We start from the raw sequence: 57,671 nt of genomic DNA on the forward strand, positions 1-57,671 counted from the left end.
CTCTGAATCTAATATGCCGTTCAATTTCTGGATCATCTTGTTCAAAAGCATGGATATTATAACTTATAAGCAATTCTTCTTTCTGAAAAAATCGGCGACAAGGGATGCCACACTCACCTCTAGATATGTATCCCAGAGCTTCCATCGCAGAATTGTAGTTATCAACCTTAGTAATATTCCGAACTACAGGAATCATATCGATAATTGGCTTAGCAGCAAGACCTGGAACTGACGTTGATCCAATATGGTGAAGCGCTAAACAATTCTCACCCAAGGCACTTTTAATGAGTGCCGCTTCCTTTTCATAAATATGTGGCCAATTTGGATCGTAAGGGACAACTTGAATTGCTCTAGACATTGCGAAACTCTACATAACGTTGATTGTTAAAATAGCTTTTGATACCAAAACCAACACCTGGAATCATAGGCTCAGGCAACTTATATGGATCAAACCATCTCAAAAAATCCTGCTTTAAAGGCTCTAAATTTATGGGCTCTTGGTCATCATCCAAATGACTTACAAAAAACAGTTCTAAAGCATAAAATTTTTTCATAGGGTCAAAATAATCTTTCTCTATAAGAAAAACTGTTGTTTCTAAAGTCACATCCTTGATCTTGAGCCCGACTTCTTCTTCAGCTTCACGAATAATCGCTTCTTTTGGTGATTCACCTACCTCAATACCTCCTGTCACGCAATGCCAATGAGAAGCCCATATCTTATTAGATTTAAAAGAATGTTATCTGCTTTATTAAGCACAAAAGGTAAGTATCGATATTTGATGTACGTAATTCCTCGCCAAGTGAAGTTATCAAAAACAATAAAATTCATTACAATTAAACTTGCTGGGAAAACTAAAACAGAAATGTCTTTAGCAGCGTTTGGCAACAAGTTAATGATTTGCTTAATCAGCATGCTGTTAAATGGCCCCCAAAAGCCAGCTACAAAAGCAAGTAGAGTGTAAAACATTACTGCACATTTATATTCTTTTATAACACTCCATATAAATGGAAAGAGTGTCTTTGGTAATTCTGTATTTGTAGCTTTAGTCATCTTCATCAATTCCAAAAATTATTTCTTGCCCCTTATGCACACCTTTATCTTGACATACTTTGGTGTTTTATGCAAATATATTCTGTGCACAGACAGTATGCTTTGTGCAAATAATTGTTTAAAGGAGATCATTTACATGCATCAGCACCCAACTAATATCAACCAACAAAGCGAACCAGCTAAATAATCAGAGAGGAAAGGAATGAAAAAGACATCAAAAACTAACTGGAACAATATGAATGACGTATCAGGGTTCTTGCTCTATTCTGCTTATTTTGCGTGGAAGCGTGCGACCCTCAGCACGTTATTGCCTCATGACCTTACTCACGTTCAGTTTATGCTTTTGATGTCCATTGGGTTCTTAAAAAAAGATGGAGCCGATGTGTCACAAAATGACCTGGCTAAGTGCTTGAGCTTTGATGTGACCATGACGTCTCAGGTGCTGCGCGCCTTAGAAAAGAGAGGGCTCTTGAAGCGTTCTCAAAAAGAAGGAGACGAACGGTCTAAGTTCTCCGAGCTCACAGATGCCGGAGTGGCTAAAATCCAAAGGGCAGCAAAGGATTTACTCAAAGCAGAAGAATCCTTTTTCGCGAGTTTAGGCGAGCATAAACAAGAATTTGATGGGCATTTACGAGGTATTTTACAACAACAAACAGCGGACGGGGCATGAGCAAGATTATCTTTTTAAACGGATGTGGCTCTAGTGGCAAAACTTCTATTGCAAAGGCCATTCAGCACGAAAGTCCAAATCTTTGGCTAAGCTTTGGCGTTGATACATTCATTGATATGATCCCATTCGGAAGAATCGAGCCGTACTTGAAATTTATCCCCGGACAAAATGAGCGTGGCCTTACAATGCATGTCGAATCAGGGTTAGAAGGAGGGAAACTATTTAGTGCTATGCCAAAATTTGCTGAAATGCTAGCGACCAGCGGAAACAACCTTATTATCGACGAGGTATTGTTCGATGAAGAAGCATTAAAAGATTATGTCCGATATTTAAAGACGCACACAGTTTATTACATCGGCATTTTTTGTGATCTTGAAGTTATGCAAGAACGCGAAGTTTTAAGACGTGATCGATGCATTGGCCTCTCGAATGATCAAATCGATAGAGTGCACCAAGGCTTTTTAAATCAATACGACTTTAAAGTTGATACAACTTCTATATCTCCTTCCCGCGCCGCTCGCCTAATATTGAAGTTTATTGATGATAACCCTGTGCCGAAAGCTTTTCAGTCATTAGGAAAGCAGGAGTAGATTATGACTATAACCTTCGCACCACTCCATGAATCACATTTTCCGCTGCTGCTAAAGTGGTTAGAGTCGCCTCATGTCAAAAAATGGTGGGATCAGGATGTGACCTATACAATGGAGTTGGTGGAGAAAAAATTTGGCAAACATACCCACGGCATCGCTCTCTCAAAAAATTCAAACCAGAAAACATACGCTTACATAATCTGTTTAGACGAAGAAATGATAGGTTACATACAAGCTTATAATGCTCATGATTTCGCGCAAGAAAACTGCTTCGATTTGAGCGCTATTTCTGGCTCTGTATGCGGTGTAGATTTATTTATTGGAGAATCATCATTCTTACACAAAGGATTGGGAACGAGTATTTTAAATGAATTTGAAAATCAGATACTAACTCCACATTTTGATTGGTGCCTAATTGATCCAGCAAAAGACAATATGGTTGCGATTAAGGCTTTGACAAAAGCCGGGTTTAAAATATTTGAGCAATTTCAAACAAACTCAACCGCTTGGATGATTAAAGAATTATCATCTGTCTCATTTTCATATGATCCTGTCCCTAGTTTTGATGAAAAAATCTCATTCGCATTACGGCACCAATGTCAAGATTTAACCGGCATCAAAACAGACTTTGAGCAAATTAGCATTTATTTAAACCATAAACAAATCAATGTTGCCGGAGCAATTTGTTATATTCACGGCAAAATACTCTGGTGCGATTCAATTTATGTTGAAGAAGATTTTCAAGACAAAGGTTTTGGCAAGAAGCTTATAGCCAAATTATTTGACCTAAGCGTAACGAAAAATCTGCGTGAGGTTCAGCTAAATACTTATTTTCCAAAAGCACACATGTTTTTCAAAAAATGTGGATTTGAAGAAGTGGCTGTTATTCCAAATTGGAAATATGACCTAACATGCTATTTGATGAGGAAAATGATATGAGAAATGAACCACTAGCAACCATCCAAAAGCTTATTAAAGAACGCTATGTAGATGCCAAAGCAGTATTTTGGGCAGGATCAGTTGCGGCAAATCAGGGAACAAATGCATCTGATCTGGATCTTGTTATTGTTTATGAATCCATGCCAAATGCTTATCGAGAAGCTTTTGTTTATGATGGTTGGCCTATTGACGCATTTATTCACGATCTAGACACCTTGCGGTATTTTTTTGAAGAATCAAGAACTGGAAATGGTATCTCTGGCTTGAGCTATATGATCCTGAATGGACGTGAGGTAACCAACTCCAGCGCTTTTTCAGAAAATGTTAAAACACTTGCACAAGAAGTTTTAAATGCAGGGCCAGCCACATGGGATCAAGAACAAATTGACAAAGAACGGTTTTTAATTACCGATGTTTTGGATGATATTAAAAATCCAGTCGGGCGCGATGAGCAGATTGCATCCACTGGATGGTTGCTTGAAGCTCTTGGGCAATTTTATTTTAGAAGCCAAAATAAGTGGTGCGCGAGTGGTAAATCAATTATCCGTTATCTGAAAAGCGATAATCCCGATCTTGCCACAGAATTTACTAAATCGTTTGAAAGCCTTTTTCAAACAGGCAGCTTTGTGCTTTTAGATTTATTAGTAAAAAAAATCCTAGAACCCTACGGTGGATTATTTTGGAATGGATTCAGGTCAGATGCATCCAAAAAGGCTAAAATTCTAAAAACAATTCTCTTAAAAGAATTAAAAAATAACTATCGAATATATTTGGATGAATCAGATAATAAATGCGCCAGCAAAATTATTCTTAAAGGTTTAAAGGCATACAACAAATCAAAAATTGGATCTTATTCCAGAGAGAATTTTGTACTATTCGTTAAAAACCAGTATGAAGATATCATTGCTGGCATGAGAGGAGATATCCTTGGTGAACTGTGTGGCCTGCACCTTCTATGGGTTGACCAAGAGCATAGACTAAAAGGGATAGGAAAAAATATTATAAATGCACTTGAAGAATACGCATTATCTAAAAAGTGCAAAATAATTCAATTAGACACCACCGAATTTCAGGCAAAGGATTTCTATAAAAAGTATGGATATCTGGAAATCGCTACCCTTGACAAAGGGTTTATGGGTTACAACCAATACATCATGAGAAAAACATTATCTGACAGCAAGTCAGAAGCAAATACAAACAAAATCCTCGATGAACTTAAATCAAGAGAGCCAATTTTCCATCACCCTGAAAGGTTTGGAAAAACAAAAGAAGATATTTCCAAGCAAATGTGTGATGACTTTTGGACAGTTGGCGCATCAGGTAATGTCTATACCAAACAAGATGTCATAGAAACTCTGCTTGCGCGCTATAACGACCCGGATTATCAAGACATTTGGGAAGCAAAAGACTTTGAGCTCACAAAAATCGCACCGGATAATTATTTGACTTCCTACATTCTTATCCAAGACAAAACAAGAGTAACAAGAAGGTCGACACTTTGGCGAGCCGTAAATGGTGATTGGAAGATCCTCTATCACCAAGGAACTGTAATTGATGGAGGTAGCGCATGAGCAAGAATAATATCCATGTTTTGAGTAGAGGCGTAATATAATAGATCATGGAGTCTATTTTACTTTGCAGAACGCTTGACCTTCCTATCAGTTTTTATTTTCTTTCAGGTGGTCATGTTGAACATGGAGAATCAGCCCGCACATCACTTCTTCGTAAATTAATGGAAGAAACTGGCGCTGAATGCAAGATCAAGAGATTTTTAGGATGTTTAGAATACAGCTTTGAGCTCAGGTCTAGCAGTATCTGTTACAACCACGAATACAATTTTATTTTTGATGTTGAATCAGAATCTTTGAAAATTGAAAAGCAAATACCACAGCTTGAAGCTCATATTGAATTAATTTGGGTGCCTTTGCATCAATTATCTGAAATTGATTTTAGAGCCGAGCCTTTGCGAGAGTTCGTGCCCGAGTGGTTAAAAACGCCAGTTTCAGATGTTTTTAGGAGCGTGATGATATGACGCAAAATACAATAATCATTTATTTAACCGGCAAACCAGGGGTTGGGAAGTACACGATTGCCAAGGAATTAGCAGTCAGAGATGGATTTATCGTTTGCGATAATCAGCTAATTAACAATCCTATTTTTGAGCTATTGCAATACGATGGCTATACCAAAATACCTGATTTTGCTTGGGATACTATCGCTCACATAAGGGCAGAGGTTTTCGACTTCCTCTCTAAAAGCACCCAGAATAGTTATGTGCTTACCAACTGTTTAGCAGATACTGAGGAAGATAAACAACTCTACGAGCAAGTACAAAAAATGGCTGAAGCACGAGGATCATTGTTTATTCCTGTACGACTTGAAATTAGCAAAGAAGAACATTTAAAACGCCTCACAAGGCAAGAAAGAAGAGAAAGGTGGAAGTCTATTGATCCAAGTGATGCGGAAGATAATGGGCCACTTATCTCCATCTCCCACCCTAATTTGTTGTCGTTAAATGTCAGTAATTTAAGTCCTGAAAATGCAGTCGAAGCCATTATGAATCATATAAAAAGACTATCCCAGAGGTAAATATGAAAAGACTTACACACACAACTGCAAAAGCCTCTTATTACAACACAAGAGCGCAGCGATATGATGAATTTAATGAAAATAATTCGAAGGCAATCAATGCTCTTTTAGAGAAGATATTAAAAGAGCATCATGTTTCTACCGTTCTCGATCTGACTTGTAGGACAGGTTCTCAAGCCTTTTGGCTTAAAGAAAAAGGTTTTGAAGTTGTTGGCAGCGACATTAGCCGAAGCATGCTCAAAATTATCAAACAAAAAGCGAAACATTTTTATGAAAAGCTTGGTTTTGAGGCAAGCCACGAAGGCATGAAATTATATTTGGATAAAAAATTATGAAAATTAACTTTAAAAAGGTAACAAGCGCGCATTTGGACACTATCTTTAGCTGGCTTACTGAACCTCATGTTATGGAATTTTGGGACAACACTCAGGCTCATAAAGATGATATTGTAAATTTTACAGAAGGCAGAAAAACACCATCGTCTTATGCAGATGGCCAGTATGTTTATTGGATCGCCTCTCTTGAGCACGAACCTTTTGCAATGTTGATGACCATTCAAGAAACACATAAGGAAGATATAGGCCCAGAGAAGCTCAAAAGGCTTTCCAAAACAGGCAATACCTATGGTCTTGATTACATGATAGGTAACCCTAAATTTTTTGGTAAAGGTTACGGTTCTCAAACCTTGCGTGACTTTATCGATTATTTCAGGGAATCTATTGACCCAAAAGCAGATACTTTTTTGATTGATCCGGATAGCGCCAACGCACGAGCAAAGCATGTTTATATGAAGGCGAGATTCAAACATGTGTGTGATTTCATCATGGAAGGCAATGTAAGTGGCGCAGGCAAACTACATCATCTGCTTCTCAAAAAATTTGATCCAAAGGTTTCGATCATCAAAGCAACAATAGATGATCACCTTCGTATTCAAAACATGGCGCGTTTCTACGTTTATGATTTATCAAGAGATTGCGGCTCGATCTCATCTGATTGGGCTATTCCAGAAGATGGGCTTTATGAAAGCTTTGATTTTAAAAACTACTTCGAAGATCGATCCAGAAAAGCTTATTTGGTTAAAGTTTATGATGAGATAGCCGGCTTTGTTCTGCTTAATAAAGCAACTGAATCTCCTTCAAACAATTGGAACATGGGTGAGTTTTTTATTATCGCTAAATTCCAAGGTCAAGGTATTGCGTATCAAATTGCAAAAGAAATCTGGAGTATGCATCCGGGTAAGTGGGAAGTTTCCGTTATCCCCAATAATAAGTCAGCGTTAAAGTTTTGGGAAAAAGCAATTAGTGAATTCACCAGCAAGATTTTTAATAAGAAAATCAAAGATGTGACTTATGATGAACATTGCCCCCGTCGAGTCATCTTTGAATTTGATACACAAAGTAAGATTCACAGCAATATAGTCCAGAATTTTACGATACGCTCAAGCCAACCTTCTGATATCTCTGCCATAGTCTCGCTCTCAAAAGCCAAGCGTTTATCCTACGAAAAAGCACAGCCGCAGTTTTGGCGGCATAAAGGAGAAGCAGGCGATAAGATCCAGGAAAAATGGTTTAAAGAACTGTTAGAAGATAAAAACTATGTCATGTTTACAGCGAAAAGCGAGACACAAGAAATCCTAGGATTTATCATTGGCAGGCTAATGCCTGCTCCGGAAGTGTATAATCCTGGTGGGCTAACCTTAATGATCGATGATTTTTGTCTCGCTGATCAAGCTGAGTGGCATTCAATTGGATCTAAATTGGTTCAAGAAATTAAAGCAATCGCAAAAACGAAAGGAACAGCGCAAGTCCTTGTTGTCTGCGGTGCACATGATGAGCCGAAGCGTCGTTTCCTTAGAAATATTGGATTAACCGTAGCTTCAGAATGGTATGTGGAGAGTATCATATGAATCAAAAACATCTTAAGCACGTAAGCCAGTATTTTAATCTTGGGACACCGATTCAAACGCCCACAAGAATACACGGTGGCTTACTGCACATCATGTGGTGTCTTGATACAGATAAAGGTTCCTATGCGATCAAGCAGCTATCAAAAGATATTGATCTACAAGATGATCAAGTCATTAAAAATTATGAATTGAGCGAGCAAATTGCTTCAAGTTTTATAATGAAAAATGTCCCTGGCGTATGCGCTCTTTTACAATCAGATAAACATCTTTTGATGATAGATGGATCTGGCTACCTTGTGTACCCTTGGGTTAACGCGAAAGCTTTAGATAAAGATGAAATTAACGAAGGTCAAGCATTAATCATTGCCAGTTTACTCGCAAAAATGCATTTAATAAATCTGCATCTTGAAAGCATCGGTGAACCTGAATTTGACATTCATGATAACAAACACATTACCAATTTAATCAAACAGTCAACTCAAATGCAGCTTCCATTTGCTGACATTTTAAATTCCAAGTTATCGATCCTTCTCGAAATTAATAAAAGTTATTTGGGTTCAATTGCAGTCCTTAAAAAACACACAGTGATTGGGCATGGTGACTTAGATCAAAAAAATGTTGTGGACGGACAAAAAGCAGCCTCTATTAATTGATTGGGAATCGGCGCGTAAACTAAACCCCACATATGAAATTGTAAATGCTGCTTTAGATTGGTCGGGCGTTACAACCAATCTCAAGATCAATTTGTTCCATAAAATGCTTAAATCTTATTCGGAGTCCGGAGGGTTAATTGAAAAATGCATGGTTGAGGCGGCATTTTATGGGGTTATGGGAAATTGGATTAATTGGACGGTTTACAATATTAATCGGGCTATCAATCAAACAGACCTTGAGCAAAAAAATATTGAGATAGAACAAGTCATGCAAGTATTACCAACAATTTTGAGGGTAAAAACGTTGATGCCAGAATTAATAAGTGAAATAATATCATGATCAAAATCGACCTGCTGAAAAATTATCCAGATGCTATACCAACACTCGCTCATGTTTGGCATGAGGTTTTAGGTAAAATTTGGTTTCCAGAGCTTACAATTGGGGAGATAGAGTCATTGACATATGATGAGCTCAATCATCCAGATGAAACAATTTCATTCGTTGCGCTGTGCTATGAGATTCCAGTAGGATTTTGCACATTTAAACTTAAGGAGGAGTTTCGTCCCGATTTAGGTCCATGGCTTTCAGATGTAGTCGTTGATCCAAAATATCAAAACCAAGGTATTGGTAAGATGCTGATTGATGCGACGCTCTTAAAAGCAAAAGAGCTTGGATTTGAAAAATTGTACTTATTTGCTTTCGATCCCACCATACCAGAGTATTACGAACGCCTTGGTTGCAAGAAAATAGGCATGGATGAATTTAAATCTCATCCCGTCACCGTTATGGAGGTGACGTTATGAACGAGAAATCAATTACTTTAAACCCTGATCTTGCGCGCAAACTCATAGCTGAGCAATTTCCTGAATATTCGAATCTACTAATCACAGATGTTGAAAAACAAGGACATGACAACCGTACGTATAGGATCGGCGACCATATGCTTATTCGTATGCCAACAACTGCAGACTACGCTTTAAAAGTTCCAAAAGAACAAGAACTACTGCCGCAATTAGCAAAACGTTTAAGCATTAGCATTCCGGCTCCGATTAAAATGGGCAAACCTTCAGCAGGTTATCCATATCCATTTTCTATATACAAATGGTTGCCTGGAAAAAGTATCAATCTGCTGACGTTAACCGGTCAAGAAAAGGAACAACTTGCTTTCGATCTCGCCAATTTTTTAAAAGAGCTACAAGCTATTACCGATATTGAAGGCCCTGAGCCAGGTCAACATAACTGGTGGCGAGGCGACCATGTCAGTGTTTACGATAAAGGTGCCAGGGAGCAGGTAGCAGAGCTGGCTGAAATTATAGAGGTGGGGCAAGCTCTTGCTTTATGGGATAAGGCCTGTGCGACGAAATGGAACAAACCACCAATCTGGATTCATGGTGATTTTGCGATTGGCAATTTATTGATTGATGGCAGCAAACTATCAGCAGTCATTGATTTTGGCGGCTCTGCAGTTGGTGACCCTGCCTGCGATCTTGTGATTGCTTGGACCTATTTGTCTGGCAAAGCACGTGAGATTTTTATTTCCGAAATGAATATGAACAAAGATACCTTGCTTCGTGCACGTGCCTGGGCACTTTGGAAAGCAACATTTGAGCTATGCCAGATAGTAGATAAAAACAGCGCTGAAGCTTTGTTCCAAAAAAGAATTATTTATGAGGTTATGAATGGATAAAATTTTAGACACCTATCTCAGTCTTTGTACAGAAGTTTACGATTTAAGCAAGCCAAATCCACCAGAAGATGCATATACTTTTTATCGTGATTACGTAATGAAAGCGCATGGCCCTATCTTAGAGCCAATGTGCGGTACAGGTCGGTTTTTACTCCCATTAATTGAAGAAGGCTTCAATGTGCATGGTTTTGACGCCAGCGATCATATGCTCAAGGCTTTATATGCTAAAGCTGAGGCTAAAAATCTAAAACCTACGGCATGGAAAGGTTTTGTTGAAGATTTAAAACGTCCAGAAAAATACAATTTGATTTTTATTCCCAGTGGCTCCTTTTGTTTAATAATCGACCCTGTGCAGGTAGAGAAGTCACTTAAAGCCATTTATGACCATTTAAACGACGGTGATATTTTCTTATTTGAGGCAAAGACTATGCAAGCCGTTCCTCAAGCAGATATATGGCGTGACTCGTTATGGCCTAAAACAAATGGCCAAAAAATTATTCTAAGCCAGCTTGCCACACTCCAAGATGATATCTGTACCAGCCTTTGCAAATATGAACTATTGGAAGCGGGCAATATTATCCATACAGAAATTGAAGAACTTAGAGTGAAGATTTATCGGCAGGATCAGCTGATGGAAATGTTAAAATCTGCAGGCTTTAAACACATAAGAATAATCAAAGCCTTTGATCAATCTTCTGCGCCAACTGAGCAAGATGAGTCTATTATTTATGAATGCAGAAAATAAAATTACCATAAAACATATAAGGATTGATAACTTTGAGCTACCTTCGGTCATTACCAGCGCAATTGGTAATCCTTCGCAAACGAAAGTTCTAGAAGTGATCAAAAGCTATGAAGCTATAGACCATGAAATCATTGGCGCTTTCATGGATGATATCCTTATTGGGGCTTTAGGCATTTGTAAAGAAAATGAGGTCATTACCATTCGCCATATTGCCTTGCTCCAAGATTTCCAAAGACGAGGTATTGGAACTTTGCTTTTGGACTTCCTCAAGAAATGTTATGAGCGCTATAGGATTATTGCCGAGACTGATGGGGAGTCAGTAGATTTTTATTCTAAGTCAGGCTTTACCTGCCATAAGTTTAAAGGGCGATATGGGAATTTAAGATACAAATGTGAGTTTAGCATATGAGTTTTAACGAATAATTTTTATAGGAGATACTGTAATGACTACTAATGCAATAAAACCAAATGATATTTTATCTGATAGTGAAAATTTTGTAGAACTAAATGGCTTGACTGTTCGTAAAGGATCAATAGCTGCTTTTCTAAAAAATATTGATCTTTTTGAAGATTCAAATTCAAATGAAGTCCAGAAATCTGCTGCTCTTGAGATGATAAAAGAATTAGCCCCAGCAATCATAGCAGCTGGCCTTCATAGGCATGCAACCTTTAAGAACAAAATTATCGAAGATATTTTATGCAATCTATGAATCAAGGCATTAAAAACCATCTCTCTTTAATCATCTGGATCGTCGTACTGATCGCAATTGGTGGGGTTATCGGCTCTTCAACCAAGCCAGAGATTAGCACTTGGTATAGCACCTTACATCGCTCGACCCTGACACCACCAAATTATGTATTTCCAGTTGCTTGGACTATTTTGTACGGCATTATTGGCGCTTGCGGCTGGCTCATTTGGCGTGAGCCGTCATTTCGCAAGCTCAGTGTTATCAAAACTTTATATGTGACTCAGCTCATTTTAAACTGGAGCTGAGCGCTATTGTTTTTCCATTATCACTTAACTGGACTTTCCCTTATAGTTTTGGGCGCTATGGATATTCTGGTCGGCGCAACAATTTGGTTAGCTTACCGAAAAATGAGAGCAGTATCGCTGCTGATGATGCCTTATTTATTCTGGATTTTATTTGCGACCTACTTAAATTTCTACATATGGCAGTATAACTGAGTGAAGATTAGCAATGGTGGTCAAGCATAAAAAACATAGATGTCGTATTTTTATTCATGTAAACGGTTACAACTGAAACACAGGATATTATGAATTACAAAGAACGAACGGGCAGAGTGATTGATTTCATAGGCAGGCATCTTGATGAAGAGCTGAGCTTAGATGAGCTATGCCGAATCGCTTGTTTTCAAAATATCATTTTCATCGGTTGTTTACGGCCTACACAGGGTTACCTCTCATGAGCTATATCAAGTGGCTGCGGCTTAAACACGCCGCTCACCAGTTGATCGTACATAAAGAGGAAACAATTATTAACATTGCGCTGTCAGCCGGATTCGAATCCCATGAATCATTTAGTCGGGTTTTTAAACAAGTTTGTAGGAAACCGCCCTCAGAATTTAGGCGAAGGTCTAATTGGGAAAGCTTCGAAAATCTACCGCAATCTATACATATTAAAGGTAAAAAAATTATGACGATAACAATTAAAGAACTACCTGCTAAAAGAGTTGCTGTAATGGAGCATCATGGAGATCCCATGCGATTATCCGACACGCTTGATAAACTCATTACTTGGGCAAAAGCGCAACCAATTAACCTAAAACCTAAACCAGGAGAAGCCTTTGGTTTTGACTATCACGATCCACGAGAAGTGAAGCCGGAAGAGTTTCGCTTTGATTTAGCCCTTAGCGTTCCGCAAGATTTTAAATTGAATGATCAGGTTATAGAGAGAACATTACCTGCCGGCAGATATGCTGTCACCATGCATAAAGGTTCTCGCGATAATATCGGGGACACGATTTACAGCATTTATCGAGATTGGTTACCGCAAGTACAGGAAGAGTTAGGGGATCTGCCTTGCATATTCTGCTATTACAATTTTAATTATGAAGTTGCCGAAACAGAATCTTTAACAGAAATTTGGGTGCTTCTTAAGTAAGGGTGTTGTGTTATACGAGTATTGGGGAGCAATGTCGCTCCTCAATCATTAAATGGCATGACATCAAAAATCTTTGTTATCTGTTCAAAATAGCTTATATCACAACCATCCTCTAAAGCCCAAACACACGCAAGTACCGCTTGCACGAAACACCAATCAATGATTCGGTGTTCTGACAATTCAAGGGCTTCAGCAAAGCGAGTGACACGGTTATGAATAATATTTGGCGCATCAGCCTGATTCAATAATTCCGGCATCGGGTTGCGAATAAAAGCTGCCACTTCATACGCGGGTTCGCCAATTACACCTTTCGGATCGATCACCAGCCAATCTTCGCCATTTTGCAAAATATTATCATGATGTAAATCGCCATGAAGCAAAACATCTGGCTTAGCTGTTTTTAAAAGCTGATCGCGAATTTCTCTGGCTTTTTGCAGCGTTTGCACTGGAATTTTTAGGTCGCCATCTAATGCTTCAAGCCAATCTTTGATATGCGGAAATGCATGAGTGCTTGGTATTGGGGCTTTGTGCAATCGTTTGATAACACTTGCTGTGATATTAATTGCCTCATCATCCTTCTCAGGAAAATAGGACTTTAAAGAGACGCCGGGGACTGCGCATTTAAGTAGAAGCAACCCTGTGTTTTCTGAAAATATTTGGACAACCCCAAATCCCTCAAGTGCCATGAGGGCTGCTGCTTCACGCTTGAATCCATCAATATCCAATCCTAATTTTAAAATAATTGGCTGAGGTCCTTGAAACCCCCATAACACATAATTGTAGCTTAAATTATCGACTAGTTTTAAATTTGATAGCCCATAAGTGTTCGCTAGTTGTGTTACGAGATTCGGCAGATTTTCTTGCCACTGTCTACCTTTTTTGCCATATAAATTAATGATGTTTTGCTCAAACATTTTCATGAGATGTCTTTCTTCATGAAAATACGATCATAATCTTTCAGATATTTTGGTATGGTCCCTATGCAGTAAAAACCATGCTTTTCATAAAAAGCTTGCGCTTGAAATTCATAAGTATCGACAAATATTTTAGGCAATCTTTTGTTCTTAGCCACATCATCAATCATGGTGATAATTTTTGTCCCGATGCCTTGTTTTCGGTATTGTTCATTGCACCAGAGTACATCAATATACAGCGCATCACTGCGTTCCCAAATTAAAGCACCACCTATGATCTGATCAACATCTTTTGCAAATACACTGAAATGAGATGATTTTTCCTTTATGATCTTAGCATTAAAATCAACTATCCCATTATGAATGACTTTATCATCCAAAGCATTAGGGGTATTTTCAATGAAATATTCTATGCTGCTCATTTTACTTTCCTGCTTGCTGTGAAATTAGCGACATAAAAGCCAATTAGAATAGTTTCATCATTGATGCACGCTTTTAACCATCGTATTTTTTCTGCCATTCATTTTCGCTCATATGGCAATCACTTATTAGATATTCCTTATTATCGACGCACTCATTTTGAAGCAATAATTGTCTTACATCTGGCTCACTAAATATCGGTTGATAAATGGAGGCGTCAATGCATTTCATATCAGCTTGGTTGATCAAGTTAGGTAGCATTTTCTCAATATTGCCATTGCGATTTTCGCCTTCTGCAACCTCAATTGGAAATTTTAGTTGCGGCCAAGCAGTTTGCTCTGGGTAGCTGTAGGCATAATTTATAATACCTTCGATGCTAAAAACAGGCCACTTAATTTTAATGCTTGAGAAATTTGAGTTAATGCTAGTCTTGGTTTATGGATATGATGTAAAACAAATCGGCAATACACCATGTCAAACGTCTTGTTTAATTTTTCAAGTTCATAAATAATTCCAGTTTAATCCAACAGGAAGTAGCGCGTACATATCTGATCGGAAAGCTTGGTAATTTCGTTTTAGTCCTAAATTTTTTAAAAATTCGTCTCGAGAAAAATGCTCTAATTATTATTAAATCTTGTTCTATTTGGGCGTACGTTTACCACTCGACATTTTTTCGCCATGCTTGGATAAAAATTTCTGGTATCATAAATCACTCTCAAAATCAGTATTTTCAATAATTTTCCATTTTTTATACCTAGGGTGCCCAGTTTTTGATATGTATGGAACAAGGGAAACAAAAGGTCTTCTTGAATTTTTTAGGTATTCTACAAGTCTATAGATTATTTTCTCTTTCTTTTCTTCATCTTCCATCACATCAATTTTCTCCAAGACAAATCCTAATCGTTGAATTTGCGCCACTTCCCCCAAGTGCTCAGCAAGTTCAATTAATTTATGTTCATCGATACTGGGAGCAAGTTCTGATAAGACAGTAGCAATGTGACTAATACCAGCCGCCCTAGCTGAATATTTGAAAAGATCAATAGCCAGTAACTCCAGAGTAGCTACTTTTAAATAACCGGTACTGCGACAAAATCTTTGGTTGGTAAACCCTCTAAAGAATCCTTGTAGACAAGTTCAATCACTACATCACCAAATTTGATGGGATGCTTAACCTGTTTGTTGGTGATCACTTGAAAACGAGCTGGTTTTTGATGGGTCGCACCATAAAACAATCGGGCACTAAGTAGATCAACGTAATAATCAACATTTAGGTGTTTCATGATAATAGGAACTAATTCTTCTGCTGGAATAGATCCATATCCACCAGTCAGAATGAGTTTGTGGGAGAAGTTTATTGAATTTCCAAATGACTAATCTCTATCACTTTTCTGTAAGTGTTTTTATGGATTCTTGATAATGTTCTGAATTTTTTAATAGTTTCATGTATTTAATAGGTTTCGTATTGATCTCTTAAAGGATACACCATCAAGTCCTCCTCTAGCTCCACAGCAATAGTCCCTACATGCATTGCCGCCATAAGCTCCATCAATAAATTTGATATCTTCAGCTGTGGCTATTATTTTCAAATTGCAGTCTCTTTCTTCTGCATTTCCTTTAAATAAAAAAGTCTTATCACTTGTGTAGTATGCAGTTCCAAACAAAAAACAAGAATGACCGTTAAAGAACTCAAGGCGAAATTTAAAATAGATGATATTTTCAGCGACTTTGACAATCTCAAGAATATCTTCTGATAAATAAGTAGTTCCGTCAATATTACCATTTTTAAAACTGCGTTTGTATACGCCTGCGATCTTATCAATAAGCAGAGATGCTTCATTTGTATTCCCTGGCATTTGATTCAGTTTATCTTCTTCCTTTAATTTTTCTGCTTGAGCGACTCCTACTACAATAAAAGAGAAAATACAGTAAAAAAATAATATAGTTTTAAATTTTAACTTCATAACCATACTATTCCCTAGGGCTATAAATAAAAGGACAAGTCATTCCAATAGCAGTAGCAAACACTATGCGTAAGGAGAGTAATAAGCGTAATAAGTACAAAGCATAATCACTACCTCTATTCTCTGTAATTAGATTTATATAGTTTAATCGTAAATATCTTATTTTTTATAATGCTTTGCTATTTTAAAACAGAGAAGGCTTTGTGGCAAGATTAGTAATAAAACACCATAAGGAGGGACGGTATCTGGTATATTAAAAAACGCTTGCAGAATAATTGGTTGCGGGGGCTGGATTTGAACCAACGACCTTCAGGTTATGAGCCTGACGAGCTACCAGACTGCTCCACCCCGCGATAAATAATAGACTTTTCACACAAACTTACTGGCTGGTGATTTTGTCGTTAAAACTGAGAGTGTTCAATGAACTGTGTCAATTAAGTTAAAATACGTCTGAGCTGAGGTTACTACGTTTCCGTGACAGTCCAGAGAGTTAGCAAGCCTTCTGGATTGCTTCAGGCCAAGCCTTCGCAATGATATTTGATACAGTTCATTAAAGATTCACTTAAAACTTAAAACTTGCCTTCGCTCTCCATGTATTTTTATGTACGCCGCGATCCTCGCTAAAAATTCTTTAACTATTTCTTATGAGAGAAGTCCAATAAATTAATGATCTTTTTAGCAATTTATTCCTGGGAAAAGTAGTGTATCAAAATAGATATAAAACACAGCACTAGAATTTTTACTTAAATCTACCTAGTTAAGCAATTTTATAATTTGCCCTCCAATTCTCAGCACTTCTCCTATATTTTTGTCTTAAAAATTCCTCAACTATTTCTAGCTTATGCAAGAGGTAGTTGTTGTATAAGTAAAGATATTTGCATACAGATGATACACAAAAATACAGGGTAAGAAAGCCCAGTAAAACTATTTTGCTCCAAACTTCAAACCACCGAATTTCCTATTGAAATCACTTATACTTTTATTAGATTCATTGATTACGTTTAAACCATCTTTAGTCCAAGCAGGGTGCTTTCTATAATCAACATCCATTAAAATTTCTTCAACGTTAAGAGTCGAATTTGTTTCAAATACATCTTCTCCGATTTTTATACGTAATTTTTTATAAGTTGGATGTATACCAAGTTTCATAAATTTTCTTCAGCTTTCTTTGTGATAATTTTTCTTTTAACTAGTTTAGCTCGGTCGGACAACATATTCTCAGATATTTTTATCATATATTCATCAAAACCACCAGTTTTTTCTACTGAACGTATACATCTAGCATTTACCCTAAATTTATACTGTGAACCAGTTACATCACTAACAAATCGCACAACACGCATATTTGGCTCAAAACGCCTTCTAGTTTTACGCTCTGAATGCGATACTTTGTTCCCATATAAAACACCTACACCAGTAAGTTCACATTTACGAGACACTACCACTACCTATTTAAATTAACTAAAAACTATTAAGAGCAGATGATATCATCAATAAATATATTGTCAATAACTTATCAATTATTGATTTTGAAAATTCTAGCAAAACACTTGAGGATATTAGAATAAATTTTAGAGTAGAAAGATAAGAAAATAGACAAAAAATTCAATTAACTATCATGCAGTTTCCGAAGAGGTCTATTACATAGGCTTAATTACCATCAAAAAGAAAATGATCACTAAGCTGATAAAAGCTGGCCAACCTAAGTAAAACCATAATTTGAATAACTTATAATATTCAGTTGGTAATTCTTCATTGATAGCCTGCGCCTTCAAAGCTATATTCCTTAGTTTAATTTGAATCCATACTACCGGCAACCAACAAATTCCTGCAATAATATACCCTATATAAGTTAAGACTAACCAAAAATCAGAAAAATCATAGCCTACTAGCTTGATTAAGATAACGCCACTAATTGGCTGAATAATAACGCTTGGAGTAGTGAATAGAAAATCAGCTAGCACAGTAGTTTTAGCAGCATAGACTTTAGCTGCTAAATCACCTGTTTTATTAGCCCACCACATAAAAAATGCAATACCAAGTCCAGTGCCAAATAAAATAGTAGCGCTAATTATATGTATAGCCTTAATGAAAAAGTACCAATCCACTACTTATCTCTTTCGATTGCAAGTAACACACAAGCTAAAAGTATAATAGGAATATTTTTAGTAAGAGATCCTAAAGGCTCAAGCCATAAAACCGGTTCTAATAATGTTAAAATAAAGGTATAACCAACTATTACTGAAATTTGTATTAAAATTATTAGAGTTATTCTTTGTTTAAATATCAAGAGAACGCCAAGTATTACATCTAGCAAGCATGAAGAATATAACATTAGTTGATTTAGTTGATCGTTAAAACCAAATTTTCTTATAATTTCTATTCCAGGCTCTGGTGCTCCTAAGCCAGTAATTACTCCTGTAACTATCCAAAATAATCCAAGCACCCATTTTAATAATGGTTTAAGTACAAATAACCGTGCATGCCATAATGATTGTAAGGTAAGTGGATCGGTAGAGAGTCCAAGCTCTAGATTTTTTGGAAAAATAGAAGTAAAGCTTATGAAGTCTTGTTTATCAGCTGTGTTAGGAAGCATCATCATTTTGTAAGAGGTACTATTTAATGGACCACTACCTATCAAATCTCCTATTTTAGATATAAATTTAATAAATATAAGAGGGATGCTAATAAGAATAGCTGGTTTCAGTCCCAGCCATTTTCTAAAATTAATTAGTATATCTTTAACAGTGACAATTTCAGGACCAACTATCTTTAGAATTTTTTTGATTTCTCCTTCTCTTTTAGCACAATGCAAAACTACATTAGTTAAATCACTCACATGCACAGGTTGAAATTGCTGTAACCCATCTCCCATAAGAAATATAAAATATGGAATAGCAGCTAATCCTCTCAATAGTGAAGTACCTCCATATGAGCCATTGGCATATATTAGGGATGGTTGTAATATGACCCAATCAACTGCAGTTATTGTCTTGAGATAATTATCTGCTGTTTTTTTACTACTGGAGTAATCTGTTGTTTTCTCATCATCTATACCAAGTGCTGATATGTGAATAATTCTTTTTACTTTAGCTTGTACACATGCATCAAAAAGAGCTTTTGGTCCATTTATATGAACATTCTCTATTTTATTAGAACCAGATGAATTTAACACCCCCACTACATTCACGACAATATCAATATTTTCCAGCCGTTTAAGCCAAATTTTAGCGGTGATATCTTGGTTAAAATCGCAAGCGATGACTTCAGCCAGAGGGAGTCTTCCTTTTGTTCTTTCTACATCTCTTACCGCACACACAACCTCATATTCATCATTTATGAAAGCAGCGGTAATGTAAGAACCGATAAAACCACTTCCTCCGAGTACTAGCACTCTCAAATTACTCTCACACTTACAATATTAAATTATTAATAAAGCAATTCAATTTTGCTAGAAACCAATTGTTATATTTAATAAAATTTTTGTAAAAACAATATTTTCTTGAGTGATAAAAAAATTACGATAAATTAACACACTTATCTAAATACTCGATAATCGAACAGCATAAGCTTTACATATTAGTAAAGTTTGTTGTAGAATCAAATTATATAAGCTTTGTTAAACATATAAATAAATTAGCAGTAATGAATATTCATGAATACCAAGCGAAACAGGTTTTAAGAAAATATAATGTTCCAACATCTCATGGCATAGTCGCATTGAAAGAAAAAGAAGTTGATGATATTATTAATAATCTGGAAGCCAATCTGTATGTCATAAAAGCTCAAATCCACGCTGGTGGACGGGGAAAGGCTGGAGGCGTAAAACTGGTTAGAAATAAAGAGGATGCAAAAAAAATAGCTCATTCTATGTTTGGCACTACTCTAGTTACTCATCAAACTGGTCCAGCTGGGCAAGTAGTGCGCCGTGTTTATATCGAATCAGGATGCGATATATTAAAAGAATATTATTTCAGCTGTGTATTTGACCGTGTCAAAGCTTGCGTTACTTTTATGGCTTCTACTGAAGGTGGAGTTGAAATTGAGGAAGTAGCAGAGAAAACTCCGGAAAAAATTATTAGAGTGTCTGTTGATTCTGCCACTGGGATACAACCATTTCATTGTCGTAAAATTGCTTATGGGCTTGAATTTCATGCAGAACAAGCCAAGCAGATGATAAAGATTGTGGAAACAACCTACAAAGCTTTTGTTAGTACTGATGCAAATCAGATTGAAATTAACCCTTTGGTGTTAACTCATGAAGGTACTTTATTAGCACTTGATGCTAAAATCAATTTTGATGACAATGCTTTATTTAAGCATCCTGAAATTGAAGCAATGCGTGACGAAGATGAAGAAGATCCGCTGGAAACTAGAGCTGGAGCAGTAGGCTTAAGCTATGTTAAGATGGATGGTAACATCGGATGTATGGTAAATGGCGCTGGCCTTGCCATGGCAACTATGGATATTATCAAATTATATGGAGCTTCTCCTGCAAATTTTCTAGATGTTGGTGGTGGAGCAGATCGTGAGCGAGTAACCGAAGCATTTAAAATTATTTTATCGGATAAAGCGGTACAAGGGATTCTGATTAATATTTTTGGTGGCATCATGCGCTGTGATGTTATAGCTGAAGGTGTAGTAGCCGCAGCTAAAGATATCGGCCTTTCAGTACCTTTAGTAGTAAGACTTGCTGGCACTAATTTTGAACTAGGAAAGAATATTTTAGCAAATTCAGGATTAAAAATAATTGCAGCAGATGATTTAGCGGATGCTGCAAGTAAAATTGTAGCTGCAGTTAATGCTTGATTATCATTTATGTTAATTCTGAATTCTTAAATAATGGTATAAATTATATGGCAATATTGGTTAATAAAAATACAAAAGTAATCTGTCAAGGTTTTACAGGTGCACAAGGTACATTCCATTCTGAACAAGCTATAAGTTATGGTACTAAAATGGTGGGCGGAGTTACTCCTGGCAAAGGAGGTAAGACTCATCTAGATCTTCCAGTATATGATACCGTAGAAGAAGCTGTTTCAAGAACTGGTGCTACTGCTACAGTAATTTATGTTCCACCTCCATATGCGGCAGATTCTATCTTAGAAGCAATTGACGCTGAAATAGCACTGATTGTATGTATCACGGAAGGTATCCCGGTACTTGATATGATCAAAGTTAAGAGAGCATTGTCAAGGTCAAAATCTAGATTAGTTGGACCTAACTGCCCAGGAGTAATTACTCCTGATGAATGTAAAATTGGTATTATGCCAGGACATATTCACAAAAAAGGACATATAGGTATTGTTTCAAGATCAGGTACTCTCACTTATGAAGCAGTGGCACAAACAACAGCAGTTGGTTTGGGGCAGTCAACTTGTGTTGGTATAGGAGGAGATCCAGTAAACGGCACTAATTTTGTTGATTGCATCGAGATGTTTTTGGCAGACGATCAAACCAGTGCCATAATTATGATTGGAGAAATTGGAGGCACTGCCGAAGAAGAAGCTGCTGAATTTATCAAACAATCTAAAATTAAAAAGCCCATAGTTAGTTTTATTGCTGGGATCACGGCTCCTCCAGGCAAAAGAATGGGACATGCCGGAGCTATTATTGCCGGTGGCAAAGGTTCTGCTGCAGAGAAATTAGAAGCTTTACAAAGCGCAGGAGTAATAATTTCTCAGTCACCAGCAGAAATTGGTAAGACTATCAAAAAATTAATAAGTTGAAGTATTCTTATCGTTTTTTTGCATCTATCATCTCAGATTTGCTCTGACATGATTCCATAATATTCCAGATGTCCTTACTGAACAAACAGGAATGACATCTGGTGTAAGCGTTCACGGTTCTTAGAAAAAGTTGTTATTGCGAGATTTTGTTAAAAATCGAAGCAATCCAGTCTTTATAATGCTCTTCCCTTACTTGAGCTGATTTCTGGATCACCACGGAGCCTAACTCGTCTGATCTTGATATATCCCCACAAATTGTGAAATTCTTATCTTGGAGAGTGTTCAATAAACTAAAAAACTCGTATGCTTACCATCTACCACCCATTAAAAAACCGTTCTCATATGTAGAAGGTATATAATGCAAATTTTTCTTACCGGTACTGATACTAATGTAGGTAAAACGATCATTGCTAGCTGGTTATGTATGCATAGCAGATATAATTATTGGAAACCTATTCAAACAGGTAGCATAATTAGTAGAGATACTAAGGTCATTCAGAAACTTACATCAGCTACAATTATCAAAGAAGCTTATCTTTATCGCCGTCCTCTTTCTCCGCATTTAGCGGCTAGTTTAGAGAATGAAGTAATTAATATTAATAACATTATAGTTCCAAGTAACAACAATTTGATTATTGAAGGTGCTGGTGGGGTCTTAGTGCCATTAAATCAGAAACTATTAATGATTGACCTTATTAAATCACTGAAAGTACCAGTAATTCTGGTAACACGATCAGGTTTAGGCACAATTAATCATACCTTATTAACCATAGAAGTATTACGGCATAGATTAATCCCCATACTTGGAGTAATTGTTAATGGTCACGAAAATATTGAAAATAACAAAGCTATCGAATATTATGGACAGATTGAAATTCTCGCTTCTTTTCCACAGCTTAAACACGTCACTAGCAGAAAATTAAAAACTATAGATTTTCCAGATAAATTAAATCGTATCTTTGATAGTATATAATAAACAATTAAACCACCATCCCATTTACTTGATGTTCCCAAAGCTCTTTAAACTTACCATTTGAAACTGCAATTAATTCTGTAAAACTTCCGTCTTCAACAATTGAACCGTTCTCCATGACAATAATTCTGTCTAAATGTTTTATGGTTGAAAGGCGATGTGCTATAGCAATTACTGTAGCACAGTTTGTTGCAAGCATCGTATTGATGGATTTCTGAATTTCTTGCTCAGTTTGACTGTCAAGTGCAGAAGTTGCTTCATCTAAAATCAAAATTGGAGCATTTTTAAGTATAGCTCTGGCAATTGCTATACGTTGACGTTGTCCTCCACTAAGTTTAACACCTCTTTCACCGACCATGGTATTATATTTCTCAGGCAAAGTTTCAATAAATTCATCAATATTCGCTGCTATGCTTGCGTTTTCTATTTCACTTTGGGCCGCATGCTCGACGGCATATCCAATATTTTCACCAACAGAGCGATGGAAAAGCATTATATCTTGTGGAATTAGCGATATTTGAGAGCGTAAACTATCAGAAGAAACATTATAAATACTTTGACCATCAATAATAATATCACCATTTGTCGCTTTAAAATTCTTGAGTAACAAGGATATTAATGTTGATTTTCCAGAGCCGGAATGTCCGACTATTCCAATTTTTTGGCCTGCTTTAATATGAAGATTTAGATTTTTAAATACCTTACCATTGTCTGCATAATTGAAAGATAAGTTTTGAAATATAATCTCACCTTTTAAAATCTTTAGTTCAGTCGCATTAGGTTTGTCAATTGTATCTTGAAGAGTTTGCATAATTGCAAAGGCAGAACGAAAAGCAGCAACATCTTCAAGAAAATCTTTAATCTCCATTGTTGTTTGCCAAGAATTTTCTGCAAATAAAAATGTAAGAGACATAATAAAGGCAATGTCACCAACTGAAATCTCGCCGTTATTTCGCATATAAATAACATAGCAAAATAGCGATATGAAAAATACCCAATAAAATATACTTAATATTATAGATATAATTAAATCATACTTATAATATCTGATAACTAATGGATTATGTATATCATCATAATAATCTTGTATTTTTTGTAATTCACGCTGTTTGGTGGCAAAAGAAAAAATTGTGAAGATGTTGCCAATACAATCTGCTACCGTTCCAAATAAATGATACCAGGAATTCTGTTTTGCTTGCTCCATTTTGGCAAGCTTTGTAAAAAATCTCAATGCTATCGGTGAGTAAACAGCTGTAAATACTACAACAAAAAGAAATATTTTTATATTAGTAAAAGCTAAAGCAATGCCAGAAAATAATGTAATCCATAGTGGTTTACTGAGTTTAAATTCAAGCGCTTGATGCATCTTAAAATAATTATCGCCAATTCCTTTTATTTTCCCGACAATAGAGCCAGAAAGATTATTTTGAAAAAAACTATATGATAGATTAAAACAATGTTTACAAACTTTATCCAACATATTTTGCAAAATATACGGCATGCACTTTAATTGAGCAAAATTATGTGCACGCCATGTACAGTCAAGTGTAGCTTGCGCGCCCACGAATAATGCTATTGGTTGCCAACTTTGCTCAAGGGTAATATGTTGATTCTGAGTAAATAAATCAATTAGTACCTTTACCGCATAATTATACATAATCGAATATACCCCATTAGCAAATGGAGCAATCATCATGATTAGATATAGATATTTATATGATTTTATGACTGACCAGAGAAAGGAAAACGGGTTATTCATAATATACTCTATGTAATGAAAAATTGGTCATGTCACTGAACACAAAATGCCATCTCGAAGCAAGTTCATGATAATATTGCGTGTTCAGAATTACACCTTTTAGAGTAGAGACTTCATTTACCAACTTTTCATTATATGGAGTATGTATGAAATGCTTAGAGAGCGTTCAATGCTCACGAATTCATTGAATCAAAGAAATCTGTATTAGTTTTGGTATTTTTTAGTTTCTCCAATAAAAATTCTATAGCATCTACCGTGCCCATAGGGTTAATTATTCTACGTAATATCCACATTTTAGCAAGCACTGCCTTATCCACCAATAAATCTTCTTTACGTGTGCCAGACTTAGTAATGTCAATGGCGGGGTAAATTCGTTTATCAACTATTTTTCTATCTAGTATTATTTCTGAATTACCGGTACCCTTAAATTCTTCAAAAATTACCTCATCCATACGAGAACCAGTATCAATAAGAGCTGTAGCTATTATAGTCAATGATCCGCCATTCTCAATATTACGCGCAGCTCCAAAAAACCTTTTTGGGCGTTGTAAAGCATTAGCATCAACACCACCGGTTAATACCTTACCCGAAGAGGGTATTACAGTATTATAAGCACGAGCAAGACGCGTAATCGAATCTAATAATATTACTACATCTTTTTTGTGTTCTACTAATCGTTTGGCCTTCTCAATTACTATTTCAGCAAGTTGAACATGTCGACTAGCTGGTTCATCAAAAGTAGAACTAACTACTTCTCCATGAACGGAACGCTGCATATCTGTAACTTCTTCTGGGCGCTCATCAATCAATAATACAATTAAATAAACTTCAGGATTATTTGTAGTAATAGCATGAGCAATATTTTGTAATAACACAGTTTTACCAGTTCTTGGCGGCGCCACTATTAAAGCGCGCTGCCCCTTACCCATAGGAGCGACTAATTCAACTATTCTAGTACTGAAATCTTTATTCTCATTTTCAATTTCCAAGAGCAATTTTTCTTCTGGATATAATGGCGTCAGATTATCAAAATGTACTCTGTGATAAGCTTTTGCAGTCTCTTCAAAATTTACTTTATTTACTTTTAGTAAAGCAAAATACCGTTCTCCTGCTTTAGGAGCTCTAATTTGTCCTTCTACAGTGTCACCGGTACGCAACCCAAAACGTCGAATCTGACTAGGTGATACGTAAATATCATCAGGGCCCGCCAGATAGTTTACCTCAGGTGATCTTAAAAAACCAAAACCATCTGGCAGTACTTCCAAAACTCCTTCACCAGAAATTAATCCACCTTGTTCTACTATCTTTTTTAAGATAGCAAATGTTAATTCCTGCTTTAATAACGCGCTAACATTTTCTATTCCTAAAGATTCAGCTTGAATTTGCAATTCTTCAGGTAATTTTTGTTTTAATTGTCTGAGATTAACAATAACATCAGATTTTTGCTGATTATTGAGTCTGTTGTTGTCATAACTATCAGTATTATTATCATTATAGTCTTTATTGTCGCTTATCATATGTATGGTCATGCTTACTGCTAAATTAGTTATTGATTTATATGTTTGAGGTACTGCGCGCGTTTATGGTGTAGACAAAGTTTATGTACTCGTTTTATCTTGTGAATTAGCATTAAGTATAGCTAGAGTCAGTTATATGGTAAGCAACGCTATTATTTGAAGATTTATGAGCGTCACATAATATATACGTATAGAGTTATTCATTAAGAGCCTGTCTGACACGTGCATCTAAGAGGTAATTTTGTACAAGTCTTGCTGTGCCTACATAGTAATCTACGCTAACAGCCTCGTGTTTAAATTTATTCTGTCTGAACCTTAGTGAATTAGCTCTACGCTACGCTGCACGAACTGAAAAACTCTTGCTCTTTCGGTTGCAAGCAAAAACTATAGTTTATCCCACTTTTCGCTTGTACAGAGTATATATTATGAATGATGGAAATTTAGATTATTGTAAGAATAATTTAACAACTTATATTTCTACAATTTAATATCAAACCATTTGATGATTGTCAAAGTTTATTTGAAAATAAAATAAATATTCTTTCTATTATATATATAATTTATAAACCAATTCAATAGGCTTCTCTCACAACCTCTACTTCTGCAAACAATTGTACCATTACGCTCAGGCTTGAATCCTCAACAAACTTAATATATACATTACAAACCCGTCTGGCAAAAGCTGTAAACTCCTACAGATAAATATTCATAAGCCGCTTAGGAATAGATCTAATGATGATTATTGATACTATTTTTTTTCTTATAAGCTATTCTAATCAAGCCAAATATGCTAATCATTGCCCACAACACTTCAATAATAAATGAAGATAGATTCCAGTTATATATCAATGATACTACAATTAGTAACGATCCAACTAAATTAACTACTAGGTATGATATGGAATCTGCTTGTACTTTTTCCATTTGTAGCAACAAATATACAGTAATTACCATAACTACTCCAATGATCCCTACAATATCAGATATAATGCTCATATTTCATAACTAATTTTATAATTCTAGATAACATTCAATATTATTAGTGCGTGCAAGGCTTTCTTGACAACAAAATCACCATTTAGAATAAGATTTACAAGAGGTCTATTGAACATTTTATTTGTACACTCTATGCAATATATAATAAAAAACACTATTATACTAGCTTCTTATGACGATATTTATGGTTTATTACATCATCAGAGTTGTTTGTCGCATAATTATGATAATCTTGATAATTACCTTCAAACCATACACACCCTCCTTGATCAAAAGCAATAATATGTGTGGCTATTCTATCCAAGAACCACCGATCATGGCTGATTACACATACACATCCAGCAAAATCTAGTATAGCGTCTTCTAATGCCCGGAGCGTATCAACGTCTAAATCATTTGATGGTTCATCTAGTAACAATACATTTGCGCCAATCTTCAATAATTTTGCTAGATGGATACGATTCCTTTCGCCACCGGACATTTGCCCTACTTTCTTTTGTTGATCGCTACCCTTGAAATTAAATGCCGACAAATATGCTCTGCTTTTGATTGATCGATCACCAAGCTGTAGATCTTCTAGACCATCGGAGATTTCTTCCCATATTGTTTTATTGTTATCCAAGTGATCACGTGATTGATCTACATAACCAAGCTTTACGGTTGAGCCAATTTTGATCTCTCCGGAATCCGCAGTAATTTTTTCCGTGATCAGGTTGAATAAAGTTGATTTCCCAGCTCCATTTGGGCCAATTATGCCGACAATTGCTCCTGGTGGTATTTTAAAGCTAAAATCAGCAAATAAAACTTTGTCACCAAAACTTTTGCTGAGGTGATTAGCTTCGATTACCAAATCTCCAAGTCGTGGACCATTCGGGATTATTATTTGCGCTGTACCATTAGTTAAATCACGTTTCTTGGTCAATAATTCTTGGTAAGCAGTTATCCGTGCTTTACTCTTGGACTGTCTTGCTTTTGGTGATTGCCTGATCCATTCCAATTCTTTTTTCAAGAGTTTACTGCGTGATCCTTCCTCTTTATCTTCAAGTTCCAATTTAGCCTGTTTCTGCTCAAGCCAGGCTGAATAATTAGAATGCCATGGCACACATTGACCACGATCAATTTCTAAAATCCACTCAGTTACATTGTCCAGAAAATAGCGATCATGTGTTATTATTACCACTGTTCCTTTATAATCTTTTAAGTAATGCTCAAGCCACGAAACTGATTCTGCATCCAGGTGATTAGTTGGCTCATCCAACAATAGCATATCAGGACGCTCCAATAATAATTTGCATAAAGCAACTCGACGCTTTTCACCGCCGGAAATCTTGCTAACATCAGCATCTCTTGCCGGACAACGAAGAGCAATCATTGCAATATCAATTTCACGTTCCAAACTCCATGCATCAGCGGCTTCGATCGCATCCTGGAGTTCAGCTTGTAAGTTGAGAAGGTCATTCATCTCATCATCAGTCAACACTTCAGAGAATTTATTACTAACCTCGTTAAATTGGTCAAGTAAAGCTTTTTTGCTGCTTAAACCCTCCATTATATTTTCAAATACATTTTTAGTTGGATCTAAATATGGTTCTTGTGGTAGATAACCTATCTTAACCCCCTCTGCTGCCCACGCTTCTCCTTCAAATTCCTTATCAACACCAGCCATAATACGTAGCAAAGTAGATTTACCGGCACCATTATGACCGATAATTCCGATTTTAGCTCCGGGCAAGAATGATAGCCAAGTTTCTTTTAAAATTTGTTTGCCATTAATAGCTTTACTTAATCCTTTAATTACATATACATATTGATAAGACATCTTTAATTCTTCTTCTCTATCTCGTTTACATCAAAACCCAGCACTCCAGATTTACCATAATTCTCTGGCATTACGTCGTGTAAAATAATTTGCACTTTTTCAGCAGTTACGTCTACTGATTCGCAGATGGCATTAGTCACTTTTTCTACCAGCATTCTTTTTTTCTCATTGTTTCTTCCATGTTTTAAATGAATATGTACTATTGGCATATATAATTCTCTCTACTTTGATAAATGTATTTTACAATAAACATGCTGATAAAAATCAAAGCTATTATTGTATAATTTAAACTGTACTTCAGCTTGTTGAAGGACAGAGAGTGCAGCTATAGTATCTACTATAGCTAAACTATTAGTAATTTTTTTAAAATTTGCAAGTTGTTTAAAAAAAATAGGCGGCGATAAAGTTTTATACGCCTGATCTAGAGTCATACCACTTTTAACTAACTCCAATACAGTATATATATTTAGATAATATCTAATTAAAGCTCTTATAATTAGTACCATACTTATATTTTGTTGTAATAATTTAGCTAATTCCTCAAATAATTTAGCTAACTCCTTATTGATAAAGTAAACACATAAATCATCACCGTTTGCAGTAATATCATTACTTATTACTTTAATTGCATCGTCAATAGTAATTAAACTTCGATCATGAGTAAAATATATTAATTTATTAAGTTCATTATCAATTGATTGATAGTCTCCTTGCAAGTGTAGAGTACAGTACGCAAGCGCATCAGAATCAATATTCTTACCAATTTTTGTCAGCTTGTTCAGAATTAATTTTGATACACTTTGAGCATCCAAGTAATAACAACCAACTGCTGCCAAATTGCTTTCTGCTTCAAAAAACTTTCTAAGTTCAGTATGTGCTGCTAATTCATCGACAATTAGAATCGGAAAATGTATAAATTCACTACGTAATATCTTCTTATATTCGGCATTAAATTGATTTGCTGAAATAAAAATTTTTAGGCATTCTTTTTTACCAAAGAAATTTTGTGTATTTAATAACATATCAAACTGATTAACATGTAAGTGTGTATCAGTAATCACTCTAGGTAATAGATTAAGTCTTTGAATTATTATTTGACATATTTTTTTTATATACCCTTTATCAGGACCGTATAATAACAATGCCTTAATCTTCAGACCATAAATATTCTCCATCAGTTGATGAATTTTATCCTGATAAAACTTCATAACTCCTATTTATTAAACTCTTTTTAGCTCATCAAAAAATAAAATTAATCTGGTGCGCACTTCTTCAGCAGCCTGCAAAGCCATTGTTTCCAATGTTGATTCACCCTCAATATAAGTTGTATACGCTGAAGTCCCCGCGTTATAAGATGCGATATTATTAAATTGTCCGGAGGTCACTACTTGCTGATTTTGTATGTCTAACAGTTTGTAGTTTACAAGTTGAGTTGTAGTTTGCCTAAAAATATCAGAATTTCTTTTTATGATGCTTGGTGAATTTAAATAGCTCAAACTAACTGTTAAACGATATTTTGTTACTCCACAATATGGTATCAACTCCGATAAGTGGTGATATAATTCCGCTCCAGCTATTGATGGTATTGACTCAATTTCTACAGCACAAAGATTGCTACTATTACCTTGGAGGTATTTTTCACTATATACAGGCTGTAACTTACATGAGCTTAAACATAACAGCCAACATATTCTCTTCAAAAAAAGACTATTATAATTCATCAAATATTTCATGAAAATGTGCGAATGATAGACGAAGGTCAAAATCAGGCAGAGCTAGGAGTTCCGAAGTCGAGGAGCAGAGCGTACACTTTTGTACGTGAGCACCGCAGATCTTCGAGAACGACAACGCCAATTCCTGATTTTCACCGAGTATAAGTATATATGTTAAATATCTTTCTTAATAACATAGTTAATCTTTTTCCTTATTCTTTTACGACGAGATGGAGTTACAGGAGTAGATAACTCACCATTGTCTGTAGTAGTAACATTAGGATTATTTAACTCTCCATTATCCAACACTGACGTAATATTTGTAGCTGTTGCTATGTTATCTTCATCATTAACTTGATCATCCACAGGTTTTTCTGATACTACTGTAGATTCTTTCCATTTTTGTTTGTGCCTACTATTATTAGTATTAGCAGCTTTTTCTTGATAAATACCGGAAATATCCTGTAAAGCCGGCTTATTTTGGACGTTCACATTAGAAAACTTCTTTACCGCCTTGATTTTTTCGACTGAGTAACTATCTGAAGTAGCAGTGGGATCTAAATAAAAATTTAATTTTATGCCATATTTTGCTTCAATAAATGCAATTTCTTGGCGTTGATTATTTAATAAATAGATAATAGCATTATTACTCGCATAAACATTTACTGTATCCACACTATCATGAAAAATTTCATTTTCTACTGTTCTCAGGATAAGCATCGCATTTGATTCACCGGCTCTAACCAACCCTTTACCGTTACAATGCGAACAAATAGTGGCATTTAGCTCTAGAAATGACGGACGCAACCTTTGTCTTGACATTTCGAGTAACCCAAAAGTGCTGATATTTGATGTTTGAATTCGCGCGCGATCACGGCTTAAAAATTCTTTTAACGAACGTTCTACTATTTTACGATGACGTAACTCATACATGTCAATGAAATCTATTACTAACAAACCTGATAAATCACGCAATCTAATTTGTCGTGCAATTTCTTTTGCTGCCTCCAAATTAGTTTTTAGAGCCGTTTCTTCAATATTTCTTTCTGACGTAGCTCTACCTGAGTTAACATCAATCGATATTAAAGCCTCAGTAGGGTTAATTACTACATACCCCCCTGATTGCAGAGCTACTATAGGTTGATATAAATTTGACAATTGATCTTCAACTGCAAATTTTGTAAATATCGGCGTTTTATTCTTATATTCTTTAACACGACTAATTTCTGTAGGTAATATATCGCGCATAAATTTAATAGCACTTTGATATGCATTGCCACCTTGCACCATTAACTCTTTGACATTATGGTCGAACATATCACGGATTGTTTTTTGAATAATCCCCTCTTCTTGATGGATAAAACAAGGTGCTATTGATTTTAATGTTACCTCACGAATTTTATTCCACAACTTCACTAAATAATTATAATCTCTTTTTATTTCTAAAGTGGTACGACCAATACCGGCCGTACGAATGATAACACTTGAACTTTCATTGTTATTCTCAGTTGCAAGTTGAGATATGATATTCTTTAGTCTCTTACGCTCATCAGAATTAGAAATTTTTCTTGACACTCCATTTTGTGAAGATTTATTTGGCATCAATACACAATATTTACCTGCAAATGAAATATAGGTAGTCAAAGAAGCTCCTTTATTGCCACGCTCTTCTTTAACTAGCTGTACTAATAATATTTGCCCCTTTTTTATTACCTCTTGAATTTTGTATTGTTTATATGAATTAGCTATCTCTTTATCTGGTGGTATAGTCTCGATATCAATATCAGAAACTTCCAGATCAAAAGTAGTAGATAATTTATCATCCACTAATTTTTCTATGGTACTTATGTCAATTTCATCATTATCAACTAATATATTATATACATTTGATACAGCAATTTCTTCTGCATCTTCTGTAGTAATCTTAGGTGGGGTTATTTCTTTTAAATTAGCACTTAATGACTTTTGATCAGCGACAGAAATATGATAGTAATCTGGATGAATTTCACTAAATGGCAGAAACCCACTCTTCTCATTACCATAATCAATAAAAGCTGCTTGCAGTGATGGCTCAATTCTCGTTATTTTGGCAAGATATATATTCCCTTTATTCTGAGGTCTAATAGCATTTTCATATTCGATATCTTCTATATTATTATTACTACTTAGCAAAACTACCCGCGTTTCATTGGGGAAAGCTGCATCTATAATGATTTTTTTACTCATGAACTTAAACTCTACAAATTTTTAAAAAACACCTGTACTATTAGATCTCTCTCGCGTCTAATCTAAACAAGTATTACCTTATATTTAATAATAATAGTCAATTGATTAGAACTTGGCATGTTGCTTGATCAAAGTTCACCTATTATTTACAAGTTTCACTCCTCACATCTAGCACCAAATTCTACTGAATTGACTATAACTTCTATTCGAGCAAACCTAAAATGCACTGCACAGACCAAAGTACACAGTGTCTTCTCAATTCCTTACCCATATTTGAGTTTATGAGAAAGGCTTAATAAGCTTTATTAGAAATATATAATTGTTTGCTTAAAATAATATAAGCATCTTATTAAAATGCTCATGCTACAACAAAGTTACAAATGATCCGATAAATTTTGCACATTACATTGTTAATTTGCTTTATCTATACTGGCATCAAGTGTTAGTCTTACCAAGCTAATAGTTGAATTATATGAACTTCATTTTTTATACGATTGGAGTTTAAACTCTTTCGTGGTTAGATAGAGCACGTCCATTAGCCTCAATGTTATAGAAATAAATATGATAATAAAACTGATTATAAAACCTAAATTATTATATAATATGCCTTCAATATCTCTGCATCTATTACAAAACTTATATATCATGTAACTTTGTTTAGCAATATTTATGTCTGCCAGTATTTATTCAAGCAAAATTTTATTTTTAATTTTTGGCGTCTTCTTTTTTACGCTAATTGCTAAAATTGACTTTCATACTATACCGAATATTGTCATGTTTCATAAATATTCAGAAACAAAGATAGAATATATATATAGGATTATTTCAAATATTTGGATATATAGTTACTGGCTTTGCGCTGATAATATTTACTCTTATTGGTAGTAGAAATACCTTATCAATTAGCGTAATAATATTTGCAATTAGCGTTCTATTTTTAATAATTTCTATGACTAATAATTTATTGTCAGTTGCATTAATGACAATGGCTGGTAGTACATTTTATTATTTTATAATAAATATTATTTACATCACTGAATATTTCAAGCGTCGCTTTAGTTATGGTATTACCCTGTTATTTCTATCTTTTGCAATCGGAATTTTATGTGGCAAGCAATTAATAATTTTTCTTGATACACATGATTTTTCCTTCTTAATTTTATTCAATGTAATTTCATTGAGCCTGGTATTACTTTCTATTCAATTTTATAACAAAAACCACCATATAATAGAAGAATCGGAGATTAAGTTTTCATATTTAATCGCTAATACAAATTTACAAACTATGGCAAGTTTTATCGTTTTTTATATACTCGCCTCAATATCCTGGCACTATTCTACTTATGATATAGAACAAGATCCAATTATATTAGATTTATGGATATTGAGAAAATATGAATTACTTACAATGCTTATATTTGCTATACCAATTCAATATTTATTATCCAAATTTAGTAAATATTTATTGAATTTAGTATTCTTAATAATATTAATGATCAGTTTTACCTCATTACTAAGTTCTTATACAGAAGCAATAATACATTTATTACTTTTGGGAATTATCAGTATATGTATGTATGGTTTTCTGGTTTCTAATTTACTAATTTTGTCTGATAAGTTTGAGGGTAGTCAATTGCATACTGCAATAATATTATATTTTACTATAGGAGCTATGGGATATTATACTGGAACAGCAATTGGCAATAGAACCTTTGAGATTATTGGCAGTAGTGGCTTAATAGCATCTATTTGTATTATCCTTACGGCCTATACATTATATTACTTGTTACAATTTATCAGACTTAAGTTGTATACTAGGTAAAGATAGGAGATTTTGACCTAAGAGACGTGTATGAAGAGTGTTCAATGAACAAAATTTATAGGTATTATCTACATGAAAGCCATTGATAGTGATCAGATTATTCAAAATCTACAAAAAATATGCGATAAATATCAAGAAGTTGTATTATATCTACTTCAGGGTAAGGGAGCATTTATACCTCCGTCATTAGTAAATGAGGATAAGAACCGACTGATGTTCACCAGTGTTTCCGAGCAATTTTGGAGAAATCCTGAAAAATTTATGCAGATCAACATAGATTATTATGAAAAATTTCATGAGCTAGTCTCTCACTCAATAACCAGATTTAGTGGTAAACAAACTGATCCCATCGTGATTCCATCAGGTAAAGACAAAAGATTTAAAGATGCCGCATGGCAAGAAAATATTTTTTTTGATTTTGTAAAACAATTTTATTTATTATCATCTGAATGGTTACAAAAAAATATTGATCAATATGAATTAGATCTAGAAACCAAACGATATCTTGAATTTACCACACGTCAATTTATCGATGCTTTTGCTCCATCCAACTCTATATTTTATAACCCGGAAGTTTTAAGAGAATCTTTAGAGACTGGTTGGCAAAATATTGTTCAAGGATTAGATAATTTATTGTCAGATATCAAAAAATCTGATGATATACTAGATATTCCTACCACAGATAAATCAGCTTTTCAATTTGGCAAAAATATTGCTGCTACGAAAGGAAAAATCGTCTATCAAAACGAATTAATGCAACTTATATGTTATGCACCAAAAGTTCAAACATATAAAATCCCACTATTAATTATCCCACCCTGGATCAATAAATATTATATACTTGATTTATCAACACATAATTCAATGGTCTCTTTTCTGGTAGAAAACAATTTTCAGGTATTTATGGTTTCTTGGAAGAATCCAGATCAAAAATTATCGCATAAGAACTTTGAAGATTATCTGCAAGAAGGAGTATTAGAAGCATGTCATTATATCACCTCGCTTGGTTTTAAGAAAATTAATGCTGCTGGCTACTGTATAGGTGGGACTCTACTAGCTACTGCAATTGCTTATATGAAAGCTAATGCTTTAGATTACATTAATAGTGTCAGTTTTTTTACAACTTTGTTAGACTTTGCAAATCCAGGTGAGGTAGACATTTTCATTAATGAAACTTCAATTTCAGCAATAGAAGCAGAAATGAAACTTAAAGGTTATTTTGATGGAAGATACCTCTCTAATAGCTTTAGTTTGTTGAGAGCCAATGATTTGGTATGGTCGTTTTTTATTAATAATTATTTATTGGGCAAGACCCCCATGCCTTTTGATTTATTATATTGGAATGCTGATCACACTAATTTACCGGCAACCATGCATAGTTACTATTTGCGTAATATGTATCTTAATAATTTACTAAGAATACCGAATGCTATTCAAATGTTAGGCAGCGCTATCGATCTTAGCAAAATAGACTGTAATAGTTTTTTTCTAGCTGCTAATGATGATCATATAGCTCCTTGGCGTGCAGTATACGAGAGCGCCAAATTATTAAATGGTAATAAAAAATTTGTCCTTACCTCTTCTGGTCATGTAGCTGGTGTGATTAACCCACCAGCTACTTCTAAATATAACTATCGCATTCAAGAAGATTTGCCTGCTGCCAGTGAAGAATGGCTAAAGAACTCAATCGAATTCAAGGGTTCCTGGTGGATTCCATGGAAAAATTGGTTGATTGATAATAGTGAAGAATTAACTTCATCTATACCTTATCAAGACATTGATTTTATTGAACTTGCTCCTGGTATGTATGTTCAACAAAATTGTTTGTAGCAGCTGAATATTAATAAAATTTTCTTGCGCTAACTTCTCATTTGAATATATTATGCGATTGAAATCGAGAGAATATTGCATGAAAAAAATAATTTTACCTAGTGGTTATACTCCTTCAAGCGATGAAGAATATATGAACCCTTTACAGCTTGAATATTTTAAACAAAAGCTGTTGGCATGGAAAGGAGAACTATTAGAGGAGTCGCGTGAAACTTTACATCATTTAAGAGAAGAAAATTGGAATGAACCAGATTTAAATGACCGAGCTTCAATTGAAACAGACACTACTATAGAGCTTAGAACTAGAGATAGGTATCGAAAATTAATAGATAAGATTGAAGAAGCGCTAAAAAGAATAGAAACTGGTGAATACGGATATTGTGAAGAAACCGGTGAAGCAATTGGTTTGAAACGTTTGCAAGCAAGACCGATAGCTACTCTATGTATTGAAGCGCAGGAAAGACATGAAAATTATGAGAAGCAGCATACTGAAGATGAATACTAAAAATGATATACTATCAAAATCAGAAATTGGCGTTGTCGTTCTCAAAGATCTGCGGTGCTCACGTACAAAAGTGCACGCTCCCCTCCTCGACTTCGGAACTCCTAGCTCTTCTTGATTTTGACCTTCGCCTATCCTCTCAGTATATACATTATCGCTTTTTATGAAATATTATCATAGTATCTATTCACGTCCCCGGCAAACCTTTACCGTATCAGGTATACAGATGGTGAGTTTGACAACAAACTGCTTCCACGATGTCATTCCCAGCAACGGCGGGAATCCAGCATACCTAAGCATTTGAGGCTTTTATTCCTAGATTCCCGCCTACGCGGTAATGACATCGAGTGCGTTAATAAGACTAGTGTATATATCATACATCTGCGGTTTGCCAGACCCTTGAATAGATACTTATCATAAGGGTGCGTTACTCATAAAAAGCCTACATTCCTCCTAACTGACCGACGCTATCAGCTTATTACTTGTTTTTCTAACCCCAACCTCTGCAACAAAAGATTATCTTGTGCTGGGATAGGGTTTTGAGCTGTCAGTAATTTTTCACCATAAAAAATAGAGTTTGCTCCAGCCAGAAAACATAATGATTGTAATTCTTCTGACATTTGTTCGCGTCCTGCAGAAAGCCTGATATAAGCTTGAGGTATCATTATACGTGCTAAGGCAATGGTACGAACAAAATCAAAATTATCAATATCATCGGCATGTTCAAGCGGCGTTCCTGGTATTTTAATTAACTGATTAATTGGCACTGATTCTGGGGGCTCTGTTAAATTTGCAAGAGTAACTAGCATATTTATTCTATCCTCATTTGTTTCACCCATACCCAATATTCCACCGCAACAAACCTTGATTCCAGAGCTGCGTATATGTTCTAAAGTTTGTAATCTATCGTCAAAAGTACGTGTTGTTATGATTTTATCGTAATGTTCTCTAGAAGTATCGATATTATGATTATAAAAATCTAGCCCTGCATCTTTTAGCATAGCAGCTTGATGCTGCTGTAACAAACCAAGAGTTACACAAGTTTCAAGGTTTAATTTTTTAACTTCTTTAATCATCTCACAAACATTTTGTAAATCTTGATCACGAGGCCCGCGCCAAGCTGCTCCCATACAAAATCTAGTACTACCAGCGGCTTTTGCTCGTTTTGCTGCTGCCACTACCTCGGTAATATCCATTAAAGGTTCTTTTTTTAATCCAGTTTGATAATGAGCTGATTGTGGACAATATGAGCAATTCTCTGGACAGCTACCAGTCTTTATACTAAGCAAAGTGCTGATCTGAATGATTTTAGGATTAAAATTTTCTCGATGTATAGTTTGCGCTTGATACATTAACTCTGAAAAAGGTAAGGAGAAAAATTTTATAGCCGATGCATAAGACCATTGTCCTTGAGCTATATTTGCCATATATATATGATTCCCTTAATACGTAAATTGTTATGCATTATGATAATAAATATACAACTTATTGTTTAAAATTGCAAAATACTGCAAAATATCGACAATTACCAGAGATCTCTGATGTAATTCAAAAAGATTTGATAGATTTTTCTAGTAATGATTATTTAAATTTAAGTCGAAATAAGGAATTATTGCAAGCAGCAAAACAAGCAGCAGAATATTATGGCGTTGGCAGCACGGGATCACGTCTTTTATCTGGCAATAGCGAGTTATTTGAAGAATTTGAAAGACAAATAGCCAAAGATAAAGCAACTCAAACTGCTCTGATTTGGAATTCTGGATTTCAGGCTAATATTAGTGCTTTATCAAGCTTATTAGATGAAGCGGTTTTAGGTCATAAAGCTCTAGTATTCTGTGATCGATTTAATCATTCAAGCCTTTATCAAGCAATATTCTTGAGCAAAGCTGAATTGGTACGTTATCAACATAATGATATGAACCATTTAGCTGAACTATTACACAAACACACTAACGATCGACGAGCTAAGTTTATTATTAGTGAAACCCTGTATGGTATGGATGGCGACCAGGTACCTTTGTTGGAGATTACAAACCTTGCATCACAGCATCAGGCTTTTTTATATCTTGATGAAGCACACGCTACCGGAATTCTTGGTGTTGATGGTTATGGCATGTCAACAGATTTTAATCTAGAGAATATACCGCATTTGGTGATGGGAACCTTTAGTAAAGCCATTGGCGTAAGTGGAGCTTATACCGCGTCTAATATGCAAATAAAAAATTATCTGATTAACAAGTCAGCTGGATTTATATATTCTACAGCTTTATCACCGATGATAATAGGAGCTGCTTATTATGGTTGGGTTTTGCTCAAAAAATTAAAACAGGAACGACAAAATTTGTTGCAGAGTGCTAATGCACTGCGAGAACAAATAAAACAATTGGGATTTGATACTGGTGTCTCAACAACTCATATTATTCCGATATTACTCGGTGCTGAAAAAGATGTATTAAATGCACAGCAGATATTATTAAATTATGGAATCATTGTTGCAGCAATTCGTCCACCTACAGTACCACCAAATAAATCGAGATTACGGATTGCTCTAACTTTAAAACATCAATCTGTTGATTTTGAAAAATTGTTAATGGCTCTAAAATATTTATGAATAATAAATTATCTATTCAAAAGAACTTCAACGATAATGCTAAAACTTACGATAGTGTTGCATCAATTCAGAAAGAATGTGCCGAGCTACTAGTCGATTTATTAATAAAAAATTTTCCTGATTTTATACCATCAACAATAGCAGATCTTGGCACAGGCACCGGCTATGTTACTGAATATTTATTGAAATTCTACCCTAATAGTAGATATTTTCTCAATGATTTTGCTCCGGCAATGCTTGATATAACACGTGATAAATTTAAAAATTATAGCAATATTAACTATAATAGTAATGATATAGAAACTTTAAACCTTGGTTACCAGGATCTGATAATATCAAATTTTGCTTTACAGTGGACAAGCAATTTAGAATTGATTATCAGAAATCTTAAGCTTCAGTCACGTATTTTAGTATTTTCCACACTACTTAATGGCACTTTCAAAGAATGGAGTGATCTATATCAGAATCTTGACTTACCCATACCTATTTTAGGTTATCCAACACAAAAAGAGCTAGAAGATTATTCTTTATCATTAGAACCAAAAAACTACTTATTTAGATGTAAAGATTTCTCTATGACTTTTAATTCACCATTAGCATTTGCCTCTTATCTAAAAATGCTTGGCGCAAATACCAATGCTACCGGTGGTGAAAATCATTATTTAAGAGAAATAATTAAAAATCATCATCTCCCAATCAAAACTAGTTATAAAATATTTTTTGCAATCTTAGAGGGTAGATGTAAATAAAAGGTTAATTGAATTTTCGCCTATTTTCTTATCTATTGATGAGAGAGATCTTGTGAGTAATTGCATTTAATTATATACTAGTCACAAAATTCTATTATATCATTGAGAATAAAATGCCTAAAGTAATTTTTATTATTGAACATGGTGAAGAAAGAGTAATTGAAGCTCCGATTGGTTTGTCTATTTTAGAGATTGCTCATCAACATGAAATAGATCTTGAGGGAGCATGTGAGGGATCTTTAGCTTGTGCCACTTGTCATGTAATTGTTGACGAGGAATTTTATGATAAATTAGCAGAGCCATCAGAAGCTGAAGAAGATATGCTTGATTTGGCTTTTGGTCTTACACATACTTCCAGACTTGGTTGTCAGATTATTATAACAGAAGAATTGGATGGGATTAGAGTACGTCTGCCATCGGCCACCAGAAACATTAATATATAGAACTGAGTGTGATACGTAAATTATTATTATTTATTATTTTAACCTTTGTAACTTTTTGGTTTGCTGGTGCTTATTTAATAAAGCATAAAGTAACTTCTGTAATCAAACAGCTGAACACCGATAATATTAAAATTACCTATGATAAATTAGTAATATCTGGTTTTCCTAAAATGTGGAAGATAGAAATTATCGCACCACAGATCAGATTAATAGATCATACTAGTGTTCACGATCTGCATATTCCTAAATTACTATGCTTGTTAGATTTTAGTTTCAAAAAAATGAAATTATTATTGGAACGAGATTTTTACTACCAACAACTCGTTAAAAGCCAAATCAAAGAGTATACAATTCATGCTGCTGATAATGATAATATAATTATTTCATTGAAGCTTGATCAACCTTTATATCAATTATCAGATCAAACACAGTTGACAACTATTATAAAATCCTTTGAACTAAATAACACTTCACTAACAGTGAGTAATAACGATCAGAATATATTTGATATTAATGATCTAGGTATATTTGTTGCGGCTAACTTACTAGCTGACAGTGAAGATATTTTGCTCAGAATGAAAGCAGTATATAAGAGCAAAAATGAAACCCTAAACCTTAATTCTGCGGTCATTGATTTTGACGCTCTCTTTAAATTTATTAAAAATACGGATAATACTACTTTATATAATAAGGGATTTACTATTAACAACCTGCATATTGGACTTGAAGAGGCTAAAGTAAATTTGCATGGTACAATGAATTTAAGCAAAGGTAAATTACCACAGGGAAGGTTCTTTGTTAATTTGAACAATTATAATGAAATTGTGGATAAATTAGTGCCTGATAATTTTATTATCTCCAAACCAATACTCAAAAAGCTAATTACTAGGGCTGTCAGTATCGATTCAAATTTGAATAATTCTAGTAATATTATTATACCAAATGATGCACAGTTTGATATTGTATTTTCTGAAAAAGGAATAAATATAGGGTCAATTAACTTACTAGACTTGAAGGGAGACAATTAATAGCAATAATCATAAGAGTATTTGTGGAAACTCGTAATGACGAGTCTTACTTTAATTGTACAGTTCTTGAACGCCTCCGTTATTTTAACTATTTTTAAAATAAATATGTTAGAAGTAGATCAGCTATTTAGTTTTTTACATGCCAATGCTGATTTTACTTTCATTTAACTGTTCATTCTGGAATAATCAAACCGTTACAAATTATTATAATTAAATTCGTGAATAATATATGTCAGATATTATAGATGATGACAAAAAAATAACTCGTAGGGATTTTATGACCCTGACAGCAAGTAGTATGGCGGCAGTAGGTGCTGCTTGCGCTGCTTGGCCACTGGTTGATTCTTTAAATCCTGCCGCTGATGTCCTATCCTTATCTTCTATTGAAGTTGATTTATCAAATATCCAACCAGGTCAAACTGTTACAGTGAAATGGCGTGGTCGACCGGTGTTTATTAGATATCGTACCCAAGAAGAAATTGCCGAAGCCAGAGAAGTCAAATTATCAGAATTACGTGATCCACAGAATGATCAGGATCGAGTTAAATCAGGCAAAGATCAATGGTTGGTAACTATTGGTGTGTGTACTCATCTTGGATGTATACCTTTAGCAGATCAAGGGGAATATAAGGGCTGGTTTTGTCCGTGTCATGGTTCACATTATGATCTTTCCGGACGAATTCGTAAAGGTCCAGCGCCATTAAACCTTGCTATTCCTGCTTATGAATTTATTTCTGATACTAAAATTAAAATTGGCTAATTATGCATAACAAGACAGATAGCTCGCCTAAAGTTGAAGGTGATAAATGTAATGCAATTATTGAATGGATAGATTACAGGCTGCCTATCTTTTCTTTCTTAAAACATTCTGCCGAGTATCGTACTCCTAAAAATTTGAATTACTTATGGAATCTTGGTTCTATAGCTGGTGTTGCGTTGGTTATTCAAATAATCACTGGAGTAGTGCTGGCTATGCATTATACTCCACATGTTGATCATGCATTTTCAAGCGTAGAAAATATTATGCGTAACGTGAATTATGGTTGGTTAATTCGCTACGCTCATGCTGTTGGGGCTTCAATGTTTTTTACAGCAGTATATCTTCACATTTGCCGTGGATTATATTACGGTTCATATAAAGCTCCACGTGAGTTGTTGTGGCATATTGGTATTGTTATATTCTTAGTAATGATGGCTACAGCATTCATGGGATATGTGTTGCCTTGGGGGCAAATGAGTTATTGGGGCGCAACGGTAATTACTAATTTATTCTCAGCAATCCCATTAGTAGGAGAGAGTATAGTTACATGGCTCTGGGGAGGCTTCTCAGTCGATAATCCGACATTGAACAGGTTCTTCGCGTTACATTACTTATTACCGTTTATTATAGTAGCTTTGGTAATGTTACACTTAATTGCGCTACATCGACATGGCTCTAATAATCCGAAAGGTATTGATGTTAAATCTGATAAAGATACTATTCCATTTCATCCATATTATACAGTAAAAGACTTTTTTGGATTTGGTATATATTTTCTGATTTTTGCATTCTTTATTTTTTATCAACCCAATTATTTAGGCCACCCTGATAATTATATTCCAGCTAATCCTTTAGTAACACCACCACACATAGTACCTGAATGGTATTTTTTACCATTTTATGCTATTTTACGGGCTGTACCTTCTAAACTTGGTGGTGTATTATTAATGTTTTCTAGCATTATTATACTTTTTTTCTTACCATGGTTAGATCGCTCGAAGGTACGGAGTGCTAATTATCGTCCTATGTATCGCATAGCGTTTTGGGTATTTATTGTTGATGGGTTAATATTAGGTTATATGGGTGGCAAGCCACCTGAAGAGCCATATCTTACAATAAGCCGTATAGCAGCTACTTATTATTTCTTTCATTTCTTAATTTTATTACCATTTATCGTAAAATATGAGAAACCTTTACCGCTGCCAAATACTATATAAATCTTAGGTCAACATTAGGTCAATATATGTTAAATAAGTTATTGTGTCGAATCATATTAATACTTTTAGCGCCTTACGTAGCCTATGCTTCTGAAGGAGGAGCTCCTTTAAAACAAATGAACTGGCCATTTGATGGTGCTTTCGGCAAAGTTGATAGGCAGGCTGCGCAAAGAGGATTCCAGGTGTATAAGGAAGTATGTAGTGCTTGTCATGGTTTATATAATTTATCATATAGAAACTTAAAAGACATTGGTTTCTCAAATGCCGAAATTAAAGAAATTGCAAAAAATTATACTGTAAAAGATGGGCCTAATGATCAAGGAGAAATGTTTGAACGCCCAGCTGCACCTTCTGATAAGTTTGTACGTCCCTACCCAAATGAACAAGCCGCAAGAGCAGCAAATAACGGTGCCTATCCTCCAGATTTATCTTTAATAATCAAAGCAAGAGCGGATGGACCAAATTACATTTATTCTTTATTAACAGGATATGTTGAACCGCCGGCAAATTTTAAATTAACTCCAGGACTATATTATAACCCATATTTTACTAATTCTCAGATCGCAATGCCATCACCACTTACAGATGGCCAAGTAACTTATACAGATGGGACAAATGCTTCTGTTGATCAGATGGTTAGAGATGTTACCATATTCTTACAGTGGGCAGCAGAACCTGAGATGGAACATCGTAAATCAATGGGGCTTAAAGTAATACTTTTTCTTGTAGTGTTTACCATAGTTTTCTACATTTCTAAAAGCAGAATCTGGTCTAGAATATAATAACTAACATTCAGTGGTGAATAATAAGCTAGCTTATAATAATTTTGAATTTTAATACTCCTAATAAATACAAAAACTGGTTGCCAGATTAGGATTTTTGAATTAAATTACCAACGTTAGGAACTAACATTCTTAATATTATGTGACAGGGTGTGACAACCCAGAATGATACGATTTAGGCTACAAGCTATTTTATGTTTTTCTACAAAGATAGCCTGTACGTGTGCACAAAAACGTCTTCCCTTTTGCCGGGAGGACGGTGAAATATAATACCGCTTGCGGGAATACGCCGTAAGCTGAATTCTGGCTTTGTCAACCGCCCGGCGCCGTATTGGCGCTATCGGCAAAATGCTCTGTTACTATTGTAATAACCAATAATTTAGAGCATTTATGATCAAGGCAATCACCGCAACAATATTATTTATCTTTTTTTCTTCTTGCAGTCGATCTGAAATTGAGCAACAAAATAAAATTAAAGAACACGCAATCAGTGATGCACGGAACGCCACCCCTGAAGTCCATCAAGCTTACTTGCAATGTTATGCCCTGAACAATCAAGACAAAAATAATTGTGTAAAAGAGCTAGCTGGTATAAATATTCTACAAAAATGGAGGGACAACCACCATTATACTAAAGCTTTTCAATATGAAGCTGAAAAGCTTGGCTTTGTTAAGTTTTTACGCAATCATGATTTATATTGTGAAACTATCGATGATGGTCCAGAGTTTATTGCCACCGCTAAAGCGTATTTGATTACTTGCTTTAATGGTAATAATTATTTTATGCAGTTTGACTCTTTTAAGAAAGAGTGGAAACTGGTGAACGATAAAGAAAAATCTATTTAGACAAAGAGTATTAAAATGACCTTAAGTAGCCGTGATCGTGCCCTGATCTGGCATCCATTTACTCAGGAACAAACCGCAGAATTGCCAATAGTTATTACTAAGGGACAAGGATCATATTTGTATGATGAGCATAATAATGCTTATTTAGATTTAATCTCTAGCTGGTGGGTGAATTTACACGGGCATGCTAATATTACAATTGCCAATGCTATCCACCAACAAGCACTAAAGTTAGAACATGTAATTTTTGCTGGCTTCACTCATGAACCGGCCATAGAACTTTGTGAACGTATAAAGGCTTTATTACCACCGCATTTAACACGTTTCTTCTTCTCGGATAATGGTTCTACTGCAGTTGAAGTAGCAATGAAGATGGCCTATCAATATTGGAAAAATAAAGGTAGCTCAAAACGTAATAAATTTATAAGTTTTGTTGGTGGGTATCATGGCGATACTTTTGGGGCTATGAGTGTTGGTAGGCGTTCAGGATTCCATGATCAGTTTCAGGAATTATTTTTCGAGAGTGTAACTATTCCTTATCCGGATACGTGGGATGGAGACCCAGAAGTGGAACAGAAAGAGTATGAATCATTAACACAATTACAGCAACTTCTTGAACAAGAGCATGAACAGATAGCAGCTTTTATTGCTGAACCATTGGTACAAGGGGCTAGCGGTATGCGGATGTGTAGGCCTAACTATTTAAAGCAAGTAGTTAACTTGCTCCAAGAATATAATATTTTAATCATTTTTGATGAAGTAATGACCGGTTTTGGTCGTACCGGAGCTAATTTTGCTTTTGAAATTGTAGATTGCCTACCTGACTTTTTATGCCTGTCCAAAGGATTATCCGGAGGATTCTTGCCGCTTGCATTAACTATTACCAGCAATCATATTTATGAAGCATTCTTGAGTAATGATTTTAATACAGCATTTGCTCATGGCCATTCTTATACCGCAAACCCCTTGGGATGCGCAGCAGCTAAGACATCGCTTGACTTATTACTTACAGCTAAAACACAATCTGCAATTCAGGCTATTAATAGTTGCCATCTACAATCTTTACCTGATTTAATGCGACATTGTAAATCTTTAAGGAACGCAAGGGTGCAGGGAACGATAGCTGCATTTGAACTAAATGCTAATTATGCTTACTCAATGAAAGATCTGAAAGCACAATTTTTAACCCAAAGGTTGTTATTAAGACCATTAGGACGTACTATTTATCTATTACCTCCATACTCAATAACTGTTGATGAATTAAATGATGCTTATTTAAAAATAGCTAATATCATTACCAACGCCGATTTATGCGTTTTATCCTAAATTGGTGTTAATAATAATCTTTCTACTTTTAAGAATTTTAAAATGTTAGTGACTGTTTAGGTTCTGTGAACAAAATTTTATGGAGATTATTTATAGTGGTTTTTAGTCGAAAAATAATAAAGATTTTGCAGGAATAGCTTATCTATTTCAAATTTGCAGACAAAAAACAAATAAATAAGCCCATTAAAATTTTGTACGCAATGCCTCTAGCGCCTAGAATCTTATCCTTTTCGCTTCCAGCTGACCTTCAATTACAGAGGCGATAGAAGCAAAAAACTAATAAAATCCCGTATCTTGACTTCTATGCAAAACTATATCATTATATACAAATTCATTATAGATGGTTCAATTTATGAATATGAATATTGATACTACTATTTTTATTATTTATTTAATTGCAAACGTTGGTTTTGGTTTGTATTGGGGAAGAAAAAATAAAACTATCCAAGATTACGCTTTGGGCGGCAGAAATTTTAGCACAGGGACACTTGTGTCTACAATAATGGCCGGTTACTTAGGAGGTGATTATCTTTTTATTACTTTAGCTCAAGTTTATACAACAGGTCTACATTATGCCATTGGCTGTTTAGGAATGTCATTTGGCTTATTGTTAGTGGCTCGTATTTTTGTCCCAAAAATGGGAGAATTTTTAGGAAAGGTTTCGATAGCTGAGGCTTTGGGGGATTTATATGGAAAACGTGTAAGATTAATTGCGGCAATTTGTGGTTCAGTGGTCGCATCAGGCTTTATCGCATTACAATTTAAGGTTTTTGCTACTATTTTTAGATCTTACTTAGGGATATCAAGTGACTATGCAATTTATCTGGCCGGCTTTATAGTAGTATCTTACTCAGCTTTTGGTGGTATTAGATCTATTGCATTTACCGATGTAATTCAGTTCTTTACTTTTGGTGTTTTAATACCAGTGCTTAGTATTGTTATTTGGCATGAATATACTAATATCAACGGTTTTGATTTTAAGCAAGCAATGAGTAACCCTATATTTAATCCTCAAGAATTCTTAGGTTTCTCAAATTCTAAATTTTGGTCATTGATATTCTTATTTATTCTATTTTCTCTTCCTAGTTTTGATGCCACTCTTTTTCAAAGAGTAAGTATAGGTCGCTCTACAACACAAGTTACCAAAGCTTTTACTATCTCTTCTATATTACTGCTATTAATTCTATCTGGAATGTCATGGATTGGATTTTTACTCTTTAATGTCGATCCTACTCTGGAACCAGATAACTTGGTTCATTATATAATAAATAATTACGCGCACGTCGGACTTAAAGGATTTATATTGGTGGGACTCGGTGCAATGTGTATGTCTAATGCAGATGCTAATTTGAATTCTGCCTCAGTAGTATTAACTCATGATTTTCTTAGTCCTTTGGGGTTTAAATTTAAAAATGAATTAATTTTATCTAAGCTTATTGCATTAACAATTGGCATGATTGCGCTGTTCTTAGCATCATTGGATTATGACTTGCTTTCTCTAGTGTTTATGACACAAAGTTTTAACTTGGCAGCCATGCCATTAATGCTGGCCATTTTGGGATTTCGCACTACAGAAAAATCAGTATTGATAGGGATTGTAGCTCATTTTATTTGCGTACCAATTTGGCGTCAATTTTTTATGGATACTACTGGAATTGATAGTCTTGTACCAGGATGGATTACTAACGCTGTATTTTGCATTGGAAGCCACTACTTGTTAAAACAAGGAGGATTAGTTGCTACAAAAACATAAATTTTCTGTTGTTAAATTTATCAAGAGCTTTAGTTTTTTAACTTTTTGTAAAAATAATTCACCACAAGAAGAGTTGTTTTATACGGGATTCGGTATCTTTGGTATCATATCAACTATTTGCACTATGTATTACATATCTGGTGTTTCTGAGCTTAGAGAACAAAAAGCATTAATATATATTTATGAAAGTATGCTTGTGCTTTCGGTATGTATAGTGACTTATCCTGTTTGGCCAAATACTTTAAAAAAAGATACTATTATACAAATTATCTGGAATATAGGTGTATTTTATTTGCTTATAATTTGTAGTAGTTTTTTTGTAATGTTAAGTAATTTTGCTGCTTTAGAGACAGTGGTATTTACAGTTAATTTGATAGTAGTAGCAATTTTAATTAGATGGAAGATTGCTGTGGGAATGATTATAGTAGGATTATTTCTAGGTACTCAATTTTATCAATATTATACAGGCGTTAGTATAAAAAATGTAGATATTGGAATAAAATCTAGTTCGTTTGTTCTATATACTTTTCTATTAATTGCTACTGCTATAATTATTTTTCTTAAACCTAAACAAGAACAGCAAGCACTTACTGAAGAGAAGGTAAACCATCTAGATGATCGTATTATTGATAGAGAAGAAGAATTAGCAAAATCATTAGCTCTGAAAAATGAATTTCTACGCAATCTGGAGCATGAACTTAATACTCCAATTACCGGCATAATAAGTATGGGACAAGTTTTATGGGAAAGTTATGATAACCTCAACGATAAACAACGACGTCAAGCAGCAGAAGAGATAGCAAAAAGTTCTCAGAGATTAATTAGTTTAACTAATAACTTATTAGATTTATCCAAATTATCATCTTTAACCTATGAATTGTATAAAACTAATGTTAATTTTAGTAAACTTGTGCGTGATCGCGTGAATCAGTGCAAAAAATTATATCTAAATAACAAGGAACTGCAATTCTTTACTGAAATAGAGCCTAATATTGAAATAAGTTGTGATCAGCGCTATATCACATCTACCGTTGATAATTTAATTATCAATGCAATTCAGTATAGTGGGATGACAGGTAAAATAACTGTAAAATTGTACAAAATAGCTGGCAACGTAGAATTCAGCATTCAAGACGAAGGTATAGGGATACCACAAAATGAACTTATACATATATTTAACGCTTTTACCGTTAGTTCTAAAACCCATACTCCAGCTGGTGGCCGAGGAGTAGGACTTGCTTTATGCGAAAAAGCTATCAAAGCTCATGGTGGCACTATTCAAGCTGAAAGTAATGGTAAGAAGGGAGCAAAGTTTAAGTTTTGTTTTCGCATTAATTAATGATCATCATGAACTAAAATGATTGCAAATTTACAATATAAAAAATACTACTCCATTGGTGAAGTAACAACCATACTCCAAATACCTGCTCATCAGTTACGATATTTGGAGAAAGCTTTGCCAAATTTTACTGTTACTAAAATTAAAGGTCGACGATATTATACTCAACAAAATATTGAGCTAATTAAAACAAGAATCAAAGAGCATTCTCATAATCTATTTGATTTTGACTATAATGCTGTAATCAATCAAATAGATATTTTGATAAATAAATTTGAACAACTTTCGTCCAATATCAATATTAATATATAAGGCTTTATTGAACCTGCATCACTTCTTAATATTAATTTTCCTTACATCTTTAGTTAATAAATTACGCGGTAAGGTAATAGTCAGTACTCCGTTCTTAAATGTTGCTTCTATACCATCTTCTTCTGCATCATTTGGTAAAGATAATACACGTTGAAATGAGCCATAAGAACGTTCTATGCAATGAAAATTCTTATTTTCTTCTGTTGTTTCTTTTTTTTTATCGCCACGAATTGTAAGAGTTCTATTGGCTAATTCCAGATTCACATTTTCTTCTTCCACTCCAGGTACTTCCATGGTGATTGTATATTCTTTATCACTTTCCATAATGTCTACACTAGGTTTAAAAAATCCACTCATAATATTATGATCACTACTAGCAGATTTTAATGCGGGAAAGCCAAAACTATTTAATGCGCTATCGAATAGTCGATCTATTTCTCGATGTAGCTGAAGCATAGGATGTTTAGAGGAGGTAGTTTCTTTATGCGTCTCAGAATTAGTATGATTGTGATTTTCTTCATTTTTTAGCCAATTCCAAGGATTCCATTTGTTGATATCCATGACCATACTCCTTTTATTATTAGATAAACAGGTGGTTTGTGAACATTAAACAATTAATTGTTTTGCTACGAAAACCCTGTAACTACAATAGTATATAATGATTTTTTAAATTTCAAGTACTTAAAAAAGATTATTGTTTTCGTGCCAGATAAGCCATTTTTTACGATTAACACCGCCACTATATCCTCCGAGATTACCATTGCTGTTGATAATACGGTGACATGGAATTACGATGGCGATTTGATTTGCACCATTGGCATTTGCTACGGCTCTGTATGCAGTTTGTTTGCCAATTGCTCTAGCTTGATCGGCATAGCTTCTAGTTTGGCCATAAGGAATACGCATCAGTTCTGACCAAACAAGATTTTGGAACGAACTACCAAGAGGATGAAACGGTGTTTTAAACTCCTTCGATGATCCGTTAAAATAAGAGTTGAGCTCTGCTTTAATTGAGGCAATAGGGTTAGTGTGACCAGGAATAATAGTAGAGGTGGTTGTGAGTTGTAGTTGCTCGCATTCACGCCCTAAACCCACGTTTATCTTCAAATTCCAAAAGGTACAAAGCTTCTTCGTCAACAATGGTAAGCATAGATCCTAGAGGTGTATCAAGCCAGGACGCTTTAAGAGCCTGTCTTGAAAGTCTATATAAGAGAGGAATTTTTAGGAAAAACGAAGTCGAGTACCGCAGCGTACCCTTTGTACGTGAGGAACGGAGACGAGTTTTGACAACAAAATTACCTCTTATATAGACTTTCAAGACAGGCTCTAAGGATAGTGCGTTGAATATTAATTACTACTTCTTGGTTACGAATTTGTTTCATAGCAAGCCCCATCCATAGATTTGATTCTTACATATTAATGTCCAAAAAATTCCTGTTTTATTTCTTTCATCAGTATTTTATTCTATGTTATGTTATAATTTACTATAGTCAATTGAAAATGAACGCCTAAATATACTGTTCATTTCCTGAATTGCTTCGACTTCGTTGTGCTATGGCGGTAAAGAGGTGCTTAAGCCAGAGATCTATTATAACACTCTCCAGATTAGGAGCTTAAGAGATGAAACCAATTATTGATGATATTAATAAAATAATCTTAAATATTGTTGGTAAGAAAGATCCATTGCTTGCAGAAATTATGATGAATTGGACAAAAATTGTGGGAGGTGATTTTAGCCAGAAATCTAGCCCTTTTAAGATATCTACTTATCGTGAAAAAGGAATTAAGATAAATGTCTTATATATAAAAACCGATAATGCGGCATTATCCTTAGAAATATCATTTCAACAAGAGCTAATAATTGAGCGTATAGCCGTATATTTAGGATTTAAGGCGATACATAAGTTACGTTTAATAATATAAGCTTAAGCATCGATTGGTGATGTTATGTAGTTTTTGTAAGAATAAGGTGTGTAATATTGCGCTGTTTTTCTAGCAAAAGCAATATCTTTTAAACGTTCACAAACTTTACCAAATATTACTCTAGGTAAAATTTCTGCTGTTGAAATTTCAATATATTTATCTTTTAAATGTAATGAAAACGACGGCATATGAAATTCCGGCCCATCAACTTCTTTGGTAATTTTAATAAAATTACCAATTATTTGACTATTACAATAATCTTGCTTGCTAATCATCCTTTTGGCCAATCTATTAATATAAAGGTCAGATTTGGAATTATATGCACATGCCAGGCTTAAACTCAGCATTATACGCTGACGGTGACTAAAAGGAATATCAGAAGCTAAAATAAATTCTACTGCAAAATTAGCTCTCAATGTTTTATCAATATTTTTATTGAAATGTGCAAGCATAATAGCAAGTTTTACTATATCAGATGTAGTAGCATCAGGTTTTATTAAAAGGTCAGCGATAACTGCGCTATATTGATCAAGTTTGCAGATATTGTCATCAAGTTTTACTAAAGCTTTCACTCTTTCGTAGACTATATCTTTTTCTTGTTCGCCTCTGGGTAATGAAATAAATCTTACCCCTTCTTTAAGGCCGTAATTTGAAATTATTACCTTTTCTGAAGCAAAGACATCTAGCATAGCTTTAGCTACTAAAATTGCATTAGAATCAATTTTCCGTTGTTCGTAAACCGGTTTGATTCTTCGAATGTGATCTAATTTTTCTAAATATATTTCAAAATCTGCACGAGGTATTTCGAGATTATGCAGATTCTTTAATGGATAATGGACAAAATCCATATAGAATCTACCAATTAAACGAAAGGCTCCACCAATTAAATATAAATTTGGATAATGAAAAGTACCAAATTCTGTTCGTATTATATTGGTAATTAGCTCTAAATTATCAAGGTTGTTTGCACTTATGACTTTAGTGCCTAATGGTAAAGATTTTAAGCTGCCTACTTCTTTATTAGCGATTGACGCTAACTCTAGGCTACCGCCACCAAGATCGGCAGCGATACCGTGTGCATCATTTATACCAGATAATAAACCGGCTGCAGTAAGATATGCTTCACGATCACCGGAAATGACATCAATTTCTATATTAAATTTTTGTTTAATTAGTTGTTTAAACTCTGCGGTTCTTGGGTGACCTCTTAAGGCTGCGGTCGCAACGCATTTAATCGTCGTGACCGATAATTGGTTAAAGATATGTATTAGATATTTTAATGATAAGTAAGTTTGGTGTTTAACATCAATATCTTCCATCTCAAGTAAGCTTGGAATATCACTTTTAAATTTATCATTAAAAATTTCTGGAGCACCTAAACTATCTCGTTCATAAACTACAGCCCTTATAGCATTATAGCCAATATCAATAATCGCCGAGCGCATTTATATTCCCTACTTTTACTATAAATTAATTACAAAAATGGATGGATAGAGTCTGATAAGATGAACAGAACATTTTATACGGTTAAACCAGTTTTTGCTACAATTTTATCGCTTAAATTATAACAAATGGGTCTTATTTACATTAAATCGCCAATATTTTCTAGAAATAACCGTGCTCGATGTGATTTTGGTTTAGCAAAGAAATCTATCTTATTTTGGTCAGCAAGTACTTGTCCTTGATCCATAAAAATAATACGATCGGCTATTGCAACAGCAAATTTAAGGTGATGAGTAACAACCACCATAGTAATTTGTGATTTTAGTAGTAATATTGCGTCTATTATTTCTTTAATTACTTCCGGATCAAGTGCTGAAGTTGGTTCATCAAATAATATTATTTCCGGCTCCATCATCAGTGCTCGACATATAGCAACTCTCTGCTTTTGTCCACCTGATAAATCTATTGGTTTGGATAATAGTTTGGTTGTTAAGCCAAATTTATTTAATAACTCTATGGCTTTTATAACACTTGCTTCTTTGGTTAACCCTAAAACATTTATCGGGCCATATATTAAGTTATCACGAACATTCATGTGTGGAAAAAGATTAAAAGCCTGGAATACCATACCAATTTTTAAGCATAACTTTCTTCTGTTGCTATTAGTTAATTTTTGTCCTCCAATTAGTACATGACCGCTAGTAGGCTCTTCTAAATGGTTGATACATCTAAGTAATGTTGATTTACCGCTACCGGATGGTCCAATAATAGCAACTGTTTCGCCATTACCAAAATTTAAAGTAATATTTTTTATGGCATAGTTATCACCATATTTTTTAGAAATTTTCTCAAGGGTAATCATGCTAGTTTTTTCTCTAATATTCTTGACAAATAACTAATCACTAATACCAGAAAATAATAGGTTGCTGCAGCTATACACATAGGTATAAAAAAATTGTATGTTTCTACAGATATCATTTGTGCGCGGCGCATGATATCCATTTCACCAATCATTGAAATAATAGCTGATTCTTTGATTAAATTAATTAATTCATTGATTAATGAAGGTAAAATAGTACGTATAGCCTGAGGCAAGATAATATCCTTCATCATTAAGCTTTGAGGTATACCTAGAGCTCTTGCGGCATCAAATTGACCTTTATCAACAGCTTCTATTCCAGCTCTAATTATTTCGGATACGTAAGCTCCAGAATTTAATGAAAATGTTAATACACCAGCGGTAAATATATTAAATTTTATATCTATCAAACTCGGCATACCAAAATAAATAATGCTTAACTGAATTAATACTGGCGTACCACGGAATATCGAAGTATAGATATGAGCAAATGTTCGTATAGCAAAATGTTTACTCATTTTGAATAAAGCTAAAAATATACCAATAATTAAACCAAAAAAAACTGCTATAATACTATATTTTAAAGTAACAACTGCTCCTTGGATGATAAAGCTAGCTGATGGCCATGAGGTTATAAATTCAGCAAGCATCAAAAAACCTAATTATCTGAGTGAAGATCTATTTTTGAAATTATGGTGGAGCCAGGCGGAATCGAACCGCCGACCTTTTGAATGCCATTCAAACGCTCTACCAACTGAGCTATGACCCCTTGACGAAAAAATTTTGATCTTGATAATTACAAAGACTGGAATTATAACGTAATTCTTTTATATTGCAAGATTATGGTTATATGTATATTAAAAATCTTTGATGTCACCTAATCGTTCATTCTCACGAAGAGTAGGCAAGGGTCTATCTAAATCACAAAAAAATCTTCTGGGAGATACCTTAGCGCAATATTTGTGGAATAATAATTCTTTAGATGATCATCTTGTAGATAGATCTATAATTCTTGAGATCGGCTTTGGTATGGGAGAACATTTTATTCATCAAGCATGCTATAGACCTGATCAACTACTTATCGGGGTTGAAGCATATCTCAATGGTATTGCCAATGTTCTTAAACTTGCTTTGGATGCAAATATTCGCAATATTTTGTTATGGCCTGATGATTTGGATTTGATGATCAAAGATATTCCTCTTGGTTGCTTAAGCGGTATTTATTTATTATTTCCCGACCCATGGCCAAAACGTAAACATCATAAAAAACGCTTTCTAAATACCGAACGACTTCATATATTACAGAACAAATTAAAACCAGGAGGGTTCTTTATCTTTGCTTCAGATGTTGATGATTATTTTTTTGCTACTAAAGATCTAGTAGTTAAGAATAATAGCTTTAAGCCATTAGAATTAGACAGTGATTTTTTAAATCAACCTAATAATTATATAGTGACAAAATATCATAATAAAGCGCAAATCGAAGGGAGAACTACCAGGTTTTTACATGCTATCAAAAGACCTCTTTCACAAACTGATTCCTAACGGTAATTTTGTCGTCGAAATTTTCTTGCTAAGAATCAGTTTGTGAAAGAGGTCTAAAGCTGTGAGCGTTCAGGGTTTCTAAGCAGAATCTGCATCCATCAGTAAGCTTAATATAATTGAGTCAAGTAATACGGCATCGATAAGATGTACGCAGTATATATTATCATTAAGAGCGTTAATTGCCGTTTGTAGCAAGTTTCGTATCTCTGGGTCATGTGTATCATCCAGTAAAATATTTTGTAGTACCTGAGTATCTTTAACTTTTAAGTTTTTATCCCCTAATATTGCTGTGGTCAAAGGTAAGATCAAATGACCTGCATTTAAGGTAGCAGCAATGGCAGCAACAGTGAGATTAACATCAAGTAAAGTAGTGCAACCATTTTGGTCATTAGCTATTGGGGAAATTACCGGAATAATATCACGATCTTCAAAACTAAGGAGCAATTCAGGGTTAATCGTTACCGGTTCACCAATAAATTCTATATTAATTATATCATTATTGCTTGTGGGTTGTTTGTAAATAAATCTTGATTTTCTAGCTTGAATAAAATTGCAATCTTTGCCGGAAATACCAATAGCATGACATCCTACTTTACATAATTTAGACACTATTAACTTGCTAATATAACCGGATAAGACCATTTCAATTATTTGAGCACTTTTGTGATCTATTATTTTTAGACTATTAATAAATTTTTCATCAAATTCACAGTCTTTAAGTGTATTCCCAATGAGATCGGCGTGATCATGAACAATACAAATTCTTGCATTACATAAGTTTATTAATCGTATGTTTTCAACAAAATTGGTTAATAGAAGATCATTAGTTATTATTATTGATGGTAGTTTAATTACTATTACCTGATCTTTAATCTCACTACTGCATAAGATAATATCTTTTATCATGTCGCTAGTAGTAAAATCAGCAATGTTTTTAGCTTTTTTTTGTTTATGATCTGATGCGTTCCAAACTAAACTGCAATTCTTTTGCACCTTCTCTGCTCCTGCTACTTGTCGTAATTAGATTACATGAGTAGCCTAAACTTGCAAGCAGATTTTTACTAGAATTCAATAACTCTGTTTTATCTGAAATTTTATCTATCTTAGTAAATACTATCTGAAAATGCCTGTTATATGAGCTCAGTAAGCTTAATATTTCTAGATCATGAGACTTAATGTTACGTCGCGCATCAATTAGTACATTAATTAATTTTAAATTATAACGATTTTTTAGGTAATAAAGAATAAGTTTTTCCCATTCTTGATGTTTATAATCTGGAACATCAGCAAAACCATATCCTGGCAGATCAGCTAAAATAATCTTGTTGGCTACCGTAAAAAAATTAATTTGTTGAGTTCGACCAGGAGTTTTAGATACTTTTGCTAAATTATGATGATTACATACAGCATTAATTAAACTTGACTTACCAACATTAGATTTACCAATAAAAGCCACTTCTGGCAAAAAATATTGAGGAATTCTGTCAATTTCGGCAGCACCTGCGGTAAACACAGCCTGCCCACTGAATATAGTCATTGAACATCCTCAAATATTCCGCTAGTTACTGTTTTTATCCAATTTATTGATGTAGTATTGTTGG

At 34.5% G+C, this 57,671-nt stretch carries 64 protein-coding genes, 2 tRNA genes and 3 pseudogenes (2 of these 69 only partly in view); 37 read left to right on the plus strand and 32 right to left on the minus strand.

The annotated features are described in order from the left end of the window. The 3 genes in view from Trichorick_RS02890 to Trichorick_RS02900 are tightly spaced (each overlapping or abutting the next) and all read right to left on the minus strand, a layout consistent with a single transcriptional unit that may run on beyond the window. Positions 1-358 carry the start of a GrpB family protein gene (locus Trichorick_RS02890; protein WP_323738753.1) on the minus strand. It extends 434 nt beyond the left edge of the window, so 358 of the gene's 792 nt are visible here — the first part of the coding sequence; its start codon is at positions 356-358; the stop codon falls past the left edge of the window. Next, positions 351-692: an NUDIX domain-containing protein gene (locus tag Trichorick_RS02895; RefSeq protein WP_323738754.1), complete on the minus strand. Its 342-nt coding sequence runs from the start codon at positions 690-692 to the stop codon at positions 351-353. Before Trichorick_RS02895 ends, Trichorick_RS02890 begins: the two co-directional genes overlap by 8 nt. Further along, positions 689-1,051, minus strand: a complete 363-nt coding sequence (locus Trichorick_RS02900) for a hypothetical protein (RefSeq protein ID WP_323738755.1) — start codon at positions 1,049-1,051, stop codon at positions 689-691. The genes Trichorick_RS02895 and Trichorick_RS02900 overlap by 4 nt, the downstream gene beginning before the upstream one ends. Before the next feature lie 202 nt (positions 1,052-1,253). On the opposite strand from Trichorick_RS02900, the gene Trichorick_RS02905 reads away from it, so the two are divergent. From Trichorick_RS02905 to Trichorick_RS02985, 17 genes and pseudogenes are all read left to right on the plus strand, one after another. Next, a complete protein-coding gene (locus tag Trichorick_RS02905) occupies positions 1,254-1,721 on the plus strand; it encodes a MarR family winged helix-turn-helix transcriptional regulator (protein ID WP_323738756.1) in 468 nt (155 codons plus the stop codon). Then, positions 1,718-2,311 carry a chloramphenicol phosphotransferase CPT family protein gene (locus Trichorick_RS02910; protein WP_323738757.1) on the plus strand — a complete coding sequence of 198 codons (594 nt, stop codon included), beginning with the start codon at positions 1,718-1,720 and terminating at the stop codon, positions 2,309-2,311. Before Trichorick_RS02905 ends, Trichorick_RS02910 begins: the two co-directional genes overlap by 4 nt. Positions 2,312-2,314: 3 nt before the next feature. Next, positions 2,315-3,250, plus strand: coding sequence for a GNAT family N-acetyltransferase (locus Trichorick_RS02915; RefSeq protein WP_323738758.1), 936 nt, complete (start codon positions 2,315-2,317; stop codon positions 3,248-3,250). After that, positions 3,247-4,821 carry a GNAT family N-acetyltransferase gene (locus tag Trichorick_RS02920; protein ID WP_323738759.1) on the plus strand — a complete coding sequence of 525 codons (1,575 nt, stop codon included), beginning with the start codon at positions 3,247-3,249 and terminating at the stop codon, positions 4,819-4,821. Before Trichorick_RS02915 ends, Trichorick_RS02920 begins: the two co-directional genes overlap by 4 nt. A 47-nt stretch (positions 4,822-4,868) precedes the next feature. After that, complete coding sequence (locus Trichorick_RS02925; protein WP_323738760.1) at positions 4,869-5,282, plus strand: NUDIX domain-containing protein; 414 nt, start codon at positions 4,869-4,871, stop codon at positions 5,280-5,282. Beyond that, entirely contained in the window at positions 5,279-5,839 is a 561-nt protein-coding gene (locus Trichorick_RS02930; protein WP_323738761.1) for a DEAD/DEAH box helicase family protein, read from the plus strand. Before Trichorick_RS02925 ends, Trichorick_RS02930 begins: the two co-directional genes overlap by 4 nt. 2 nt (positions 5,840-5,841) lie before the next feature. Beyond that, complete coding sequence (locus tag Trichorick_RS02935) at positions 5,842-6,174, plus strand: class I SAM-dependent methyltransferase (RefSeq protein ID WP_323738762.1); 333 nt, start codon at positions 5,842-5,844, stop codon at positions 6,172-6,174. Beyond that, positions 6,171-7,745: a GNAT family N-acetyltransferase gene (locus Trichorick_RS02940; protein ID WP_323738763.1), complete on the plus strand. Its 1,575-nt coding sequence runs from the start codon at positions 6,171-6,173 to the stop codon at positions 7,743-7,745. The genes Trichorick_RS02935 and Trichorick_RS02940 overlap by 4 nt, the downstream gene beginning before the upstream one ends. Further along, positions 7,742-8,398: a protein kinase family protein gene (locus Trichorick_RS02945; RefSeq protein ID WP_323738764.1), complete on the plus strand. Its 657-nt coding sequence runs from the start codon at positions 7,742-7,744 to the stop codon at positions 8,396-8,398. Before Trichorick_RS02940 ends, Trichorick_RS02945 begins: the two co-directional genes overlap by 4 nt. Then, a complete protein-coding gene (locus tag Trichorick_RS02950) occupies positions 8,361-8,738 on the plus strand; it encodes a hypothetical protein (RefSeq protein ID WP_323738765.1) in 378 nt (125 codons plus the stop codon). Before Trichorick_RS02945 ends, Trichorick_RS02950 begins: the two co-directional genes overlap by 38 nt. Continuing rightward, entirely contained in the window at positions 8,735-9,202 is a 468-nt protein-coding gene (locus Trichorick_RS02955; protein WP_323738766.1) for a GNAT family N-acetyltransferase, read from the plus strand. The genes Trichorick_RS02950 and Trichorick_RS02955 overlap by 4 nt, the downstream gene beginning before the upstream one ends. Beyond that, the gene (locus Trichorick_RS02960; protein ID WP_323738767.1) at positions 9,199-10,086 is read left to right on the plus strand and encodes an aminoglycoside phosphotransferase family protein; all 888 of its coding nucleotides are present in this window, start codon (positions 9,199-9,201) and stop codon (positions 10,084-10,086) included. The genes Trichorick_RS02955 and Trichorick_RS02960 overlap by 4 nt, the downstream gene beginning before the upstream one ends. After that, positions 10,079-10,831: a class I SAM-dependent methyltransferase gene (locus tag Trichorick_RS02965; RefSeq protein WP_323738768.1), complete on the plus strand. Its 753-nt coding sequence runs from the start codon at positions 10,079-10,081 to the stop codon at positions 10,829-10,831. Before Trichorick_RS02960 ends, Trichorick_RS02965 begins: the two co-directional genes overlap by 8 nt. Continuing rightward, positions 10,815-11,240, plus strand: a complete 426-nt coding sequence (locus tag Trichorick_RS02970; protein ID WP_323738769.1) for a GNAT family N-acetyltransferase — start codon at positions 10,815-10,817, stop codon at positions 11,238-11,240. Before Trichorick_RS02965 ends, Trichorick_RS02970 begins: the two co-directional genes overlap by 17 nt. Before the next feature lie 34 nt (positions 11,241-11,274). Beyond that, positions 11,275-11,541 (plus strand): hypothetical protein, encoded by a 267-nt coding sequence (locus tag Trichorick_RS02975; RefSeq protein WP_323738770.1) that lies wholly within the window; start codon positions 11,275-11,277, stop codon positions 11,539-11,541. Continuing rightward, positions 11,538-12,017: pseudogene (locus Trichorick_RS02980) on the plus strand (TspO/MBR family protein). The gene Trichorick_RS02975 and the pseudogene Trichorick_RS02980 overlap by 4 nt, the downstream one beginning before the upstream one ends. Positions 12,018-12,186: 169 nt before the next feature. Beyond that, a complete protein-coding gene (locus Trichorick_RS02985; protein ID WP_323738771.1) occupies positions 12,187-12,954 on the plus strand; it encodes an AraC family transcriptional regulator in 768 nt (255 codons plus the stop codon). 41 nt (positions 12,955-12,995) lie between these two features. On the opposite strand, the gene Trichorick_RS02990 is transcribed toward Trichorick_RS02985, so the two are convergent. From Trichorick_RS02990 to Trichorick_RS03035, 11 genes and pseudogenes are all read right to left on the minus strand, one after another. Further along, entirely contained in the window at positions 12,996-13,874 is an 879-nt protein-coding gene (locus Trichorick_RS02990) for an aminoglycoside phosphotransferase family protein (RefSeq protein WP_323738772.1), read from the minus strand. Continuing rightward, positions 13,871-14,290, minus strand: a complete 420-nt coding sequence (locus tag Trichorick_RS02995) for a GNAT family N-acetyltransferase (RefSeq protein WP_323738773.1) — start codon at positions 14,288-14,290, stop codon at positions 13,871-13,873. Before Trichorick_RS02995 ends, Trichorick_RS02990 begins: the two co-directional genes overlap by 4 nt. 357 nt (positions 14,291-14,647) lie before the next feature. Continuing rightward, positions 14,648-14,761 (minus strand): methyltransferase domain-containing protein, encoded by a 114-nt coding sequence (locus tag Trichorick_RS09270; RefSeq protein ID WP_410250257.1) that lies wholly within the window; start codon positions 14,759-14,761, stop codon positions 14,648-14,650. A gap of 229 nt (positions 14,762-14,990) precedes the next feature. Continuing rightward, on the minus strand, positions 14,991-15,206 hold the full coding sequence (locus Trichorick_RS03000; RefSeq protein WP_323738774.1) for a hypothetical protein: 216 nt from the start codon (positions 15,204-15,206) through the stop codon (positions 14,991-14,993). A gap of 24 nt (positions 15,207-15,230) precedes the next feature. Beyond that, a pseudogene (locus Trichorick_RS09275) lies at positions 15,231-15,568 on the minus strand (type IV toxin-antitoxin system AbiEi family antitoxin); the annotation flags it as partial. A 159-nt stretch (positions 15,569-15,727) separates the two neighbouring features. Beyond that, on the minus strand, positions 15,728-16,249 hold the full coding sequence (locus Trichorick_RS03010) for a hypothetical protein (protein WP_323738776.1): 522 nt from the start codon (positions 16,247-16,249) through the stop codon (positions 15,728-15,730). Between the two features lie 276 nt (positions 16,250-16,525). Next, positions 16,526-16,602: transfer RNA gene (locus tag Trichorick_RS03015), tRNA-Met, on the minus strand. Positions 16,603-17,173: 571 nt separating this feature from the next. Further along, positions 17,174-17,398 (minus strand): 50S ribosomal protein L31, encoded by a 225-nt coding sequence (gene rpmE, locus Trichorick_RS03020; protein ID WP_323738777.1) that lies wholly within the window; start codon positions 17,396-17,398, stop codon positions 17,174-17,176. Further along, positions 17,395-17,688, minus strand: coding sequence for a 50S ribosomal protein L28 (gene rpmB, locus Trichorick_RS03025; protein WP_323738778.1), 294 nt, complete (start codon positions 17,686-17,688; stop codon positions 17,395-17,397). The genes rpmE and rpmB overlap by 4 nt, the downstream gene beginning before the upstream one ends. A 201-nt stretch (positions 17,689-17,889) precedes the next feature. Next, the gene (locus Trichorick_RS03030) at positions 17,890-18,357 is read right to left on the minus strand and encodes a DUF2269 family protein (protein WP_323738779.1); all 468 of its coding nucleotides are present in this window, start codon (positions 18,355-18,357) and stop codon (positions 17,890-17,892) included. Further along, a complete protein-coding gene (locus Trichorick_RS03035; protein WP_323738780.1) occupies positions 18,357-19,643 on the minus strand; it encodes an SDR family oxidoreductase in 1,287 nt (428 codons plus the stop codon). Before Trichorick_RS03035 ends, Trichorick_RS03030 begins: the two co-directional genes overlap by 1 nt. Positions 19,644-19,894: 251 nt before the next feature. On the opposite strand from Trichorick_RS03035, the gene sucC reads away from it, so the two are divergent. From sucC to bioD, 3 genes are all read left to right on the plus strand, one after another. Next, on the plus strand, positions 19,895-21,058 hold the full coding sequence (gene sucC / locus Trichorick_RS03040; protein WP_323738781.1) for an ADP-forming succinate--CoA ligase subunit beta: 1,164 nt from the start codon (positions 19,895-19,897) through the stop codon (positions 21,056-21,058). A gap of 47 nt (positions 21,059-21,105) precedes the next feature. Next, positions 21,106-21,978 (plus strand): succinate--CoA ligase subunit alpha, encoded by an 873-nt coding sequence (gene sucD, locus Trichorick_RS03045; protein WP_323738855.1) that lies wholly within the window; start codon positions 21,106-21,108, stop codon positions 21,976-21,978. Between the two features lie 358 nt (positions 21,979-22,336). Continuing rightward, positions 22,337-22,951, plus strand: coding sequence for a dethiobiotin synthase (bioD, locus tag Trichorick_RS03050; RefSeq protein ID WP_323738782.1), 615 nt, complete (start codon positions 22,337-22,339; stop codon positions 22,949-22,951). Between the two features lie 7 nt (positions 22,952-22,958). On the opposite strand, the gene Trichorick_RS03055 is transcribed toward bioD, so the two are convergent. The 8 genes from Trichorick_RS03055 to Trichorick_RS03090 form a co-directional block, all read right to left on the minus strand. Further along, positions 22,959-24,710 carry an ABC transporter ATP-binding protein gene (locus Trichorick_RS03055; RefSeq protein WP_323738783.1) on the minus strand — a complete coding sequence of 584 codons (1,752 nt, stop codon included), beginning with the start codon at positions 24,708-24,710 and terminating at the stop codon, positions 22,959-22,961. Positions 24,711-24,883: 173 nt separating this feature from the next. Continuing rightward, entirely contained in the window at positions 24,884-26,227 is a 1,344-nt protein-coding gene (gene rho, locus Trichorick_RS03060; RefSeq protein WP_323738856.1) for a transcription termination factor Rho, read from the minus strand. Between the two features lie 729 nt (positions 26,228-26,956). After that, positions 26,957-27,223: a CBU_0592 family membrane protein gene (locus tag Trichorick_RS03065; protein ID WP_323738784.1), complete on the minus strand. Its 267-nt coding sequence runs from the start codon at positions 27,221-27,223 to the stop codon at positions 26,957-26,959. A 157-nt stretch (positions 27,224-27,380) separates the two neighbouring features. Beyond that, positions 27,381-29,042: an energy-dependent translational throttle protein EttA gene (gene ettA / locus Trichorick_RS03070; RefSeq protein ID WP_323738785.1), complete on the minus strand. Its 1,662-nt coding sequence runs from the start codon at positions 29,040-29,042 to the stop codon at positions 27,381-27,383. 2 nt (positions 29,043-29,044) lie between these two features. Further along, positions 29,045-29,251, minus strand: coding sequence for a tautomerase family protein (locus tag Trichorick_RS03075; RefSeq protein ID WP_323738786.1), 207 nt, complete (start codon positions 29,249-29,251; stop codon positions 29,045-29,047). Between the two features lie 12 nt (positions 29,252-29,263). Beyond that, positions 29,264-30,250 carry a DNA polymerase III subunit delta gene (holA, locus tag Trichorick_RS03080; protein WP_323738787.1) on the minus strand — a complete coding sequence of 329 codons (987 nt, stop codon included), beginning with the start codon at positions 30,248-30,250 and terminating at the stop codon, positions 29,264-29,266. A gap of 12 nt (positions 30,251-30,262) precedes the next feature. Beyond that, the gene (locus Trichorick_RS03085; protein ID WP_323738788.1) at positions 30,263-30,742 is read right to left on the minus strand and encodes a hypothetical protein; all 480 of its coding nucleotides are present in this window, start codon (positions 30,740-30,742) and stop codon (positions 30,263-30,265) included. Between the two features lie 186 nt (positions 30,743-30,928). Beyond that, entirely contained in the window at positions 30,929-32,980 is a 2,052-nt protein-coding gene (locus tag Trichorick_RS03090; RefSeq protein ID WP_323738789.1) for an Rne/Rng family ribonuclease, read from the minus strand. A gap of 949 nt (positions 32,981-33,929) precedes the next feature. On the opposite strand from Trichorick_RS03090, the gene Trichorick_RS03095 reads away from it, so the two are divergent. The 3 genes from Trichorick_RS03095 to dksA all read left to right on the plus strand — a co-directional run bounded on the left by Trichorick_RS03095 (position 33,930) and on the right by dksA (position 37,137). Beyond that, positions 33,930-34,802, plus strand: a complete 873-nt coding sequence (locus tag Trichorick_RS03095; RefSeq protein ID WP_323738790.1) for a hypothetical protein — start codon at positions 33,930-33,932, stop codon at positions 34,800-34,802. A gap of 72 nt (positions 34,803-34,874) precedes the next feature. After that, complete coding sequence (gene phaC, locus Trichorick_RS03100; RefSeq protein ID WP_323738791.1) at positions 34,875-36,632, plus strand: class I poly(R)-hydroxyalkanoic acid synthase; 1,758 nt, start codon at positions 34,875-34,877, stop codon at positions 36,630-36,632. Positions 36,633-36,711: 79 nt separating this feature from the next. Further along, positions 36,712-37,137, plus strand: a complete 426-nt coding sequence (gene dksA, locus Trichorick_RS03105) for an RNA polymerase-binding protein DksA (protein ID WP_323738792.1) — start codon at positions 36,712-36,714, stop codon at positions 37,135-37,137. A 467-nt stretch (positions 37,138-37,604) separates the two neighbouring features. On the opposite strand, the gene bioB is transcribed toward dksA, so the two are convergent. Next, entirely contained in the window at positions 37,605-38,552 is a 948-nt protein-coding gene (gene bioB, locus Trichorick_RS03110) for a biotin synthase BioB (protein ID WP_410250262.1), read from the minus strand. A gap of 41 nt (positions 38,553-38,593) precedes the next feature. On the opposite strand from bioB, the gene Trichorick_RS03115 reads away from it, so the two are divergent. The 12 genes from Trichorick_RS03115 to Trichorick_RS03170 all read left to right on the plus strand — a co-directional run bounded on the left by Trichorick_RS03115 (position 38,594) and on the right by Trichorick_RS03170 (position 50,300). Beyond that, positions 38,594-39,745 carry an aminotransferase class I/II-fold pyridoxal phosphate-dependent enzyme gene (locus tag Trichorick_RS03115; RefSeq protein WP_323738794.1) on the plus strand — a complete coding sequence of 384 codons (1,152 nt, stop codon included), beginning with the start codon at positions 38,594-38,596 and terminating at the stop codon, positions 39,743-39,745. Further along, on the plus strand, positions 39,742-40,494 hold the full coding sequence (locus Trichorick_RS03120; RefSeq protein WP_323738795.1) for a methyltransferase domain-containing protein: 753 nt from the start codon (positions 39,742-39,744) through the stop codon (positions 40,492-40,494). The genes Trichorick_RS03115 and Trichorick_RS03120 overlap by 4 nt, the downstream gene beginning before the upstream one ends. Before the next feature lie 113 nt (positions 40,495-40,607). Continuing rightward, complete coding sequence (locus Trichorick_RS03125) at positions 40,608-40,937, plus strand: ferredoxin family 2Fe-2S iron-sulfur cluster binding protein (RefSeq protein ID WP_323738796.1); 330 nt, start codon at positions 40,608-40,610, stop codon at positions 40,935-40,937. An 8-nt stretch (positions 40,938-40,945) separates the two neighbouring features. Then, positions 40,946-41,965, plus strand: a complete 1,020-nt coding sequence (locus Trichorick_RS03130) for a hypothetical protein (RefSeq protein WP_323738797.1) — start codon at positions 40,946-40,948, stop codon at positions 41,963-41,965. A 229-nt stretch (positions 41,966-42,194) separates the two neighbouring features. Beyond that, positions 42,195-42,725 carry a ubiquinol-cytochrome c reductase iron-sulfur subunit gene (petA, locus tag Trichorick_RS03135; protein WP_323738798.1) on the plus strand — a complete coding sequence of 177 codons (531 nt, stop codon included), beginning with the start codon at positions 42,195-42,197 and terminating at the stop codon, positions 42,723-42,725. Positions 42,726-42,727: 2 nt separating this feature from the next. Next, positions 42,728-43,942: a cytochrome b gene (locus tag Trichorick_RS03140; RefSeq protein ID WP_323738799.1), complete on the plus strand. Its 1,215-nt coding sequence runs from the start codon at positions 42,728-42,730 to the stop codon at positions 43,940-43,942. 26 nt (positions 43,943-43,968) lie between these two features. Then, positions 43,969-44,724: a cytochrome c1 gene (locus Trichorick_RS03145; protein WP_323738800.1), complete on the plus strand. Its 756-nt coding sequence runs from the start codon at positions 43,969-43,971 to the stop codon at positions 44,722-44,724. A gap of 390 nt (positions 44,725-45,114) precedes the next feature. Next, complete coding sequence (locus Trichorick_RS03150) at positions 45,115-45,570, plus strand: hypothetical protein (protein WP_323738801.1); 456 nt, start codon at positions 45,115-45,117, stop codon at positions 45,568-45,570. Positions 45,571-45,585: 15 nt separating this feature from the next. Further along, entirely contained in the window at positions 45,586-46,896 is a 1,311-nt protein-coding gene (gene bioA / locus Trichorick_RS03155; protein WP_323738802.1) for an adenosylmethionine--8-amino-7-oxononanoate transaminase, read from the plus strand. Positions 46,897-47,248: 352 nt separating this feature from the next. Then, positions 47,249-48,649 carry a sodium:solute symporter family protein gene (locus Trichorick_RS03160; RefSeq protein ID WP_323738803.1) on the plus strand — a complete coding sequence of 467 codons (1,401 nt, stop codon included), beginning with the start codon at positions 47,249-47,251 and terminating at the stop codon, positions 48,647-48,649. After that, positions 48,633-49,988, plus strand: coding sequence for a sensor histidine kinase (locus tag Trichorick_RS03165; RefSeq protein WP_323738804.1), 1,356 nt, complete (start codon positions 48,633-48,635; stop codon positions 49,986-49,988). The genes Trichorick_RS03160 and Trichorick_RS03165 overlap by 17 nt, the downstream gene beginning before the upstream one ends. A gap of 18 nt (positions 49,989-50,006) precedes the next feature. Next, the gene (locus Trichorick_RS03170; protein WP_323738805.1) at positions 50,007-50,300 is read left to right on the plus strand and encodes a MerR family transcriptional regulator; all 294 of its coding nucleotides are present in this window, start codon (positions 50,007-50,009) and stop codon (positions 50,298-50,300) included. An 18-nt stretch (positions 50,301-50,318) separates the two neighbouring features. On the opposite strand, the gene Trichorick_RS03175 is transcribed toward Trichorick_RS03170, so the two are convergent. Then, positions 50,319-50,861, minus strand: coding sequence for an Hsp20/alpha crystallin family protein (locus tag Trichorick_RS03175; RefSeq protein WP_323738806.1), 543 nt, complete (start codon positions 50,859-50,861; stop codon positions 50,319-50,321). Between the two features lie 120 nt (positions 50,862-50,981). Next, a pseudogene (locus Trichorick_RS03180) lies at positions 50,982-51,450 on the minus strand (methylated-DNA--[protein]-cysteine S-methyltransferase). Between the two features lie 470 nt (positions 51,451-51,920). Here Trichorick_RS03180 and Trichorick_RS03185 point away from each other — a divergent pair. After that, a complete protein-coding gene (locus tag Trichorick_RS03185; protein ID WP_323738807.1) occupies positions 51,921-52,223 on the plus strand; it encodes a DUF721 domain-containing protein in 303 nt (100 codons plus the stop codon). Between the two features lie 2 nt (positions 52,224-52,225). Here Trichorick_RS03185 and Trichorick_RS03190 read toward each other — a convergent pair whose 3' ends face one another. The 4 genes from Trichorick_RS03190 to Trichorick_RS03205 form a co-directional block, all read right to left on the minus strand. Next, positions 52,226-53,668, minus strand: coding sequence for a Ppx/GppA phosphatase family protein (locus tag Trichorick_RS03190; RefSeq protein ID WP_323738808.1), 1,443 nt, complete (start codon positions 53,666-53,668; stop codon positions 52,226-52,228). A 137-nt stretch (positions 53,669-53,805) separates the two neighbouring features. Next, positions 53,806-54,528, minus strand: a complete 723-nt coding sequence (locus Trichorick_RS03195) for an amino acid ABC transporter ATP-binding protein (protein ID WP_323738809.1) — start codon at positions 54,526-54,528, stop codon at positions 53,806-53,808. Further along, on the minus strand, positions 54,525-55,175 hold the full coding sequence (locus Trichorick_RS03200; protein ID WP_323738810.1) for an amino acid ABC transporter permease: 651 nt from the start codon (positions 55,173-55,175) through the stop codon (positions 54,525-54,527). Before Trichorick_RS03200 ends, Trichorick_RS03195 begins: the two co-directional genes overlap by 4 nt. Positions 55,176-55,218: 43 nt before the next feature. Then, positions 55,219-55,294: transfer RNA gene (locus Trichorick_RS03205), tRNA-Ala, on the minus strand. A gap of 101 nt (positions 55,295-55,395) precedes the next feature. Between Trichorick_RS03205 and trmB the strand changes: the two genes are divergently transcribed. Further along, positions 55,396-56,070: a tRNA (guanosine(46)-N7)-methyltransferase TrmB gene (trmB, locus tag Trichorick_RS03210; RefSeq protein ID WP_323738811.1), complete on the plus strand. Its 675-nt coding sequence runs from the start codon at positions 55,396-55,398 to the stop codon at positions 56,068-56,070. Positions 56,071-56,148: 78 nt separating this feature from the next. Here the strand turns inward: trmB and Trichorick_RS03215 are convergent, their stop codons facing one another. The 3 genes in view from Trichorick_RS03215 to yidC are tightly spaced (at most 21 nt apart) and all read right to left on the minus strand, a layout consistent with a single transcriptional unit that may run on beyond the window. After that, complete coding sequence (locus Trichorick_RS03215) at positions 56,149-57,063, minus strand: amino acid kinase family protein (RefSeq protein WP_323738812.1); 915 nt, start codon at positions 57,061-57,063, stop codon at positions 56,149-56,151. Further along, on the minus strand, positions 57,020-57,607 hold the full coding sequence (gene yihA / locus Trichorick_RS03220) for a ribosome biogenesis GTP-binding protein YihA/YsxC (protein ID WP_323738813.1): 588 nt from the start codon (positions 57,605-57,607) through the stop codon (positions 57,020-57,022). The genes Trichorick_RS03215 and yihA overlap by 44 nt, the downstream gene beginning before the upstream one ends. A 21-nt stretch (positions 57,608-57,628) precedes the next feature. After that, positions 57,629-57,671, minus strand: the end of a protein-coding gene (gene yidC, locus Trichorick_RS03225) for a membrane protein insertase YidC (RefSeq protein ID WP_323738814.1). 1,649 nt of this gene lie beyond the right edge of the window; only the last 43 of its 1,692 coding nucleotides appear in the window; its start codon lies off the right edge, out of view — the gene reads right to left on this strand; it ends in the stop codon at positions 57,629-57,631.

Source organism: Candidatus Trichorickettsia mobilis (genome assembly GCF_034366785.1).
Taxonomy (GTDB): domain Bacteria; phylum Pseudomonadota; class Alphaproteobacteria; order Rickettsiales; family Rickettsiaceae; genus Trichorickettsia; species Trichorickettsia mobilis_A.

What these genes read in the sequence shown, in the direction of transcription:
- Trichorick_RS02930 (WP_323738761.1), top strand. Translation starts at nt 5,279, where the DNA reads ATGACGCAAAATACAATAATCATTTATTTAACCGGCAAACCAGGGGTT.
- Trichorick_RS03120 (WP_323738795.1), top strand. Translation starts at nt 39,742, where the DNA reads ATGAATAATAAATTATCTATTCAAAAGAACTTCAACGATAATGCTAAA.
- Trichorick_RS03095 (WP_323738790.1), top strand. Translation starts at nt 33,930, where the DNA reads ATGACTAATAATTTATTGTCAGTTGCATTAATGACAATGGCTGGTAGT.
- rpmE (WP_323738777.1), bottom strand. Translation starts at nt 17,398, where the DNA reads ATGAAACTTGGTATACATCCAACTTATAAAAAATTACGTATAAAAATC.
- Trichorick_RS03075 (WP_323738786.1), bottom strand. Translation starts at nt 29,251, where the DNA reads ATGCCAATAGTACATATTCATTTAAAACATGGAAGAAACAATGAGAAA.
- Trichorick_RS02915 (WP_323738758.1), top strand. Translation starts at nt 2,315, where the DNA reads ATGACTATAACCTTCGCACCACTCCATGAATCACATTTTCCGCTGCTG.
- Trichorick_RS03170 (WP_323738805.1), top strand. Translation starts at nt 50,007, where the DNA reads ATGATTGCAAATTTACAATATAAAAAATACTACTCCATTGGTGAAGTA.
- Trichorick_RS03150 (WP_323738801.1), top strand. Translation starts at nt 45,115, where the DNA reads ATGATCAAGGCAATCACCGCAACAATATTATTTATCTTTTTTTCTTCT.
- Trichorick_RS02960 (WP_323738767.1), top strand. Translation starts at nt 9,199, where the DNA reads ATGAACGAGAAATCAATTACTTTAAACCCTGATCTTGCGCGCAAACTC.
- Trichorick_RS02950 (WP_323738765.1), top strand. Translation starts at nt 8,361, where the DNA reads ATGTTGTGGACGGACAAAAAGCAGCCTCTATTAATTGATTGGGAATCG.
- bioA (WP_323738802.1), top strand. Translation starts at nt 45,586, where the DNA reads ATGACCTTAAGTAGCCGTGATCGTGCCCTGATCTGGCATCCATTTACT.
- Trichorick_RS03190 (WP_323738808.1), bottom strand. Translation starts at nt 53,668, where the DNA reads ATGCGCTCGGCGATTATTGATATTGGCTATAATGCTATAAGGGCTGTA.
- Trichorick_RS02900 (WP_323738755.1), bottom strand. Translation starts at nt 1,051, where the DNA reads ATGACTAAAGCTACAAATACAGAATTACCAAAGACACTCTTTCCATTT.
- phaC (WP_323738791.1), top strand. Translation starts at nt 34,875, where the DNA reads ATGAAAGCCATTGATAGTGATCAGATTATTCAAAATCTACAAAAAATA.
- Trichorick_RS03125 (WP_323738796.1), top strand. Translation starts at nt 40,608, where the DNA reads ATGCCTAAAGTAATTTTTATTATTGAACATGGTGAAGAAAGAGTAATT.
- Trichorick_RS02990 (WP_323738772.1), bottom strand. Translation starts at nt 13,874, where the DNA reads ATGAAAATGTTTGAGCAAAACATCATTAATTTATATGGCAAAAAAGGT.
- rho (WP_323738856.1), bottom strand. Translation starts at nt 26,227, where the DNA reads ATGATAAGCGACAATAAAGACTATAATGATAATAATACTGATAGTTAT.
- Trichorick_RS02920 (WP_323738759.1), top strand. Translation starts at nt 3,247, where the DNA reads ATGAGAAATGAACCACTAGCAACCATCCAAAAGCTTATTAAAGAACGC.
- dksA (WP_323738792.1), top strand. Translation starts at nt 36,712, where the DNA reads ATGAAAAAAATAATTTTACCTAGTGGTTATACTCCTTCAAGCGATGAA.
- Trichorick_RS02935 (WP_323738762.1), top strand. Translation starts at nt 5,842, where the DNA reads ATGAAAAGACTTACACACACAACTGCAAAAGCCTCTTATTACAACACA.
- Trichorick_RS02905 (WP_323738756.1), top strand. Translation starts at nt 1,254, where the DNA reads ATGAAAAAGACATCAAAAACTAACTGGAACAATATGAATGACGTATCA.
- Trichorick_RS02995 (WP_323738773.1), bottom strand. Translation starts at nt 14,290, where the DNA reads ATGAGCAGCATAGAATATTTCATTGAAAATACCCCTAATGCTTTGGAT.
- Trichorick_RS03145 (WP_323738800.1), top strand. Translation starts at nt 43,969, where the DNA reads ATGTTAAATAAGTTATTGTGTCGAATCATATTAATACTTTTAGCGCCT.
- Trichorick_RS02970 (WP_323738769.1), top strand. Translation starts at nt 10,815, where the DNA reads ATGAATGCAGAAAATAAAATTACCATAAAACATATAAGGATTGATAAC.
- Trichorick_RS02925 (WP_323738760.1), top strand. Translation starts at nt 4,869, where the DNA reads ATGGAGTCTATTTTACTTTGCAGAACGCTTGACCTTCCTATCAGTTTT.
- Trichorick_RS03200 (WP_323738810.1), bottom strand. Translation starts at nt 55,175, where the DNA reads ATGCTTGCTGAATTTATAACCTCATGGCCATCAGCTAGCTTTATCATC.
- Trichorick_RS02940 (WP_323738763.1), top strand. Translation starts at nt 6,171, where the DNA reads ATGAAAATTAACTTTAAAAAGGTAACAAGCGCGCATTTGGACACTATC.
- Trichorick_RS03115 (WP_323738794.1), top strand. Translation starts at nt 38,594, where the DNA reads ATGCATTATGATAATAAATATACAACTTATTGTTTAAAATTGCAAAAT.
- yihA (WP_323738813.1), bottom strand. Translation starts at nt 57,607, where the DNA reads ATGACTATATTCAGTGGGCAGGCTGTGTTTACCGCAGGTGCTGCCGAA.
- Trichorick_RS02910 (WP_323738757.1), top strand. Translation starts at nt 1,718, where the DNA reads ATGAGCAAGATTATCTTTTTAAACGGATGTGGCTCTAGTGGCAAAACT.
- holA (WP_323738787.1), bottom strand. Translation starts at nt 30,250, where the DNA reads ATGAAGTTTTATCAGGATAAAATTCATCAACTGATGGAGAATATTTAT.
- Trichorick_RS09270 (WP_410250257.1), bottom strand. Translation starts at nt 14,761, where the DNA reads ATGGTGTATTGCCGATTTGTTTTACATCATATCCATAAACCAAGACTA.
- Trichorick_RS03090 (WP_323738789.1), bottom strand. Translation starts at nt 32,980, where the DNA reads ATGAGTAAAAAAATCATTATAGATGCAGCTTTCCCCAATGAAACGCGG.
- Trichorick_RS03055 (WP_323738783.1), bottom strand. Translation starts at nt 24,710, where the DNA reads ATGAATAACCCGTTTTCCTTTCTCTGGTCAGTCATAAAATCATATAAA.
- Trichorick_RS03175 (WP_323738806.1), bottom strand. Translation starts at nt 50,861, where the DNA reads ATGGATATCAACAAATGGAATCCTTGGAATTGGCTAAAAAATGAAGAA.
- Trichorick_RS03185 (WP_323738807.1), top strand. Translation starts at nt 51,921, where the DNA reads ATGAAACCAATTATTGATGATATTAATAAAATAATCTTAAATATTGTT.
- Trichorick_RS02985 (WP_323738771.1), top strand. Translation starts at nt 12,187, where the DNA reads ATGCCGAATCGCTTGTTTTCAAAATATCATTTTCATCGGTTGTTTACG.
- Trichorick_RS02955 (WP_323738766.1), top strand. Translation starts at nt 8,735, where the DNA reads ATGATCAAAATCGACCTGCTGAAAAATTATCCAGATGCTATACCAACA.
- bioD (WP_323738782.1), top strand. Translation starts at nt 22,337, where the DNA reads ATGCAAATTTTTCTTACCGGTACTGATACTAATGTAGGTAAAACGATC.
- ettA (WP_323738785.1), bottom strand. Translation starts at nt 29,042, where the DNA reads ATGTCTTATCAATATGTATATGTAATTAAAGGATTAAGTAAAGCTATT.
- petA (WP_323738798.1), top strand. Translation starts at nt 42,195, where the DNA reads ATGTCAGATATTATAGATGATGACAAAAAAATAACTCGTAGGGATTTT.
- sucD (WP_323738855.1), top strand. Translation starts at nt 21,106, where the DNA reads ATGGCAATATTGGTTAATAAAAATACAAAAGTAATCTGTCAAGGTTTT.
- Trichorick_RS02945 (WP_323738764.1), top strand. Translation starts at nt 7,742, where the DNA reads ATGAATCAAAAACATCTTAAGCACGTAAGCCAGTATTTTAATCTTGGG.
- Trichorick_RS03010 (WP_323738776.1), bottom strand. Translation starts at nt 16,249, where the DNA reads ATGAAGTTAAAATTTAAAACTATATTATTTTTTTACTGTATTTTCTCT.
- sucC (WP_323738781.1), top strand. Translation starts at nt 19,895, where the DNA reads ATGAATATTCATGAATACCAAGCGAAACAGGTTTTAAGAAAATATAAT.
- Trichorick_RS02975 (WP_323738770.1), top strand. Translation starts at nt 11,275, where the DNA reads ATGACTACTAATGCAATAAAACCAAATGATATTTTATCTGATAGTGAA.
- Trichorick_RS03195 (WP_323738809.1), bottom strand. Translation starts at nt 54,528, where the DNA reads ATGATTACCCTTGAGAAAATTTCTAAAAAATATGGTGATAACTATGCC.
- trmB (WP_323738811.1), top strand. Translation starts at nt 55,396, where the DNA reads ATGTCACCTAATCGTTCATTCTCACGAAGAGTAGGCAAGGGTCTATCT.
- Trichorick_RS03160 (WP_323738803.1), top strand. Translation starts at nt 47,249, where the DNA reads ATGAATATGAATATTGATACTACTATTTTTATTATTTATTTAATTGCA.
- Trichorick_RS02965 (WP_323738768.1), top strand. Translation starts at nt 10,079, where the DNA reads ATGGATAAAATTTTAGACACCTATCTCAGTCTTTGTACAGAAGTTTAC.
- Trichorick_RS03140 (WP_323738799.1), top strand. Translation starts at nt 42,728, where the DNA reads ATGCATAACAAGACAGATAGCTCGCCTAAAGTTGAAGGTGATAAATGT.
- Trichorick_RS03065 (WP_323738784.1), bottom strand. Translation starts at nt 27,223, where the DNA reads ATGAGCATTATATCTGATATTGTAGGGATCATTGGAGTAGTTATGGTA.